The organism is Halorubrum sp. Ib24 (assembly GCF_002252745.1).
In the GTDB taxonomy this organism is placed as follows: Archaea; Halobacteriota; Halobacteria; order Halobacteriales; family Haloferacaceae; genus Halorubrum.
Window position 1 is genome coordinate 1 of sequence record NZ_NHOX01000008.1, and the last position, 56634, is coordinate 56634.

The 56634-nt window shown below is 68.6% G+C and carries 49 protein-coding genes and 3 pseudogenes (1 of these 52 only partly in view); 29 read left to right on the forward strand and 23 right to left on the reverse strand.

Annotated features, from left to right (window positions below; all coding sequences use genetic code 11):
• Positions 1 to 1702: DEAD/DEAH box helicase (locus tag DJ82_RS01340; RefSeq protein ID WP_241881363.1), on the reverse strand; the 1702-nt coding region annotated here is incomplete at its 3' end.
• Between the two features lie 273 nt (positions 1703 to 1975).
• Between DJ82_RS01340 and DJ82_RS01345 the strand changes: the two genes are divergently transcribed.
• Positions 1976 to 2416: a DUF5807 family protein gene (locus DJ82_RS01345; protein WP_094524758.1), complete on the forward strand. Its 441-nt coding sequence runs from the start codon at positions 1976 to 1978 to the stop codon at positions 2414 to 2416.
• 27 nt (positions 2417 to 2443) lie between these two features.
• Here the strand turns inward: DJ82_RS01345 and DJ82_RS01350 are convergent, their stop codons facing one another.
• From DJ82_RS01350 to DJ82_RS01360, 3 genes are all read right to left on the reverse strand, one after another.
• Positions 2444 to 4096 (reverse strand): long-chain fatty acid--CoA ligase, encoded by a 1653-nt coding sequence (locus tag DJ82_RS01350; RefSeq protein WP_094580880.1) that lies wholly within the window; start codon positions 4094 to 4096, stop codon positions 2444 to 2446.
• A 453-nt stretch (positions 4097 to 4549) separates the two neighbouring features.
• Complete coding sequence (gene metX, locus DJ82_RS01355; RefSeq protein ID WP_094580881.1) at positions 4550 to 5833, reverse strand: homoserine O-acetyltransferase; 1284 nt, start codon at positions 5831 to 5833, stop codon at positions 4550 to 4552.
• 1 nt (position 5834) lies between these two features.
• On the reverse strand, positions 5835 to 7127 hold the full coding sequence (locus DJ82_RS01360) for an O-acetylhomoserine aminocarboxypropyltransferase/cysteine synthase family protein (RefSeq protein WP_094580882.1): 1293 nt from the start codon (positions 7125 to 7127) through the stop codon (positions 5835 to 5837).
• Between the two features lie 156 nt (positions 7128 to 7283).
• Here DJ82_RS01360 and DJ82_RS01365 point away from each other — a divergent pair.
• Positions 7284 to 8706 (forward strand): annotated as a pseudogene (locus tag DJ82_RS01365) (DHHA1 domain-containing protein).
• A 39-nt stretch (positions 8707 to 8745) separates the two neighbouring features.
• On the opposite strand, the gene DJ82_RS01370 reads toward DJ82_RS01365, so the two are convergent.
• The 5 genes from DJ82_RS01370 to DJ82_RS01390 all read right to left on the reverse strand — a co-directional run bounded on the left by DJ82_RS01370 (position 8746) and on the right by DJ82_RS01390 (position 12703).
• The gene (locus DJ82_RS01370) at positions 8746 to 9045 is read right to left on the reverse strand and encodes a hypothetical protein (RefSeq protein WP_094524753.1); all 300 of its coding nucleotides are present in this window, start codon (positions 9043 to 9045) and stop codon (positions 8746 to 8748) included.
• Entirely contained in the window at positions 9042 to 9323 is a 282-nt protein-coding gene (locus DJ82_RS01375; protein WP_094524752.1) for a winged helix-turn-helix domain-containing protein, read from the reverse strand. The genes DJ82_RS01370 and DJ82_RS01375 overlap by 4 nt, the downstream gene beginning before the upstream one ends.
• An 89-nt stretch (positions 9324 to 9412) precedes the next feature.
• The gene (locus DJ82_RS01380; RefSeq protein ID WP_094524751.1) at positions 9413 to 10954 is read right to left on the reverse strand and encodes a molybdopterin-dependent oxidoreductase; all 1542 of its coding nucleotides are present in this window, start codon (positions 10952 to 10954) and stop codon (positions 9413 to 9415) included.
• 3 nt (positions 10955 to 10957) lie between these two features.
• Complete coding sequence (locus DJ82_RS01385; RefSeq protein ID WP_094580883.1) at positions 10958 to 11881, reverse strand: spondin domain-containing protein; 924 nt, start codon at positions 11879 to 11881, stop codon at positions 10958 to 10960.
• A gap of 258 nt (positions 11882 to 12139) precedes the next feature.
• Positions 12140 to 12703 carry a HalX domain-containing protein gene (locus DJ82_RS01390; protein ID WP_094524749.1) on the reverse strand — a complete coding sequence of 188 codons (564 nt, stop codon included), beginning with the start codon at positions 12701 to 12703 and terminating at the stop codon, positions 12140 to 12142.
• Between the two features lie 149 nt (positions 12704 to 12852).
• On the opposite strand from DJ82_RS01390, the gene DJ82_RS01395 reads away from it, so the two are divergent.
• The gene (locus DJ82_RS01395; RefSeq protein ID WP_094524748.1) at positions 12853 to 13581 is read left to right on the forward strand and encodes an ATPase domain-containing protein; all 729 of its coding nucleotides are present in this window, start codon (positions 12853 to 12855) and stop codon (positions 13579 to 13581) included.
• A 72-nt stretch (positions 13582 to 13653) separates the two neighbouring features.
• Here the strand turns inward: DJ82_RS01395 and DJ82_RS01400 are convergent, their stop codons facing one another.
• Entirely contained in the window at positions 13654 to 13992 is a 339-nt protein-coding gene (locus DJ82_RS01400; RefSeq protein ID WP_094524747.1) for a helix-turn-helix domain-containing protein, read from the reverse strand.
• A 186-nt stretch (positions 13993 to 14178) separates the two neighbouring features.
• Between DJ82_RS01400 and DJ82_RS01405 the strand changes: the two genes are divergently transcribed.
• The 4 genes and pseudogenes from DJ82_RS01405 (at position 14179) to DJ82_RS01420 (ending at position 17684) form a co-directional block, all read left to right on the forward strand.
• A complete protein-coding gene (locus DJ82_RS01405; RefSeq protein ID WP_094524746.1) occupies positions 14179 to 14517 on the forward strand; it encodes a hypothetical protein in 339 nt (112 codons plus the stop codon).
• Positions 14518 to 14882: 365 nt separating this feature from the next.
• Positions 14883 to 15497, forward strand: coding sequence for an archaellin/type IV pilin N-terminal domain-containing protein (locus DJ82_RS01410; RefSeq protein ID WP_094580884.1), 615 nt, complete (start codon positions 14883 to 14885; stop codon positions 15495 to 15497).
• A gap of 2 nt (positions 15498 to 15499) precedes the next feature.
• Positions 15500 to 16024 (forward strand): annotated as a pseudogene (locus DJ82_RS15630) (archaellin/type IV pilin N-terminal domain-containing protein); the annotation flags it as partial.
• An 832-nt stretch (positions 16025 to 16856) separates the two neighbouring features.
• Positions 16857 to 17684 (forward strand): hypothetical protein, encoded by an 828-nt coding sequence (locus DJ82_RS01420; protein WP_094580885.1) that lies wholly within the window; start codon positions 16857 to 16859, stop codon positions 17682 to 17684.
• A gap of 18 nt (positions 17685 to 17702) precedes the next feature.
• Here the strand turns inward: DJ82_RS01420 and DJ82_RS01425 are convergent, their stop codons facing one another.
• Positions 17703 to 18134, reverse strand: a complete 432-nt coding sequence (locus DJ82_RS01425) for a zinc ribbon domain-containing protein (RefSeq protein ID WP_094580886.1) — start codon at positions 18132 to 18134, stop codon at positions 17703 to 17705.
• Positions 18135 to 18359: 225 nt separating this feature from the next.
• Here DJ82_RS01425 and DJ82_RS01430 point away from each other — a divergent pair, with 225 nt between their 5' ends.
• The 10 genes and pseudogenes from DJ82_RS01430 (at position 18360) to DJ82_RS01475 (ending at position 30539) form a co-directional block, all read left to right on the forward strand.
• A complete protein-coding gene (locus DJ82_RS01430; protein ID WP_198947996.1) occupies positions 18360 to 20660 on the forward strand; it encodes a BGTF surface domain-containing protein in 2301 nt (766 codons plus the stop codon).
• A gap of 100 nt (positions 20661 to 20760) precedes the next feature.
• Complete coding sequence (gene cheY, locus DJ82_RS01435) at positions 20761 to 21117, forward strand: chemotaxis protein CheY (protein WP_094525237.1); 357 nt, start codon at positions 20761 to 20763, stop codon at positions 21115 to 21117.
• A complete protein-coding gene (locus tag DJ82_RS15130) occupies positions 21117 to 21827 on the forward strand; it encodes a chemotaxis protein CheC (protein WP_241881367.1) in 711 nt (236 codons plus the stop codon). Before cheY ends, DJ82_RS15130 begins: the two co-directional genes overlap by 1 nt.
• 1276 nt (positions 21828 to 23103) lie before the next feature.
• A pseudogene (locus DJ82_RS01445) lies at positions 23104 to 24932 on the forward strand (FlaD/FlaE family flagellar protein).
• Positions 24922 to 25395 carry a flagellin gene (locus DJ82_RS01450; RefSeq protein ID WP_094523812.1) on the forward strand — a complete coding sequence of 158 codons (474 nt, stop codon included), beginning with the start codon at positions 24922 to 24924 and terminating at the stop codon, positions 25393 to 25395. Before DJ82_RS01445 ends, DJ82_RS01450 begins: the two are co-directional and overlap by 11 nt.
• Positions 25396 to 25893, forward strand: coding sequence for a flagellar protein G (locus tag DJ82_RS01455; RefSeq protein WP_094523811.1), 498 nt, complete (start codon positions 25396 to 25398; stop codon positions 25891 to 25893).
• Between the two features lies 1 nt (position 25894).
• A complete protein-coding gene (locus tag DJ82_RS01460; protein ID WP_094523810.1) occupies positions 25895 to 26647 on the forward strand; it encodes an ATPase domain-containing protein in 753 nt (250 codons plus the stop codon).
• 110 nt (positions 26648 to 26757) lie between these two features.
• On the forward strand, positions 26758 to 28431 hold the full coding sequence (locus DJ82_RS01465) for a type II/IV secretion system ATPase subunit (protein ID WP_094580888.1): 1674 nt from the start codon (positions 26758 to 26760) through the stop codon (positions 28429 to 28431).
• 28 nt (positions 28432 to 28459) lie between these two features.
• Entirely contained in the window at positions 28460 to 30196 is a 1737-nt protein-coding gene (flaJ, locus tag DJ82_RS01470) for an archaellar assembly protein FlaJ (RefSeq protein WP_094580889.1), read from the forward strand.
• Positions 30197 to 30329: 133 nt separating this feature from the next.
• Positions 30330 to 30539, forward strand: a complete 210-nt coding sequence (locus DJ82_RS01475) for a molybdopterin-binding protein (RefSeq protein ID WP_094523807.1) — start codon at positions 30330 to 30332, stop codon at positions 30537 to 30539.
• Positions 30540 to 30670: 131 nt separating this feature from the next.
• Here DJ82_RS01475 and DJ82_RS01480 read toward each other — a convergent pair whose 3' ends face one another.
• Positions 30671 to 31609, reverse strand: coding sequence for an NAD(P)-dependent oxidoreductase (locus DJ82_RS01480; protein ID WP_094580890.1), 939 nt, complete (start codon positions 31607 to 31609; stop codon positions 30671 to 30673).
• A 115-nt stretch (positions 31610 to 31724) separates the two neighbouring features.
• Here DJ82_RS01480 and htpX point away from each other — a divergent pair, with 115 nt between their 5' ends.
• A complete protein-coding gene (gene htpX, locus DJ82_RS01485; RefSeq protein WP_094580891.1) occupies positions 31725 to 32594 on the forward strand; it encodes a zinc metalloprotease HtpX in 870 nt (289 codons plus the stop codon).
• A 763-nt stretch (positions 32595 to 33357) separates the two neighbouring features.
• On the opposite strand, the gene DJ82_RS01490 is transcribed toward htpX, so the two are convergent.
• Positions 33358 to 34143 (reverse strand): IclR family transcriptional regulator, encoded by a 786-nt coding sequence (locus DJ82_RS01490; RefSeq protein WP_094523804.1) that lies wholly within the window; start codon positions 34141 to 34143, stop codon positions 33358 to 33360.
• Positions 34144 to 34294: 151 nt separating this feature from the next.
• Here DJ82_RS01490 and DJ82_RS01495 point away from each other — a divergent pair, with 151 nt between their 5' ends.
• Together DJ82_RS01495 and DJ82_RS01500 are read left to right on the forward strand one after the other, a co-directional pair.
• On the forward strand, positions 34295 to 35548 hold the full coding sequence (locus DJ82_RS01495; RefSeq protein WP_094580892.1) for an MFS transporter: 1254 nt from the start codon (positions 34295 to 34297) through the stop codon (positions 35546 to 35548).
• Between the two features lie 109 nt (positions 35549 to 35657).
• Positions 35658 to 36617 (forward strand): D-2-hydroxyacid dehydrogenase, encoded by a 960-nt coding sequence (locus DJ82_RS01500; protein ID WP_094580893.1) that lies wholly within the window; start codon positions 35658 to 35660, stop codon positions 36615 to 36617.
• Between the two features lie 33 nt (positions 36618 to 36650).
• Here DJ82_RS01500 and DJ82_RS01505 read toward each other — a convergent pair whose 3' ends face one another.
• From DJ82_RS01505 to DJ82_RS01515, 3 genes are all read right to left on the reverse strand, one after another.
• Positions 36651 to 37811: an acyl-CoA dehydrogenase family protein gene (locus tag DJ82_RS01505; RefSeq protein ID WP_094580894.1), complete on the reverse strand. Its 1161-nt coding sequence runs from the start codon at positions 37809 to 37811 to the stop codon at positions 36651 to 36653.
• A 128-nt stretch (positions 37812 to 37939) separates the two neighbouring features.
• Positions 37940 to 39157: a mandelate racemase/muconate lactonizing enzyme family protein gene (locus DJ82_RS01510; protein WP_094527321.1), complete on the reverse strand. Its 1218-nt coding sequence runs from the start codon at positions 39155 to 39157 to the stop codon at positions 37940 to 37942.
• Between the two features lie 28 nt (positions 39158 to 39185).
• A complete protein-coding gene (locus DJ82_RS01515) occupies positions 39186 to 40295 on the reverse strand; it encodes a mandelate racemase/muconate lactonizing enzyme family protein (protein WP_094523799.1) in 1110 nt (369 codons plus the stop codon).
• 123 nt (positions 40296 to 40418) lie between these two features.
• Here DJ82_RS01515 and DJ82_RS01520 point away from each other — a divergent pair, with 123 nt between their 5' ends.
• The 8 genes from DJ82_RS01520 (at position 40419) to DJ82_RS01555 (ending at position 47973) form a co-directional block, all read left to right on the forward strand.
• Positions 40419 to 41771 carry a DUF362 domain-containing protein gene (locus tag DJ82_RS01520; protein WP_094580895.1) on the forward strand — a complete coding sequence of 451 codons (1353 nt, stop codon included), beginning with the start codon at positions 40419 to 40421 and terminating at the stop codon, positions 41769 to 41771.
• A gap of 89 nt (positions 41772 to 41860) precedes the next feature.
• Complete coding sequence (locus tag DJ82_RS01525; RefSeq protein WP_094523797.1) at positions 41861 to 42649, forward strand: SDR family oxidoreductase; 789 nt, start codon at positions 41861 to 41863, stop codon at positions 42647 to 42649.
• Complete coding sequence (locus DJ82_RS01530) at positions 42646 to 42993, forward strand: cupin domain-containing protein (RefSeq protein WP_094523796.1); 348 nt, start codon at positions 42646 to 42648, stop codon at positions 42991 to 42993. The genes DJ82_RS01525 and DJ82_RS01530 overlap by 4 nt, the downstream gene beginning before the upstream one ends.
• A gap of 21 nt (positions 42994 to 43014) precedes the next feature.
• Positions 43015 to 43836: a fumarylacetoacetate hydrolase family protein gene (locus DJ82_RS01535; protein WP_094580896.1), complete on the forward strand. Its 822-nt coding sequence runs from the start codon at positions 43015 to 43017 to the stop codon at positions 43834 to 43836.
• A gap of 152 nt (positions 43837 to 43988) precedes the next feature.
• Positions 43989 to 44417, forward strand: a complete 429-nt coding sequence (locus DJ82_RS01540; protein ID WP_094523794.1) for a universal stress protein — start codon at positions 43989 to 43991, stop codon at positions 44415 to 44417.
• Between the two features lie 111 nt (positions 44418 to 44528).
• The gene (locus tag DJ82_RS01545; protein WP_094580897.1) at positions 44529 to 45665 is read left to right on the forward strand and encodes a TAXI family TRAP transporter solute-binding subunit; all 1137 of its coding nucleotides are present in this window, start codon (positions 44529 to 44531) and stop codon (positions 45663 to 45665) included.
• 77 nt (positions 45666 to 45742) lie between these two features.
• Positions 45743 to 47734, forward strand: coding sequence for a TRAP transporter fused permease subunit (locus tag DJ82_RS01550; protein WP_094580898.1), 1992 nt, complete (start codon positions 45743 to 45745; stop codon positions 47732 to 47734).
• Entirely contained in the window at positions 47731 to 47973 is a 243-nt protein-coding gene (locus DJ82_RS01555) for a hypothetical protein (RefSeq protein ID WP_094523791.1), read from the forward strand. Before DJ82_RS01550 ends, DJ82_RS01555 begins: the two co-directional genes overlap by 4 nt.
• An 85-nt stretch (positions 47974 to 48058) precedes the next feature.
• Here the strand turns inward: DJ82_RS01555 and DJ82_RS01560 are convergent, their stop codons facing one another.
• Both DJ82_RS01560 and lhgO read right to left on the reverse strand, forming a co-directional pair.
• Positions 48059 to 49531: an acetyl-CoA hydrolase/transferase C-terminal domain-containing protein gene (locus tag DJ82_RS01560; RefSeq protein ID WP_094580899.1), complete on the reverse strand. Its 1473-nt coding sequence runs from the start codon at positions 49529 to 49531 to the stop codon at positions 48059 to 48061.
• 209 nt (positions 49532 to 49740) lie between these two features.
• Positions 49741 to 50949 carry an L-2-hydroxyglutarate oxidase gene (lhgO, locus tag DJ82_RS01565; RefSeq protein WP_094523789.1) on the reverse strand — a complete coding sequence of 403 codons (1209 nt, stop codon included), beginning with the start codon at positions 50947 to 50949 and terminating at the stop codon, positions 49741 to 49743.
• A 150-nt stretch (positions 50950 to 51099) separates the two neighbouring features.
• Here lhgO and rdfA point away from each other — a divergent pair, with 150 nt between their 5' ends.
• On the forward strand, positions 51100 to 51723 hold the full coding sequence (rdfA, locus tag DJ82_RS01570; RefSeq protein WP_094580900.1) for a rod-determining factor RdfA: 624 nt from the start codon (positions 51100 to 51102) through the stop codon (positions 51721 to 51723).
• Between the two features lie 38 nt (positions 51724 to 51761).
• Here rdfA and DJ82_RS01575 read toward each other — a convergent pair whose 3' ends face one another.
• The 5 genes from DJ82_RS01575 to DJ82_RS01595 form a co-directional block, all read right to left on the reverse strand.
• A complete protein-coding gene (locus tag DJ82_RS01575) occupies positions 51762 to 53069 on the reverse strand; it encodes an acetamidase/formamidase family protein (RefSeq protein ID WP_094557470.1) in 1308 nt (435 codons plus the stop codon).
• Between the two features lie 401 nt (positions 53070 to 53470).
• Positions 53471 to 53890 carry a CTP synthetase gene (locus DJ82_RS01580; RefSeq protein WP_241881368.1) on the reverse strand — a complete coding sequence of 140 codons (420 nt, stop codon included), beginning with the start codon at positions 53888 to 53890 and terminating at the stop codon, positions 53471 to 53473.
• A complete protein-coding gene (gene guaA, locus DJ82_RS01585) occupies positions 53890 to 54807 on the reverse strand; it encodes a glutamine-hydrolyzing GMP synthase (protein ID WP_094580901.1) in 918 nt (305 codons plus the stop codon). Before guaA ends, DJ82_RS01580 begins: the two co-directional genes overlap by 1 nt.
• On the reverse strand, positions 54808 to 56463 hold the full coding sequence (locus tag DJ82_RS01590) for a CTP synthase (protein ID WP_094523785.1): 1656 nt from the start codon (positions 56461 to 56463) through the stop codon (positions 54808 to 54810). It lies immediately after the preceding gene.
• Between the two features lie 168 nt (positions 56464 to 56631).
• Positions 56632 to 56634: the final stretch of a PQQ-binding-like beta-propeller repeat protein gene (locus DJ82_RS01595; protein WP_094580902.1), read on the reverse strand. Its footprint extends 1068 nt past the window's final position; only the last 3 of its 1071 coding nucleotides appear in the window; the start codon falls outside the window, past its right edge; its stop codon occupies positions 56632 to 56634.

Below are 56634 nucleotides of genomic sequence, written 5' to 3' on the forward strand. Positions count from 1 at the left end.
CGGCCGTGTCACCCTCGGTCGCGTCGCCGTCGGCCGTGTCACCCTCGGTCGCGGTGCCTTCGTCACCCGCGACGCCCGCGTCGGCACCGGCGTCATCGGCGCCGTCGGACCCCCCGGCGAACGCGTCGAGGCCCGCTTGTCCGTCGTCGCCGACGGTCTCCTCGATGTCGTCGGTGGCCTCCTTCAGCTCGGCGAGCTGGCTGGCCATCTTCTTCTCGCGCCGCCGGGAGATCCAGAAGAACGCCTCGTCGCGGGTGTCCTCGGCCATCAGGACGACCACCTTCCCCTCGGCCTGTCTCCCCGTCCGCCCCTTGCGCTGGATCGAGCGGATCGCGGTCGGGACGGGCTCGTAGAAGCAGACCAGGTCGACCTCGGGGACGTCGAGCCCCTCCTCGGCGACCGACGTGGAGACGAGCACCTCGAACGCGCCGGCCTTGAACTCGTCGAGCGTCTCCTGCTGCTGTTTCTGGCTCATCCCGTCGGAGCCCTCCTTGTCGCCCTGGCCGACGAACTTCCGCACGTCGAAGCTCGCGGAGAGGAACTCCACGAGCGCCTCCGCGGTGTCGCGGGACTCCGTGAACAGGATCGCGCGCTCGCCCTCGTTGATGCCGAGCGTCTCCGCGAGCAGGATCCGCGCCTTCGAGAACTTCGGGTGGAGCCCGTCGAACGACTCCGTCTTCCGCATCGCCTCCCGCACCTTGGGGTCCGCGACCATCCGCTGGCTCGCCTTCGAGGCACCCGACGAGCGGGCGGCCTCGCGCTGACGCTCGAAGTAGCGTCGGACGGACTCGACCGACTGCGTCTCGACCAGCTCGGTCGCGCGCCGGAGCTTCATCACCTCGGCGTGGGTACTCATCCCCTTGTACCCGTCCGACTGGTCGTTGTCCATCATCTTCTTTAGCTTCCCGCGCATCGCGTTGAGGTCCTTCTGCGAGAGGTCGGGGTTCGTCGTGTTCGTCACCCCGAGCGACTTCAGCTTCTCCAGCCGGTCGGTGATCACCTCGTTGAGGGCGTCCCGGATCTCGAGGACCTCGTCCGGGAGCGTCACCTGCTCCCACTGGACGTCGGTGTCGTGGGTGTACTCGTCGACGTCGGCGTCGTCCTCGGTCATCACCTCCACGTTCGAGAGCCCGAGGTTCTCGCAGACCGTCTCGATCTCCTCGGTGTCGCCGCCGGGCGAGGCCGACATCCCGGTGACCAGCGGGTCGGCCGCGTCGGCGTGGTACCGCTCCGCGATGTAGACGTACGCGTAGTCTCCGGTCGCGCGGTGGCACTCGTCGAAGGTCAGATGGGTCACGTCGCGCAGCGAGATCCGGTTGCCGACGAGGTCGTTCTCGACGACCTGCGGGGTCGCGATCACGATTCGGGCGTCCGCCCAGAGCGCGGCGCGGTCGTCCGGCTTCACGTCCCCGGTGAAGACGACGATCTCGTCGTCCGGGATCGAGAGCGCCTCGCGGTAGAAGTCGGCGTGCTGCTGGACGAGGGGTTTGGTGGGGGCTAAGAAGAGGGCCTTCCCGCCGGCCTCGTGGAGCCGCTCGGCGGTGACGAGCAGGCTGACCGTGGTCTTGCCGAGGCCGGTCGGGAGGCAGACGAGGGTGTGTTCGTCGGCCGCGGACGCCGCCAGCTGGAGCTGGTAGCGGCGCTCTTGAAGGAAGTCGTCGACGAGCAGGGGTCTGTCGATGCCGGCGGCCTCGGTCGCCATCGGCGACGCTTCGCCGCCGTCGGCCTAAAGCCTTCGCGAAGCGGGGTGAAAGTTATCGCTCGACGGAGCGCTCCTCTCGGTGCTCCTCGGGTACGTCTTCGTCGACCAGCTCGGCCCACTCGGCGAGCCGGTCTCCTGATGGTGTTTGCGCGCTCATCAGAAGACGGATCTCAGTGGGGCGTCTTAACAGTTACCCCGATTCCACACGATCTGTCATCGGTCCGTTCGGTCGCGACTCGCACTCCTTTTACCGTTCACGCGCGTCCGGCCGGCATGAGCAAACTCGACGAGTTCCTCGCCGGCGAGCGGCTCGACGACGTCGTCTTCTACCTCAGCGACGCGTACCTCGACGACGACTCCCGGCTCCGGAACGTCGGCACCGGGACGGACGGCGGCGTGCGGCTGATCCTCGACGGCGAGACCGGCCGGTCGGCGTTCGAGGCCGGCACTGGGATGGGCGCGATGGAGTTCGCGAAGACGGCGATGGGCGCGGAGGGGACGATCGGTCGGTCGCTCGACGGCGGGGAGTGTCCCGTCGCCGAGGAGACCCCCGACGACGACCACGACGTGCGGTTCGTCTTCGCGTTCGCGGAGGCGCAGAACGAGGAGGTCGGCGGCCTCTACGCCGATGGCGACGTGGTCCACGCGTACGCCCACTGCACCTGCGGCGAGAGCTACTCGCACAAGTGGATCGTCGGCGACCGCGGCGAGTAACAGTCGAGAACGGCGCCGCGTCCGCGGCTACTCCTGCTCCGGCGCGTCCTCTTCCGGCACCGACCCCTCGACGAGCGACTGGTCGGCGTACTGCTCGCGCAGGTCCTTCTTGGAGAACTTCCCGGTGGCGGTCTTCGGGACCTCGTCGATGAACTCCACCGCGTCCGGGACCCACCACTTCGGGTACTCCTCGCGGAGCCCGGACTCGATCTCGTCGACCAGGGCCCCGCGGTCGACGTCGTCGACCGGGACGACGAACGCGACCGGGCGCTCCTGCCAGCGCTCGTGCGGGACGCCGATCACGGTCGCCTCGCTCACGCCGTCGTACGCCATGATCGCGTTCTCCAGCTCGACGCTGGAGATCCACTCGCCGCCCGACTTGATTACGTCCTTCGTGCGGTCGACGAGCTTGAGGTAGCCGTCCTCGTCGACGGTGACCACGTCGCCGGTCTTCAGCCAGCCGTCGACGAACTCCTCCTCGCTGGCCTCGGGCCGGGCGAAGTACTCCTTGGTGACCCACGGCCCGCGGATCCGGAGCTCGCCGAACGCCTCGCCGTCCCACGGGATCTCCTCGCCGTCCTCGTCGATCACCTCGAACTCCAGCCCGGGGACGACGAGCCCCTGCTTCGACCGCTTGTCGACCTGCGTCTCGTAGTCGGCGTCGCGCAGGTCGTCCGTGAGGTGAGAGACGGTGCCGATCGGGGACAGCTCGGTCATCCCCCACGCGTGGAGCACCTCGACGCCCCGGTCGTCGTACCACTCGATCAGCGCCCGGGGGGCGGCCGCGCCGCCGACGATCACGGTGTCGAGCGTCGAGAGGTCGACGTCGTTGCCCTCGGCGATGTACTCCCGGAGGCCGAGCCAGACGGTCGGGACCCCCGCGGAGATCGTCACGCCCTCCTCCTCGATCAGCGCCGCGAGGTCGGCCGGCGACGGCGACGGGCCGGGGTAGACGTGCTTCGCGCCCGCCGCGGTCGCGGTGAACGGCATCCCCCACGCGTTGACGTGGAACATGGGGACGACCGGCATCACGACGTCGGAGTCCTCCATCGGGATCCCCTGCGGCGTCTGCGAGGCCATCGTGTGGCTCCACAGCATCGACTGGGTGTACTCGACGCCCTTCGGCTTCCCCGTCGTCCCCGAGGTGTAACAGAGGCCGGCGGGCTGGTCGCCGTCGAGGACGGGCCAGTCGTACTCCGTCGACCGGTCCGCGATGAACTCCTCGTAGGCGGGCGCGTCGAGCGCGTCGATCCCCTCCGACCCCATCGCGACGAAGTCGACGTCGGCGAACTCCGCGGCGTCCTCGGCCGCGCCGGCGAGCTTCTCGGCGAGCGACGGGTCGACGAAGACGATCTCGTCGTCGGCGTCGTCGACGATGTACCGGATGTGTTCGTCGGGGAGCAGGGGGTTGATCGTGTGGAGCTGCGCGCCGGTGTTCGGGACGCCGAAGTACGTCTCGAAGTGGCGCGTGTGGTTCCAGCAGAACGTCGCGACCCTGTCGCCGCGCTCGATCCCGTGCTCGTCGAGCGCGTTCGCGAGCCGTGCGGTTCGGTCGGCGTACTCCGCGTACGTGTGCCGCGTCCGCCCCTCGTGCGTCCGAGAGACGATCTCGGTGTCTGGGTACAGTCGTTCGGCGCGCCACAGGAACGGTCGGAGCGTCTGCGCGTGTCCACCGGGCATACCTTACACACCATGGCGTCGAGAACTATGAACATTACCATGATTGATGGTGATGGATTGGCGGCGTGAGAGGCCCGCGCCGGGGCTCGGCCGCTCGCCTATAAATATCCGATCGCGGATCAGCGGTGAACGCCACCAGAGATCGGGCCGCTCGCTCACAAGCAGTCGCTGATGGAACGACGGTGAACACCGCCAAAGCCCCAGCCGCTCGGTTATAAGTGGTTGCTGGTGGCGGAGTGACGGTGAACACCGCCAAAGCCCCAGCCTGCGGCGGAGCCGCCGGCGACTGTCCCTTCGAGTCCCGCCCTGCCCCGCTGCGCACGGCACCTCGCACCTCCCCAGCCTTGCCGCGGCCGCCGGCGGCGGCCGCGGACTCCCTCGCACGCGCTCCTCGTGGCCTACCGGCCACTCGGAGGCGCGCGCCAACCGCACGGTGGTATTTAAAAGCGTCCGCTACCCCTGAAACAGGCTCGCGTGCACCGGCGCGTGGTCGGACTCGGGGCGCGCGGACTCGTCTCCCTCGCCGCCGTCGTCGGAGACGGCTCGGCCCTCGACCCCCTCCGCGAGGAAGTCGCTGAGCGGCGGGCCGACGTGCTCGGGCTCGACGAGGAACGCGTCGTGGCCGTGGTCGGAGTCGATCACGTGGTGGGCGACGGGGACGTCGCGGTCGCGGAAGGCGGTCGCGAGCGACGCGGACTGCTCGACGGTGAAGTGCCAGTCGGCGGTGAAGCTCATCAGCAGCGCCTCGCCCTCGAACGCCGCGAGCGCGTCGGCGTCGGTCCCGTGGCCGGCGGCGAGGTCGTACTCGTCCATGGCGCGCGTGAGGTAGAGGTAGCTGTTGGCGTCGAAGCGGTCGCTGAACCCCTCGGCCTGGTAGTCGAGGTACGACTCCACCTCCCGGTAGGGGAAGAAGGCCGCCGTCGGCTCCGGCGGCAGCCCGAGGTCGCCCTCCTCGCGGGTCAGCGAGTCGCGGCCCGCGGAGCGGCGACCGAACTTCCGCTCCATCGAGGACTTCGAGAGGTACATGATGTGACCGATCTGGCGGGCCAGCGCGAGCCCCTCGTCGGGCGAGCCGCCGCCCTCGCCGTAGTAGTCGCCGCCGTTCCAGTCGGAGTCCGCGCGGATCGCGCGCCGAGCGACCGCGTCGAGCGCGAGGCACTGGGCGTCGAGCCGCCCGGCGGTCGCGATGGGGACGATCCGGTCGACGTCGTCCGGGTAGCGCTTGGCCCACTCCAAGACGTTCATCCCGCCGACGCTGCCGCCGACGACGGCGCGCAGCCGCCCCACCCCGAGCTGGTCGAGCAGGCGGCGCTGGGCGCGCGCCCAGTCCTCGACCTGCACCGGCGGGAACGCGGTCCCCCACCGGTCGTGGTCGGGCTCGTCGGGGAGATCGAGGTCGGCGGGGCGCGCGCTCGCCGGGCCGGTCGTGCCGTAACAGGAGCCGGGGACGTTCGCGCAGACGACGAAGTACTCCGTCGTGTCGATCGCCTTCCCGGGCCCGACGATGTCGTCCCACCACGCGCGGGCCTGTCCCGCCTGACCGGCGTCCCGCTCGGGGGACGGGGAGCGCGCGACGTTCTGACTGCCGGTGAGCGCGTGACAGACCAACACGACGTTGTCGCCGTCGAACTCCCCGTGCGTCTCGTAGGCGACCTCCAGGTCGGGGACCGACTGACCGCACTCGAAGACGAACTCGCCGAGCGAGACGGTCCCGTCCTCCGATGGCGTCGCGCTCATCTCACTGCCCCCCGGTCGCTCGCTCGCCCGCCGCCAGCCCGCGGTCGAGGTCGGCGGTCACGTCGTCGGGGTCCTCGATCCCGACGGAGAGGCGGAGCATGTCGGGGAAGACGCCGGCGAGCCGCTGTTGAGTCTCGTCCATCTGCGCGTGCGTGGTGGAGGCGGGGTGGATGACGAGCGTCTTCGCGTCGCCGACGTTCGCGAGGAAGCTCGTCAGCTCGACCGACTCGCACAGCGCCTTGGCGGCCTCGAAGCCGCCGTCGACGCCGAAAGTGACCATCCCGCCGAAGCCGTCGAGGTACTCGGCGGCGTTGTCGTGGCTCGGGTGATCCTCGAAGCCGGGGTAAGTCACCCAGTCGACCCGGTCGTCGTCGCGGAGGAACTCGGCGACGGTCCGGGCGTTCTCGCAGTGGCGCTCCATCCGGAGCGGGAGCGTGTTGAGCCCCTGGATCGTCTGCCACGCGTCGAACGGGGACTGCTGGCCGCCGGTCGGGCGCACCCCGCGCTGGCGGGCGACGTTGCCGAAGGCGGCGTCGCCGAACTGCTCGACGAAGTCGACCGGGTAGGCCGGCGACTGCCCGTCCAGTTCGTCGTAGTCGGCGTCGGGGTGGTCCCACGGGAAGGAGCCGCCGTCGACGAGGACGCCGCCGACGGTGGTGCCGTTGCCGGTGATCCACTTCGTCGTCGACTCCCAGGTGATGTCGGCGCCGTGTTCGAACGGCCGACAGCAGTACGGCGTCGCGAACGTGTTGTCGACGACGAGCGGGACCGCGTTGTCGTGGGCGATCTCGGCGAGCCGCTCGAAGTCGGGGGTGACGAGCGAGGGGTTCGCGAGCGTCTCCACGTGGACGAACGCGGTGTCCTCGTCGATCACGGCCTCGTACGCCTCGTAGTCGAGCGTGTCGACGAGCCGGGCCTCGACCCCGCGGCGGTCCGCGATGCTGGTGAGGTACGCGGCCGTGCCGCCGTACATCTCGGAGCTGGCGACGACGTTGTCGCCCGCGCTCGCGAGCACGGTCGTTATCGCGTCGAAGGCGGCCATTCCCGAGGCGGTGGCGACCGCGTCCGTTCCGCCGGAGAGGTCGGCGATCCGGTCCTCGAGGACGCTCACGGTCGGGTTGGAGAGCCGGGAGTAGATGTGGCCCTCCGCCCGGAGCGCGTACAGCTCCGCCGCCGTGTCCGCGTCGTCGAAGACGAACGAGGTCGTCTGGTGTATCGGGGTCGCTCGCGACCCGGTCGCCGGGTCGGCCGTGGCGCCGGCGTGGAGACTCCGGGTGTTGAACCCACGCGTCATGTGTGTAGTGCATATATCTACAGAGGTCTATAACCGTCAGTTACGGCAAGTGATGCCTCGGTCTCCGCCGCCGCCGGAGTTCGGGGCGTCGCGCGGTTCGACCGCGCTCCGCACCGAAGCGTGAGTTTATCCCCGATCGCGAGCCAACGAGGGGTAATGGCAGTCGCCGACTCACCCGTGCCGGACCTCGCCCAGCGCGCGAGCGCCTGCGCCGACCGCCTCCGCGCCGCCGACCGGGTGCTGCTCGCGTCGCACATCGACGCCGACGGGCTGACGAGCGCCGGGGTCGCCTCGTCGGCGCTCGCGCGCGCCGGGATCGACCACGAGGTCGTCTTCGAGAAGCAGCTGGACGCCGAGTCCATCGCCGGCATCGCCGCCCGCGAGTTCGACGTGGTGCTGTTCACCGACTTCGGCTCCGGGCAGCTCGACGCGATCGCCGACCACGAGGCCCGCGGCGACTTCGTCCCCGTGATCGCCGACCACCACCAGCCGGCCGACCGCGACACGGAGTTCCACCTCAACCCCCTCTTAGAGGGGATCGACGGCGCGAGCGAGCTGTCGGGCGCGGGCGCAAGCTACGTGCTCGCGCGAGCGCTGGAGGGTCCCGACGGCGACAACCGCGACCTCGCCGCGCTCGCGGTCGTCGGCGCGGTCGGGGACATGCAGGACTCCGACGGCGGGCTCGCCGGCGCCAACGAGGCGATCGTCGCCGACGGCGTCGACGCCGGCGTCATCGAGACGCGCACCGACCTGGACCTGTACGGGAGGAAGACCGACCGCTGCCGCAGCTGCTGGAGTACGCCTTCGGACCGTGAAGGTCCCGGGTCATCGAACGACGGAGGCGGGGCGATCTCCTTCCTGCACCGACCTCGACGTCACGGTGAGACGCGACGGCGAGTGGCGCCGCTGGGTCGACCTCGACGGCGAGGAGCGGCGGACCCTCGCCTCGGCGCTGATGCGCCGCGCCGTCGCCTCCGGCGTCCCCGCCGACCGGATCGAGGCGCTCGTCGGCACCTCCTACACGCTCGTCGACGAGGAGCCCGGCACGGAGCTGCGGGACGTCAGCGAGTTCTCGACACTGCTCAACGCGACCGCCCGGTACGAGCGCGCCGACGTCGGTCTCGCGGTGTGTCTCGGCGACCGCGGCGACGCCCTCGCCGAGGCCCGGCGGCTCCTCCGGACCCACCGCCGGAACCTCTCCGAGGGGCTCCAGTGGGTGAAGACGGAGGGCGTCACCGAGGCGGAGCACCTCCAGTGGTTCGACGCCGGCTCGCGGATCCGCGAGACGATCGTCGGGATCGTCGCCGGGATGGCGATCGGCTCGCCGGCGGTCGACCGCTCGAAGCCCGTGATCGCGTTCGCGGAGGAGAGCGCCGAGGAGCTGAAGGTGTCCTCGCGTGGCTCCCACGACCTCGTGCGGCGGGGGCTCGACCTCTCCGCGGTGATGCGGGAGGCGAGTCGGGCCGTCGGCGGCGATGGCGGGGGTCACGACGTCGCCGCGGGCGCGACGATCCCGATCGACGAGCGCGACGCGTTCCTCGCAGAGGCGGACGGGCTGGTCGGCGACCAGCTCTCGTGAGGGGGTCGCGGCTCGCGGCCCGACCGCGACGGAGCCCGGTCACTTCAGCGTCACGTACGTCAGCAGCGACACCGCGAGCAGTTCGAGCACGCTCATCGCGAGCACGACTCGCCCCACGAGCGGGTCCATCGCGTACAGCGTCCGCATGCTGCTGAAAAAGAAGGCGACGGAGACCAGGTTCTCGACCAGCAGAACGGCGCTGAACCCGAGCAACCCCAGGAGTAGCGTGGAGCCGAACTCCCGGTAGTTGCGGAGCCAGACCGCGGCCAGCACCGCCAGCAGCGCGCTGTTGACGCCCGCGAGTAGGACGGCGATCCCGGTCGGCGTCGCGGGATTCATTCGGCGTCCACCTCAGACGTGATCTCCTCGAACGCGTCCGTGTGACGCTCGAAGCGGTCGGTCAGGAAGTAGAGCTTCCCGTAGTCGTGGTCGCTCGGCTCGACGACGTCGTGGTCTTCTAACATCTCTAGGTGGTGGGTGATCGTGTTGTAGTCGACGTCCAGTTCCTCCGCGAGTTCGTTCGCGTTCCGGGGGCGGGCGCGGAGTTCCCGGACGATCCGGACCCTGTTGGCGCCACCGCGGCTCGCGACGAACAGGTACCACAGGGCCTTCTCCATTTGGCGTACTGTTGTGTCGGGTGGGGTGTGAAAGTCGTTGCGACGCGGGCGGGTGCCCGGCGAGGCGATCGACGGACTGCGGCGGGCGGTCACCCGACCGTCCGGCGGACCCAGCCCGAGGCGCCGGTCGGCGACGGGTCCGACGGCTCTCGGATCTGGCGGTTCCCCTCGCCGTCGACCGCGCGGACGACGACCTCGCTCGTCCCGTCGGGGTCGAAGACGTGGCGCCACTGCCGCCAGACGTCGGCGTCGGGGAGCGGGTCGGAGAGGGCGGCGTCGGTCCACGAGTCGCCCCCGTCGGTCGAGACCTCGACGCGCTCGATCCCGCGGGTCCCGGCGTAGGCGTGGCCGGCCAGCTCGATCCGGCCGTCGTCGAGCTCCGTGATCCCCTCGTCCCAGAGCTTGGCGACCGTCTTCACCTCGCCGGTCCCCTCCCAACCGCGTTCCTCCCAGTAGCCGTCCTCCTCCACGTTCAACAGCTCGATCTCCGAGAGCCACTTCACGTTCGTCTCCCCCCAGTGGCCCGGGATCAGCACCCGGACCGGGTGGCCGTGGCCGGGCGGGAGCTCCTTCCCGTTCATCCCCCACGCGAGGAAGCCGTCGGCGAGCACGTCGACCGGGAACTGGACGTAGTAGCCGTCCTCGCCGCGCAGCATCGCGCAGTTGCAGTCGCCCTGCGGGTCGACGGACTCGAGCAGGGGACGGATCGGGGTCCCCGTCCAGACGGCGTTGTCCAGTTTGCGGCCGTTCAGGTCCTCGCCGACGCACCGGAGCGTCACCGCGCGGTGCTCGACGGGTCGGTCGGTCAGCTCGTCGAAGGCGACCGTCCGCTCGCCGCCGGTCTCGCCGGTGAACGTCAGCGACCACTCCGCCGCGGTGACCTCCGGGTCGAACTCCGCGATGTCGACGTTGTAGAACTCGCCGATGGGACTCACCATGCCGAGGAGACCGTCGCTCTCGACCGCCAGCGAGGCCGCGCCGACCTCGCGGAGCCGCTCGGTCGCGCCCTCCGACCGCGGGGCGTCGGCGAGCGTGTCGTCACCGTCCGCGTCCGGCAACCGCCGACCGATGACAGCCGTGACGACGAACCCGAACGTCGCCGCCACGACGCCGAGCGTCCGGCGACGCACCGCGTCGACGGCTTTCGTCGAGTCGACCGCGACCGAGGACCCGTCGCCGGAGGCCGGGTCGGGAGACGACGGTTCGGACGCGTCGGGCGGGAGACCGCCGATCGCGACGGCGACCGCCGCGGGGAGCGCAACGCCCAGCGCCTGGGTCGGACCGCCGGTCAGACCGGCGGCGAGCAGCCACGACGCCAGACCGGTCGCCGCGGCGCCGACCGGCGAACTCTCTGTGCGCGCCGAGAGTTGCAGGCCGGCGAACGCGACCGCGGCGAACAGCCCGATCACGGCGGCGAACGCCATGGCGATGTGGACCAGGTGGCCCGCGTCGCCGACGTTCTCGATCATGAAGGTCACGATCGGCCCGGGCGTCAGGTTGACGATGGCCTGATCGACGGGGCGGACGACGAACGCGGGCGACCAGCCCGTGACGAGGTACGAACCGGCGACCCCGGCGGTCCCCGCCGCCGTCGCGAGCAACGCGTCTCGCCGTTCGGTAACGTCGATCATAGTTTACGTCGGGGTTACAGTCACTTGAACCACGTCCTCGGCGGCCGGGTACTCGTGGCCGTCGTCGACGTCGCTCAGCCGCCGTACAGTCCCGCCCTCGTCGTCGCCCTGATCTGGCGCGTCCTGCGCGGGCGCTTGGTCGGGACCGGTGCCGGGTGGCTCCGCGTTCGGCTCCGTCCCAGCGTCGAACAGGGACACGGCGTCGGTGACGTCGCCGTCGACCGGGTCGCCCTCCTCGGGCCAGAGCGCGGCGCCGTCCTCGCCCGTCGAGACGAAGACGTCGTTCGACGGGACGAACATCGAGGCGAAGGAGAGCCGCTGGCCGGGCGCGACCGTCGCCTCGAACTCGAAGGCGCCGCCGGGCGCGATCGGCGGGGCCCCCGGGACCTCCCCCGTCGGATCGTTCGGGTCCGCGACCGTGTCCGCGGGGGTGTACGGCCCCGAGTCGTGGACGTCCGTCGACGCGCCGAGCTCGTCGACGAGCCCGTCTTCTCCCTCGAACCCCGTCGGCGGCCCGGCCTCGGCCAGCGCTTCGAGTCCGACGGACGCCGGCTCGCCGAGCTCGTATATCGGATTCCCGCCCTCGTGGACGGCGTACGCCCCCGGCGTGACCCAGACGGCGCCGTCGGTCGACGTGTCCGCGGGATAGAACTCCGCGGACGCGACGTTCTCGATCCGGACGCGGACCGTGGCGGATTCCGTCATCTCGTCGTCGCCGTCCATCTCATCGCCATCGTCCATTTCGTCGCCACCGTCCATCTCATCGCCCTCGTTCATGCCGTCGTCCGTTTCGTTCCCGTCCATCCCGTCGTCGCCGTCCGCGTCGGCGCCGTCGCTTCCGCCGTCGCCGAGGCAACCGGCGAGCCCCAGCGTTACCAGTCCACCGCTCGTCGTCAGGAACCGTCGCCGCGTGTCTCGGTCCGTCATGTTCCGGACGAGGGCGATGACGGGGATATAGATTTTTCAACTACCGGACAACTTTGGTGCAGAGTCGGTCCGGGATCCGTTCAAACTTCGGTCGGGATCCGGACGCCGTCATCGATATCCGGTCGGGGTCCGGACACCACGGCCGGAACTCGCGATGGGAGGGGTATCGTCGGAAGCGCGGAAGCGAGCGGGCAGAGAGGAACGAGAGCGCCGGAGCGAGCGGGCAGAGAGAACAGCGGGGGCGCGAGCGACGTCGGGTCAGGCCTCGCCGAGGTCTCGGAACATCGCGCGGTAGTCGTCGGAGGAGAGCGTCTCGCCGAGGTCGTCGATGTCGGTGTCGAGGTTCTCCAGCCGATCGACGAGATCGGCGTACGCCTCGTTGCCCTCGCGCTGGGCGGCGGGCTTCTGCGAGCTGAGGACCGCGCGCTTGCTCGCCAGCGCCGCCGCCTCCTGAACGAGGTCGTCGTACTCGCTGCGGGTGAGAAGGGTCTCGATCGCCGTCAACAGCTTCGAGCGGCTGACGGGCTTGGTGAGGTACAGATCGAACCCCATGTCGATGATGTCGAAGTCGGGCTCGACCGCGGTGACCATCGCGACTCGGCAGTCGTGGCCGGCCTCGCGGATGTGTTCGAGCACGTCGTCGCCGCTCCCGTCGGGGAGTCGACGGTCGAGGAGCACCACGTCGACGCTCGCGTCGACCCGGTCGATCGCCTCCGCGGCGGTCTCGGCGAGGTCGACGTCGTACTCCGCCTCGAGGAAGCCGGCGTACAGCGCGGCGATGTCGGGTTCGTCCTCGACGACGAGGACCGAAGGGTCGCTCACCGCCGATCACCGCCGGGGTCGACGGGAGACGCTTCACCGGGCATATACAAACGGGCGGCGTGTCGAGAAATAAAGCTGTCGGCGTCGGTTCGACCGATCGGCCGCGTCGGATCGTCTTTTATATACTCCCGTCGCCAATGGTGGGACGAATGTCAGAACTCGTCTCCACCGGGGTCGAGGGGCTCGACTCGATCCTCACCGGCGGCATCACGAAGCGGTCGACGGTGCTCGTCTCCGGGAACCCCGGGACCGGCAAGAGCATTTTCGGAATCCAGTACCTCTACCACGGCGTCACGGAACACGACGAGCGCGGCGTGTACGTCTCGTTCGAGGAGGACGAAGCGGACATCCGCGGCGCCGCGGAGTCGATCGGTCTCGACGGGTTCGGCGACGCCGTCGACGACGGCGACATCGTGATCTTAGACAAGCGGGAGATGCTGCGCGAGACCGACTTCTCGACGGCGGTCGACCGACTCCTCGACACGATCGAGGACGCCGACTTCGACCGGCTCGTGCTCGACTCGCTGTCGATGTTCCAGCTCTTCTTCGACGCCGAACAGGAGAAGCGGACGTATCTGTTGAAGTTCTCCGACATCCTGAAGGCGAACGGGCTGACCTCGCTGCTCATCAACGAGCAGGGCGCCGTGTTCCCGGACACGGAGGTCGGGCTGGAGAACTTCCTCACGGACGGGAACATCTACTTCATCCAGACGCCGACTGACTCGGGCGTCAACCGGTACGTCTGGGTGGCGAAGATGCGGAAGCAGGACATCGACACCGACATCTTCCCGATGGAGATCGGCGACGGCGGGATCACCGTCCACGAGCGGGCCGGCGGGTTCTCGATGATGGGGCGGTCCGACGAGCCGTCGTTCTGACGCGGACCGAGAGGGGAGACCGCGCGTCTCGGCGGCGCGGAAGGGGGAGGCGGTGCGGGAGGTCTCGGGACGCTACTGACTCGACGAGAGGTCGCGCCACACGTCGTCCAGCCGGTTTTTCACCGCGGACCGATCTTCGACCTCGACAGTGAGCCCGTCCGTGAAGTCGACCTCGACGCCGTCGACTTTCCGGCGGTACACCTTCACGCGCCGGTGCTCGTCCGAGAGCGGTCGGTCGTGGAGCTCGAGGAGGTCGGCCTCCTCGAGCTCGTTGATCCGGCGGTAACACGTCGCGATCGGGACGTCGAGCTCGTCGCTCAGGTCCTGCGCGGACATCGCGTCTCCGGTCGCGGTCAGGATGTCCGTGTTGTACTTGTTACCGAGCACTGTGATCAGGTCGTCCCCCACCATTCACGTTATCGCTGTTGATTTTTGCGTCTTAAAAGGATACCGGTGGTTGCAGGCGGCGTAGATTCCGGGACGGGGCCGCGTCGGGAGCCGTACCGGGCTCTGCGAGTCTGTCACCGCGAAATGCCGTGTTATCGCCGGTGATAGCCGCCACCGTGGGTTTATGTGTCGACTCCGAGGAGGGCGGGTATGGAGCTCATCGAGGGGTTGTATCTCGTGACGACCACCGTGTTGGCGGGCGCGAGCGCGACGCTGGCGGCGTTCGCCGTCGCCGCGTACCGGTCGTCGGGCCGCACCGCGATGGCGTACTTGGCCGTCGGCTTCGGACTGGTCGTCGTCGCGGCCGTCGCGACGCCCGTCGCCGGCTTCCGGACGTCGTTCGCGGACGCGGCGGCGCTGCTGCTTATTAATACCGGCCTGCTGGCGGCGTCGATGGCGCTCGTCGCCGGGAGCCTCGCCGTCTACGAACCCGGGACGCGGGAGCTCGTGATCCCCGAGTCCGAGCTCGCGCGGATCCAAGACCGGTAGCGGCCCGCGAGGCATCGAAACGCGGGGCGTGGGAAGCGATTCCACTCGTTCGTCCGCCTGTTCGTCCGCTCTTTCCAGGGACGTGACTCGTCGACCAGCCTCGACATCGAGTCGACCCCGTCTGTATCGACGGCGGATCACCCGTCGTCCGCGCGGACGCACAGCGACGGCCCGAGTATCTAATCCGATAACCGAAACGAGATATCGTTAATAATTATAGAAATTATTGTCTCGTAATTAACGCGATAATCGCATGACTGCAGTCTTTTATCAGTTCGGATAATCTGCACGGAGTCTTTATTAGTGAAATACCACTTCGTAGCGATAACGCCCGCCGGGCAGGCCGGGGGCCGACGCAACACACAATGTTCGAAACCATACTGGACGAGGAAGAGCGCGGTCAAGTGGGGATCGGGACCCTCATCGTGTTCATCGCGATGGTGCTGGTGGCGGCGATCGCCGCCGGCGTCCTGATCAACACGGCCGGCTTCCTCCAGACGCAGGCGGAGGCGACGGGCGAAGAGAGTACAGCGCAGGTGAGCGAGCGGCTCCAGGTCGTGAGCCAGTCCGGTGACATCGCCGACAACGTCGCCGGCACGAGCGAGCGCGGCATCGGCTCGCTCGAGTTCGTCGTCGCGTCGGCACCTGGCGCCGACAACATCGACCTCGACGAGGTAACGGTCGAACTGGTCGGGACCTCCGGGCAGGAGACGTTCCAGCTCGACGAGGACCCGCCGGCGACCAACGACATCTTCACCAAATCTGGGGATAGCCCCGTCCTGACGGACAACAGTGACCGCGCCGAGGTTGTCGTCAACCTCGAGGCGACTGATACGTTCGAGGACGCGAACGGCTACGCGCTCACCGAGGGCGACTCCCTGACGGTGACGTTCACGACTGCTTCCGGCGCATCGACGACGACCGAAATCCGCGTCCCGACCACGCTGGTCGGCGATGACGGCGATTCGGTGAGGCTGTAACAATGTTCGAATTCATTACTAACGACGACCGCGGTCAGGTCGGTATCGGCACGCTCATCGTGTTCATCGCGATGGTGCTGGTCGCCGCCATCGCCGCGGGCGTCCTGATCAACACGGCTGGATTCCTCCAGTCGCAGGCGGAATCGACCGGCGAAGAGAGTACGGACCTCGTCTCCGAGCGGATCGAAGTGACGAGTTCTGTTGGCATCGTCAGCGGTGACACCTCGACGCTGAGCGAGATTCGCGTGACAACGACCGGCGCTCCGGGTGCCGACGACATCGACCTGACCGACACGACGATTCAGGCTGTCGGGCCTGGTGGACAGGAGAACCTCGTGTTCACTGACCGGGCTTTCGACGTGCCTGTCCCTGCCGGTGACAATTCGATCACTCTTCAAGACCCGATCCCGTCCGATCAAGAGACCTTACAGGTCGGTGTGAGTACAATTACTGACTCTCAAATTGACCAGGTTCGGATTAACAACCAAGCTGGTAGTGCGACGACCGTCGACATCAGTAACATTGACCAAGGAGAAATAAATACTATTGACGTCTCAAGTCTCTCTCTCTCCGATAGTGATACTATCGAAGCTCAACTGTACAACAGCAGCACTTCAACCTCGATTAGTAGTTCGTCAACTGTTGATGTGACCCTTGCTGAGCGTACGGTTACAGATGCCACTTCTGACGACACAATCAATCTTCAAGATCCTATTCGTGCTGATCAAACAAGCGTCTTGGTGAGTGTCGGTACCGACAGTAATACTCCTGGATTCACCACCAACGGTTCCGTTGTTCTAACGAAAAACAGCGGTGACTCTGATGAGCAGAAACTCGTAGAGTCGAATGTCGGACCTGAGGATGAGTTGGATATCGATGTCAGCTCTCTTAACTTGGAACAGGGAGACTCGTTGGAGGCTAAACTAATCGCTAGTGACGGCACCACCTCGGTTGCCACTGCCAGCCAGAACCCGGTCACTATTGCCTCGGCCCTCGACATAGCATCCGTCGAGAACCTCAACCCCGGTGAGTTCGCCGTCGGCTCCGACGGAGCCTTCCGTTCGGATCCCGTTCTGGACGACCAGAATCAGTACACGATCTTGCTGAACCCCTCGTCCGGCGCGTTTGCCGACGAGGAGGCGTTCGGTGAGAGCGACGACGCGACGCTCGACCTCGTCTCGCCCGCCGGCGCGACGACGCAGATCGAACTGACCGCCCCCGACCTGTTCAGCGAGCAGGGCGAAGCGGTCCGCCTCTAAGCGCGGACGCACAGACACACAACCGCTCTCACCGCGGAGACCCGCTCCGCGGCGGGAACCCGCCGCAACACCTATTTTACGGCGCGCGCTACCACGACTCATGAGTGACCATGACGCGCCCGCGGCCGACCCAGACGCGACGCCCGCCGATCCCGACGAGCTCGACTTCACCGACGACGAGAACGTCGTCGAGATCGGTGAGGGCCGCTACGTCGTCGGGACGAACGGCCGCCCCAACGTGCGTCGCTCCCGGAGCGAGCGCCGCCCGCCGCCCGAGGAGTCGACCCCGACCGGCGATGCGGGCGGCTTCACGCCCGCACAGCCCGCGAGCCCAGACGAGCGCCGCCCCGCCGGCGACGACCCCCGCGCGAGCGCTTCCGGGCCCGGGGTCGAGGACCGCGACCGCCGGCAGTCGGGCGGGCAGCCTCCCGTTGGCGGACAGGGACAGCCCCTCGCCGAAGGCCGGGGGCAACCCGACGACCGCGGTCGAGGCGGCGGACGAGGCGAGGCCGACCGCCGGGAACGCGCCGGAGCGGGCGCGGCGGAACGCCGGCCGTCGAGCGGCGGCGAAACGGTCGACCGACAGTCGGTGAGCCGGTGGCTGGCGACCTCCTTCGACGGCGACGGCTTCGACTACGGCATCGACGCGACGCTCCACGCGGAAGGCGACACCACCCGCCAGCGCATGGTGTCGAACGACGTGACGGCGACGTTCGACACGCTGATCTCGTGGTTCGCGTCGAACGCCGGGCCGAGCTCGCCGACGCCGGAGGCGATCGGGCTGCTACTCGCGGCCTCGGAGACGACCGTCGACCTCCCGCCGGTGATGATCAAGCGGTTCGCGGCGAGTCAGGGCCTCTCGGCGAGCGACAGCATCGGCGACCTGGTGCGCGCCGCCGAGGACGCGGGCGGCTTCCGGATCGATTGAGTCCGAGAACGGGAAGTCCTATAGCAGGAACAGCAGCGCGGCGCCGATAACCGCGAATATCGCGTACAACCCCGCCATCACCTCGCGTTTTAACGGGCTCCCGAGCGGCTCGGCGGTGAGCCGCCGGATCGGCGGGAGGATCGCGATCCCTGCGAGGATCAGCGGAAAGGCGCCGACCGCTGGAACGAGGGTGAGCGCGACGACGACGGTCCCGTACCCGACGACGTAACAGCCGCGCCGCCAGAGCTGCTCGCGGTCATTGAGCTCGGCCATGTCGGCGAAGCTATCTGATCCGTTCGACTCTTCGCCGCCGCCCGCGACCTGCTCCGCCTGTCGCTGGACGTACTCGTCGAGCTCCTCTGCCGCGTCCTCCGTCTGGGGGGCGCCGCACTGCACGCAGAAGCGGGCCTCTTCGGCTACCGACGCCTCACAGCGGGGACATGATGGCATCCTGATCGAAAGCGTACGCCGGTCGGGCTTAATTCTTCGGGGACCGCTCGAACGACGCGCCCCGACGCCGTCAGTTGATCTGTGACGTCGGTGTCGCCATTCTGTCCTTTCGGTTCACAGAACTGATAATCAGGTGCGTACGTTTTAGTCGGTGAACACCCGAGCGACTGGTGACAGCCGACGTTCCGCGACCCGCACGAGGTCGACGGGACGCTCTCCGCCACGATGACACGTAGACAAGACGACAGCGCTGACCGCGACGGTGGCCCGAGAGCCGCCGCGCCGGATACCGACGCCGATAGCGGAGGTGGATGCCTTCGGTCTCGCCTTCGGCGGCTTCCGACGGCTCGTGCAGTCGTGGTCGCGCTCCTCGTTCTCGTCGTCACGTCTGCCGGCGTTGTCGCCGGTCCGGCGGCAGGCGTTTCGGTGGTAGGCTCCGCGTCGGTGGCCGATTCTTCGGCGACCAACGCCGTCACCGCACAGCCGTCTGAATCGGCCGGTCCGGCGGACCGACGTGAGCTTAGCGGCTCGTTTTCGCGTCCGACGTACACCGCGATCGCCGGCGACCCCGTTGATATCAGATACACTGCCAGCAACTCCAACGGGAGCGCATACCTGTTGATCGGTGGAAACCGACTCACCGATACGGGGAATCCTGTCGGGTACACCGACGTCGTGAAGCTCGGCGGCGATTTCGACGGGACGATCAACACTCGACTGCTCGGAACCGACCAAGGGACCGCCGCCAGTTGCCGCGAGACCGACTGTGACCTCGAGTTCGTAAACGAGAACGGGAAGGAGGTCGCCGATAGCCTCTCTGAACTGTCCGGCGCGACCGGTGCCGGCGGGCTCGCCCGACCGCTCGTCCCGCAGCGATATCGGCTCGCGATCACCAACGGCACCTTCGTCGTAGAGGGGCCGGGCGTCGTGACGCCGGTCGGCGCGGCCGCCTCGTCCGACCTCTTGTTGACGAAGCCGACGTTCCACGACAAAATCGAGGTGTTCACCACCGCGGATCCGGAGGACCTCGAAGGCGGTGGTGGCGGCGAGTCGCTCAGCGCCCTCGAACAGAACGGGGTCGAGCGAACCGCGGTGACGAAGGGCGACCGCGTCGTCCTCGGCTTCGAAGCGACCGGCATCTGGGGGGCGATGTCACACTTTGCCACCGAACAGAACGAGGGCCCGCTTCAGGCCGGCCAAGCGGTCAACCACTCCGTTCTGACGAAAATTCTCAGGACCGAAGACGGCGTTTCGCTCGAGGTGCGACAGACGAATCCGAGGATGAACGAACCCCGGTCGGAACTCGACCTCCCCGATGCCGACCCCGAGGACGTCACGCTCCTCCTCGCCGACGCGGAGGAGCTGGAGACCGGCGATTCGACGCCCGGCCGGTTCTACCTCGTCGTGGACACGAGCGACGACGGTCCGTTCACCGAGGATCCGGAGCCCGGTGACGAGTTCGCCGTCGAGTTCGCCTTGGAGGGCGCCGAAGGATACCGGTACGCGTTCGATGACGACAGTGGGGAACCGCCAGCACCATTCAAACAGAGGTTACCCGCCCCGGAACAGTTCCCGTATTGGGAGACTTCCGACGGGACCGTGAGTGCGGAGGCGTCGTTCTCGGTCCAGGAGAGGTACTTCGAATACGATCACGTCACCGACGACGGCGAGCTCCTCGTCGAGGACTCTGGCGGGGCGGTGACCGGGACTACGACGATACTTCCCCCGGTCGAAATGTCCGCAACCTTCGTCGACGACAAGCGCGACGAGCCGTTCCGGTCGGAGTCGCAGGTGGAACTCTCCGAGGGGAACTTCTCCATCAGCGCCGACCTCGGGGGTGCCGATCCGGGGACTCGGCTGAACTACGAGCTGTACGACGGGACGACGCTCCGCGACAGCCGCACGGTGATCGTTGTCGACGACACCGACGACCCGGATCGGCTTGCGATCGACAGCGTGCCGCAGAACGCCACCGTCGCGGAGGGCGGAAACCTCTCCGCACTCGGGATCGACGTCCGAAACGCCGGCGGACTGGAGGGAGAGGGAACGCTCGCGCTCGACGTCGCCGACGGGAACCTGACGACCGCTCGCGAACTGACGCTGTCGTCGAACGAGTCGCGCACCGTTAGCTTCCCGTCCGCGACCGTCCGTCTCGACCCCGGCGAATATCCGTTCACCGCCACGCTCGACGGAGATCAGAGAAACGGGACGCTAGTCGTCGCGGAGGATCCGGCGAGGACGACGATCGACGACGATGATGGCGGCGCCGACACGAACGACTCCGAGAACTCCTCGAGCAGCGGTGATGACGACGAGAACTCTACGGCCATCGACACAAACTCCACAGGTACCGACACTGACTCCACGGACACCGGCGGAAACACGTCGGACCCGACCGGTGACTCCGGCGGTCAGGACGGCGAGGACGAGCCGACGACGTTCCTCCCGTTCGGGATCGGCACGCGAGAAACGCTCATCGGCACTGCCCTCGTCGGTGCCGTCCACCTCCTCGGTCACTGGGTGTGAATCCAAGCTCCTCGACGAGCACCGTTATCGCCGTCCGTTCTCAGCGCTGAGAACCGCGGGGGAGCCGTTAAGTGATCGCTGTACCCGCCTTCAGACAACAATGGCAACGCGCGTGCTTATCGCAGACGATTCGGAGTTCATGCGGAACCTCCTTCGGGAGATCCTCGAAGGGGAGTTCGAGATCGTCGGCGAGGCCGAAAACGGCGTCGAGGCGGTCAACATGTACGAGGAACACGGCCCGGACCTCGTGATGATGGACATCGTGATGCCGATCCGCGACGGGATCGAGGCGACGACGGAGATCTTAGAGGAGAACCCGCAAGCGACGGTGATCATGTGCACCAGCGTCGGTCAAGAGGAGAAGATGAAGGCCGCCATCAAGGCCGGCGCGGAGGGGTACATCACGAAGCCGTTCCAGAAGCCGAACGTGCTCGACGCCATCGGATCGGCGGTATAATGCGGGTCGACGTGCGTGCGCTCGGCGCGTGTAACCGCCTGGCGGAACGCGGGGCCGAGCAGGCCGCCGGCGCGCTCGCCGACCTCACGGGGACCGACCTCGCGGTCGAGGTCACGGGCGCCAGCGTCGCCAGCGGCGAGGACCTCGCCGAGGCGTTCGCGGGTCGCGAGTCGATCGGCGTGAGCGTCGGACTCCGCGGCGGGCTGGACGGCGAGGCGGTGCTGGCGTTCGACGCCGCCAACGTCGACGCCCTGCTCTCGCTGCTCCCCGGCGGCGCGTCGATGGAGCGCAGCGCGGTGACCGAGGTCGGCAACATCGCGCTCGGCGGCTTCCTCGACGGCTGGGCGAACTACCTCGGGAAGGCGATCGACATGACACCGCCGCGCTACTTCGAGGCCGACGGCGCGGCCGTCCTCCCGGACGGGGCGCTGGCCGGCGACGGCGTGTTCCTCTTCGAGAGCCGGCTGGACGCGACGACGACGGACCTCGACTTCTCGATCTACATGCTGCCCGACTCCGGTCCCTTCCGCGACCTCATCGTCGGGAAGACGGCGCCGGCGGCGACGGCGGGGGCCGAGGCGACGGGAGACGGCGGACCGGGGCGAGCGCCGGCGAGGGCGGGAGCACCGCTGGTCCGTACGATGTCGCTGTCGACGTTCGCGTCGCGGCGAAGCGCGCTCGGCGAACGCCGCGACAACAAATCGCGATGATGGACCCGGCCTCGACACGACCGTCGACGTGAAGGCCCCTCCGGTCGTCCCGCTCGCGAGCCCGTGCCCGCGGAGGTCTGCGTCGAGGCCCCACGCGGCACCGGTCTTCGAAGTTTGCAGGGGGAGCCGAGCGGCGTTACCTCGCCGATAACTCTTCGAGGAGGAGTCGGCCCGCGGGGGCGATCGCGGACGGTCGATGCTCCCGACCGAGCGGAACGAGGCCCCTCGCGGGATGGCCGGAGAACGCGCTCTGCGAGCTCGGCAACGTGATGACGAGCGGGTTCATCGACGCTGGCTGCGAACGTGCTCGCACCTCGATCGAGCCCTCGCGCCGGAGTTCGTCACGACATCGGCTCGGCGACGATCAGCCCGCTCGGTCCCAAGCTTCAGGCGCCGGACGGTACTACGGGTTCGTGATTCGACGCCGCGATCCAGACGGGAGGTTTCGTGCAGGCGCGCTGCGACGTGTACGCGCTCCCGAGATCGCGGAACTGGCCGCGTGCCCTTCTCGACCGCCTCTCAGAGACGTGAGGCCCCCCTCGTCGTCCCGCGGTCGCGGGTCGCGAGGACCGCGAGGGACGCGACGGCTCCCGAAGCGCGGCGACGGCAAAGCGCCTGGAGACGTCGGCGACGCGGTGCGACCGGAGCGCCGGATCAAGCGTCGGCTGTGGGCGGCTGGCCGTCGCGACGCGGGGGGGGGAGACGCTGACGACGAAAGCGGACTCGGCTCCTGCCGTTCGCGCTCGCCATCTCCGACGAGCGGGCGAGCGTTCGCGCCTCCTCCACGCCGATGTGCCGACGGGCGACGAGACGCGTACGGCGCCGCCCGGTCGAGGAAGTACGTCCGACGGGCGTCGACGCGCTCGTCGACCCTCGGTCGACCACGCGCGGTGCCGCGTCCGATGGAGGCGCGCGTCGCGGCGGCCCCGAGATGCTCGACTCACGGACGCCGTCGGTCCCGAACGTCGAGCGGGCCGGAGCGGTGCTCGCCGGTCCGCGACGTTCCGGTACGTTCGCCAGCGACGTCGGCGACGGCGTGGGCCGGCACGGTCCAGGTTCGTCGCGGCGGCCGGGCTCGTCGTCCGGGCGGCCGGACGGGTTCGAGCGCCGCTCTGATCCGGGCCCTCGGGCACCCGTTGAGCCGGGGTCGACGCAACGGGCCCGCGCGGACGCTGACACGCGTTCGCCGTCCCGGAGTGTTGGTGTTTTCTCACTGTTGATATTTTGAGGGGTGAATTAAGTGTGTTCTGGGGTCGTACTCGGTTAAGGGCCTCGAATACGGTGTGGGGCTCCAACGGCCACCTGGATAGTCGCCAGCTGGGGCTCGTCGCGGTGCGAGGCGTCCTTCGACCGTTTTCTCGACGACGGCGGCTCCGACGGACGACTCCGGATCATGGCGGCTTGACGACGATGTCCTTCGGCGGCGGGAGGGATGTCGCGGCGGCGCTGTGGCGGCGGTAGCGGCGGTGGGGCGGCATGGGCGACGACTTCGACGACTTCGACGGGATGGACGAGTGGGACGACGGCTTCGACGACGGCGGCGGTGGCGGCGGCGGTGCCGGCGCCGACACGGACGAGCTGGAGAAGCGGCTCGACGACCTCGAGAACGAGGTCGCGTCGCTCTCCTCGACGGTGTCCACGGTCCGGTCGGAGAACGAGGAGATCTCGGCCGCGGTCGACGATATCGAGGAGGACGTCAGGAACCTGCTCGACATCTACGAGATGGTCACCCGCGGGATCAACCCCTTCGTCGACGACTCCAGCGGCTTCGACAGCGTCAGCGGCGGCGGCGAGGGGTCGTTCGGCCTCTTCGACGACGAGGAGGAGGACGACGCGGGGGACGACCTCGACGAGGACGTCGCGAACGCGGACGCCGACGGGTTCTTCGACGACGAGATGCTCGACGACGACTTCGACGACGGCGGCGACGAGTTCGGCGAGCTGGACGGGGAACCGGACGACGACCACACGGACGACGGCGACTCCGCCGACGCCTCGTCCGAGACCGCGGCGGCGGACGAGGGAGACGACATGAACGACGACGGAAAGAGCTTCAGCGAACTGAAAGAGGAGTACGACGCCGGGGAGGCCGACTGGGCCGACGAAGAGGGGGGAGACGGCGACGCGGCCGCCCCCGCGGACGAGGACCCGTTCGACGACGGGGACGCCTCGTTCGACGACGACCTCGGCGACGAGACGGATCCCTTCGACGACGACCTCGGTGACGAGACGGACCCGTTCGACGACGGGGACGACTCGTTCGACGGGGAGCCGGCGACCGACGCAGACCCCGCGACGAACGGCCACGAGCCGGACCCCGAACCGGAGCCGGACCCCGAACCGGAGCCGGCGGCCGACCACACGCGCGGCCGACAGCCCGGCGGCGATCCGGCCGAGGCGAACGGCGGCGGCTTCGAGTACGTCGGTGAGGACGACCTCTCCGGGAGCCGCGGGAAGCCGTACCTCACGGAGCTCCCCGGCGACTACGTCGGCGACCTCCTCGTGATGGAGTGGCTGGAGTTCCTCGTCTCGGAAAGCGACGTCACCGACGCGGTGCGCGCGATCAACTACTACGAGCGCATCGAGTGGGTCGGCCCGGAGGCCGCCGCGCGGCTCCGCGACTTCCTCTCCGGCTTCGGCACGATCGACCGCAACCTCGTCGACCGACCGGGGACCGATCGACTGGTCCGGGAGCACCACACTCGTAGCCTCCGGTACGTGACGCAGCTCAACGGGACGAGCGGACACCTGCTGCTGCTCGACCGGTGGGACGACCTCGCCGGGGGCTCGCTGGTCGGCGGCGGCGCGCCGCGGGTCGGCGGGCGAGACCACGGGCGGGACCGACGCGAGGAACGCGGCGGCCGGCGTCGAGACGGCTCCGAGGGGCGCCGGCACGACGGCTCCGAGGGGCGACGCGCGAACGGCCACGGCGACGCTGAACGGCGGGACGAGCGGTCGGGACGCGCAGAGGGGCGGACGGACCGCGGCGGCGAGCGACCCGACGGACGCGAGCGGAACGGCGGCTCCCCGCGTCCGATGAACGACCCGAACCCGCGTTCCGACCGCGCCGACCCGGCCGACGGAGGGTGGGGAGATGGGCGTTAGCGTCTCCGCGTCGACGGCCATCATCGTCGCGGGGCTGTTCTTCGCGTTCACCGCGTTCTACCCCGTCGCGGCCAACGGCTTCGACCGCGTCACCGACGCGCAACAGGGGATCCAAGAGCGCTCGCTGGAGCGGCAGAACACCGAGTTCGCCGTGACGAACGCGACGTACGACGACGGCGCGGACGAACTGGTCGTCAACGCCACCAACGACGGCTCGGTCGGGCTGGTCGCGAGCGACGCGACGCTGGTCGTCGGCAACGAGTACGTCGACGTGGGCGGACCGAACGCGACCACGACCGTCGACGGCGACGGCGACACCGAGCTCTGGCTCGGCGGCGAGACGCTGACGGTGACGGTCGACACGACGACCGTCGACACCGCGATCACGACCGGGAGCGACCCCACTCGCGTCGTCCTCGTCGTCGAGTCCGGCGTCCGCGACGCGGCGGAGGTGAGCGCGTAGATGGCCAGCGTACCGGTCTCTCACCTCATCCTGTTCATCGCGAGCCTCGTGATCGCCGCGGGCGTCGTGGGCACGATCACGACCGGCGTCGACCGGGTGAGCGCGGCCGTCGAGGACGCCGGGATCGACGCGACCGAGCAGCTCCGGACCGACGTGACCGTCATCTCCGACGCGAGCGCCGGGGTGTACAACGAGAGCGGGAACGAGAACGTGACGCTGCTGATAAAGAACACCGGGACACAGCGCCTCAACCCGGACGGCTCCGGCGTCGACGTCGTCTTCGACGGCGCCTACGTCCCGCCGAGCGCGACGGAGGGCGAGCTCGCCTCCGCCGGAACGGGCGCGGCGTGGAGCCGCGGGGACGTCCTGCGGCTCACGATCGACACCAACCGGCTGGGCGAGACGAGCGACGGTCTTGACCCCGGAACGGACCACCGCGTGTACCTCACGGTGAACGGCGACGAGGAGCTGTTCCAGTTCCGCACGGAGGCCAACTGACATGCCTCGCACAGACAATCTGCTTTCCATCGGACTCGGCGAACGCGACCGCTTGAATAAGGAGCTCGGTGGGGGGATCCCCCGCGGCAGCATCGTCCTCATGGAGGGCGACTACGGGGCCGGGAAGAGCGCCATCTCGCAGCGGTTCGCGTACGGACTCGTCGAGGAGGGAGCGTCCGTCACGATGATGTCGACGGAGCTCACCGTCCGCGGGTTCATCGATCAGATGCACTCGCTGGAGTACGACATGGTGAAGCCGCTCCTCCAAGAGGAGCTGCTGTTCCTCCACGCCGACTTCGACTCGGGGGGCGCGTTCTCCGACGGCGACGGCGAGCGGAAGGAACTGCTCAAGCGGCTGATGAACGCGGAGGCGATGTGGAACTCCGACGTCATCTTCCTCGACACGTTCGACGCCATCTTCCGGAACGACCCGACGTTCGAGGCGCTCGTCCGGAAGAACGAGGAGCGGCAGGCCGCCCTGGAGATCATCTCCTTCTTCCGCGAGATCATCTCGCAGGGGAAGGTCGTCGTGCTCACCGTCGACCCGTCGGCGGTCGACGACGAGGCCATCGGCCCGTTCCGCTCGATCGCCGACGTGTTCCTCGAGCTGGAGATGATCGAGGTCGGCAACGACATCCGCCGGCAGATCAACGTGAAGCGCTTCGCGGGGATGGGCGAACAGGTCGGGGACACGATCGGGTTCTCTGTCCGGTCGGGTACCGGAATCGTCATCGAGAGCCGCAGCGTGGCGTGATGACGCCGCCCGCCCGCGACGGACCCGCCGTCCCGCGCGGGCGGGACGCGAACGACGGACCGCTCGCGACGGCGCGCGCAGTCAGGACCCGCGGAGGCGGCGAGTAGACCATGACCGAACACGGAACCGCGAAACCGTCGGAAGAGCTCCGCAAGGCCGCCATGCGGCGGCCCCACCTCCGGGAACACCTCCGGGAGTTCAAGCAGATCACGGGGGAGTTCCCGCAGTTCATCGAGGAGCCGAAAGGCGAGTACGAGTCGAACCGCCCGAACGTCATCTACCCGGTCGGGGGGCCGATCTACAGTCACATCTACGGCGACCTCGGACAGGACACGAAGTACTACGCCATCGAGCCGGAGATCACCGGTACCCAGGCGGAGGTCCTCACAGAGGTCAAGAACCGCCTCCTCAGGACGAGCGGGCAGCACACCGCTCCCGACAGCGAGGCCGAGTACGACGACCTCATCGAGGAGCTGTTAGAGGAGGTCACTCACATCGACGGGCAGAACGAGGGCATCCGAGGGAACCTCTCGAAGGTGCTGAACATGGGGAAGCTCTCCGTCACCGAGGAGACGTACCAGAACATTCGCTACCGGCTCAACCGCGACATCGTCGGACTCGGACCGCTCGAGCCGATAATGCGCGACCCGGCCAACGAGGACATCCACGTCATCGGCCCGAAGGAGTGCCACGTCGATCACGGCACCTACGGGATGTTGGAGACGACCGTCGACTTCGGGACGCCCCAGGAGTTCGACAACTGGCTCCGCAACATGGGCGAACGGATGGGCGACCCGCTCTCCGACTCCGACCCCATCGTCGACTCGACGCTGCCGGACGGGTCGCGTATCAACATCATCTACTCCGACGACGTGTCGCTAAAAGGCTCCTCGCTCACGATCCGGCAGGGCGACGAAGTGCCCCTGTCGATCAACCAAATCACCCACTGGGGAACGCTCTCGCCGCAGCTGTCGGCGTACCTCTGGCTCTGTCTGGAGAACGAACAGACCGTGTTCGTCGTCGGGGAAACGGCGTCGGGCAAGACGACGACACTGAACGCGATCCTGTCGTACATCCCGGACGACTCGAAGATATACACCGCGGAGGACACCGCCGAGGTCATTCCCCCGCACAACACCTGGCAGCAGCTGCTGACCCGCGAGGGCGGCGACGAGGGCTCCTCCGACGTGGACATGTTCGACCTCGTCGCCGCCGCGCTGCGGTCGCGGCCCGACTACATCATCGTGGGCGAGGTCCGTGGCGCCGAGGGTCGTATGGCGTTCCAGGCGGCTCAGACGGGTCACCCGGTCATGCTGACGTTCCACGCGTCGGATATCGTCTCGATGATCCAGCGGTTCACCTCCGAACCGATCAACGTCCCCGAGACGTTCATGGACAACGCCGACGTGGCGCTGTTCCAGAACCGCGTGAAACAGGGCGACGACGTCCTCCGCCGCGTGACGAGCGTTCAGGAGATCGAGGGGTACTCCAAGGAGATGGAGGGGGTCGTCACCCGGGAGGTGTTCAGCTGGGACCCCGTCGAAGACGACATCGTGTTCCAAGGGATGAACAACTCCTACGTCCTCGAAGAGCAGATCGCGACGCTGCTCGGCTACGCCGACACCCGCGACATCTACGACGACTTGGACTTCCGCGCGGAGCTGATCGAGCGGATGATCCAGGAGGGGATCATGGGGTACCACGAGGTGAACGAGGCGATCAACTCCTTCCAGCGCGACGGCGTCGAGGGGCTTCCCTTCGACATGCACCGGAACGTCGGGTGAACCGACCGATGAGCGAGGCTGACGTGTAATGGCGGTGAAACAGGTCGGAAACGGGCTCGCGACCGCGGCCGAGCTGACCTCGGCCGTCATGGAGTCGTACGATAAACTCGACATCTCGAAGCGGAAGTACGTCGGGCTCGTGTTGATCCCGGCGCTGCTCGTCTTCGCCGCGAGCGTCGTCGGCCTGTTCGCGCTCCCGCTCCCGTTGGCGGCGCGGGTTCCCGTCCCGATGTTCGGGGGGCTGGTGTTGGTGGCGGCGGTGATCTACCCGAAGATCTACCTCTCCAGCCTGGAGAACCAGATCGACAACCAGCTCCACCTCGTGATGACGCACATGACCGTGCTGTCGACGACGAACATCGACCGCATGGAGGTGTTTCGGACGCTCGCAAAGGAGGAGGAGTACGGGGTCGCCGCCGAGGAGATCGGCCGCGTCGTCCACCTCGTCGACACGTGGAACCAGAGCCTCGACGACGCCTGTCGCCGGCGCGCCGAGGAGGTGCCCTCAGACGCGATGGCCGACTTCTTCGACCGCCTCGGCTACACGATGGGGGCGGGCCAGTCGTTAGAGGAGTTCCTCGTCTCAGAGCAGGACGTCATGCTCGCGAAGTACGAGACGGTGTACGAGTCCTCGCTGGCGAACTTAGAGGTGATGAAGGACCTGTACATGTCGATGATCCTCTCGATGACATTCGCCCTCGTCTTCGCGATCGTCCTCCCGATCCTCACCGGGAACAATCCGACCGCGACGGTGGCGGCCGTCATCGTCCTGTTCGTCTTCGTCCAGCTCGGCTTCTACGCGATGATCCGGGCGACCTCGCCGTACGACCCGATCTGGTTCCACCCGGACGAGCGCGCCCCGGGCGACCTGAAGCTGTGGGCGTCGCTCGGGGTCGGCGGCGGGCTCTCCTTCCTGATCATCGGGATCACCGCGGCCGGGATGTTCGGCTACGGCTCCGGGCTCCCCGGGCTGCTCTTCTTCGTCGACGACGTCCGGCTGCCGCTGTACCTCGCGGTCCCCATCTCGCCGCTCATCATCACGGGCGTCGTCCTCAGGCGAGAGGAACAGCAGATCACGGCCCGCGACGGCGAGTTCCCCTCCTTCGTGCGCGCGCTCGGCGCCACCGAGAGCGCCAAGCAGTCGACGACGACCGACGTGTTGACCACGCTGCGCGACAAGAACTTCGGCGACCTCTCGCCGGCGATCGAGCGGCTCTACCGCCGGCTCAACATGCGTATCAGCACCGAGGGGGCGTGGGAGCAGTTCACGTACGACACGCGGTCGTACCTCATCCAGAAGTTCTCCGAAATGTACCTCGTCGGCCGGCAGATGGGGGGAGACCCGAAGACGCTCGGCGAGCTGATATCGAAGAACATGAACGCCGTGAATCAGCTGCGCGAGCAGCGGCGACAGGCGGCGATGACGTTCATCGGCCTCCTGTACGGGATCACGGCGGCGGCGACGTTCGCTTTCTTCATCGGGCTGGAGATCGTCGCGATCCTGGCCGAGCTCACGGCCGACTTCGGGCTCGAGGAGATGGACATCGGCCAGATCGTCTACCCGGGCGCGTACGACATCCCGCTGATCGAGTACCTCCTCCTGACGGTCGTCCTCTTCAACGCCGCCCTCTCCTCGCAGATGATCCGGCGGATCGACGGCGGCAACCCCGCGAACGGCTACATCCACTTCGTGCTGCTGACGTGGCTCGGCGCGGCGACGGCGATCGCGACCCGGACGCTGGTGAACGCGATCCTGACGATTTAGGAGACGGGGCGGGCTGTCGTATGTATATACGTCGTTCTCGGCGGTACAGCGTGCGGCTCCGAGATCGCGGCCGTTCGTAGAGAAAGTTCGTTCTACCAACAGGTATTTCATGTGCTGGTGATCTGGGAGCGATATGGCACTCAGTGCTCGCAACAGACTCACGGGAACAGTCAAGTCCATAAAAACGAACGACGTCATGGCAGAAGTGGTCATCGAACTGCCCGACGGACAGGCGATCGCGTCTACTATCACTCGGTCATCCGCCGATCGGCTCGATCTCGCCGAGGGCGACGAGGTTCAGGCTGTTATCAAGGCCAGCGAAGTGATGGTCAATAAGGATTGAAGCCGCACCCTCCGACTGAGAACCGTTCGAACTGCGGGCACCCACCAGTCAGTACGCGCTCCTCAGTAACCGGGGTTTCAGCGTTATCTCTGAAGACGGATTTCAACAGCGTCCAAGACTCCGTTCGGCGTCTATCGCTCGAACAGGACCGGCTCGGGGACGCCCTCGTCGGCCGCCTCGCGCCACGACCGACTCGGCGTCCACCCGAACAGCCGCTCGGCCGTCGCGACCGCGTAGGCGCCCCGCTCGTCGCCCTCGTTGAGCGCGCTCTCGTCGACGGCGCAGTCGTTCGGAATCGCACCGTACGACTCCCGCAGGAGGCCGAGTAGGGGCCGACCGAGCGCGTTGTCGGCGGCGACGCAGTTGACCGCCTCGTGGGTCCCCGGAGCCACCGCCGGGTCGGGCCCCACGGTCTCCGCGAGCGCCGCCGCGACGAGGTCGGCGACGTCGCGGGCGTCGACGTACGACCAGAAGTTGCCGGCGCCGGCGTCCAGATCCCCGACGTACTCGTCGCTCCGACAGGCGTACGCGCCGGGGTACTGGATCCACGACGGCCGGATCGAGACCGCCGGGACGCCCTCGCGGCGCCCGACCGCGCCGGCGGCCGCCTCCGCCGTCACCTTCGAGAGCCCGTACGGGTCCTCCGGGCGGAGCGGGTGGTCCTCGGTGATCGGCAACTCCTCCGGAAACGGCGTCGGATCGGCGAAGAAGAAGCCGTACGCGCCGTCGCTCGACGCCTGCACGACCCGGGCGTCGACGCGACCGGCGGCGTCGAGGACGTTCTTCGCGGCGCGGACGTTCGTCTCGAACACGCGACCGTCGGGGTGGGTGCCCGCGACCGGGATCGCCGCCCAGTGGACGACCGCGTCGGGGTCGACCGAGTGGACGACGTCGAGCGCCTCGCCGCGATCGGCGAGGTCGGCCGCGCGGAACGAAACGTTCGGGACCGGGTCGGCGTCGAGGCCCGGGTGGTCGTAGTCGACGACGACGACCTCGTAGTCGCCGGCGAGTCGGTCGACGACCCAGCGCCCCGAGGCGCCGCGGCCGCCGGTGACGAGGACGGTCTCCATGCGGGCGGGTCGGCGCGGCGGCGGAAAAACGCACCGTCGTCCGGCGACCGAGCGGCCGCGGCGTCGCTCCGGGAACCCCGGCAGGCTTTAATCCGACGAACGGTAAAACTCGGGTATGGAATGGAAGACCGACTGGGGACTCCGTGGGCGGATGGCGTTCACGATGTTCCTCCTCTTCGCCCTCTACGTCGTCTTCGTCGGCGTGCTCACCGTATACTTCGGCGACTTCCTGTTCCCGCTGGTCATGCTCGGCGGGTTCGCGATCGCCCAGTACTTCTTCAGCGACAAGCTCGCCCTGCGGAGCATGGGCGCCCGCGAAGTGAGCCCCGACGAGTACCCCGACCTCCACCGGCGGGTCGAGCGACTGAGCCAGCAGGCCGACCTCCCGAAGCCGACGATCGCGGTCGCGGACACGCAGGTGCCGAACGCGTTCGCGACCGGCCGGAACAAGAAGAACGCGACCGTCGCGGTGACGACCGGGCTGCTCCGATCGTTAGGCGAGGACGAGCTCGACGGCGTGCTCGCCCACGAGCTCGCGCACGTGAAGAACCGCGACGTGATGGTGATGACCATCGCCTCGTTCCTCTCGACGATCGCCTTCTTCATCGTCCGGTGGGGATGGCTGCTTGGCGGGAACAACCGTCAGGGCGCGCCCGTCATCGTCGCGGTGCTCGTCTCCATCGTCGTCTGGATCGTCTCGTTCCTGTTGATCCGCGCGCTCTCGCGGTACCGCGAGTACGCCGCCGACCGGGGCGCCGCGCTGATCACGGGGAAGCCCGGTGCGCTCGCGTCGGCGCTGATGACGATCGACGGGCGGATGGACCGCGTGCCCGAGGAGGACCTCCGCCAGGAGGCGGAGATGAACGCGTTCTTCATCATCCCGATCAAGGCGGGGTTCGTCGGCAAGATCGCCTCGACGCACCCGTCGACCGAGAACCGCATCGAGCGGCTCCGGGACCTCGAGCGCGAGATGGAGACGGCCTGATTCGGGCCCGGTCGCTCACCGCGGGACGGCGAGCCGGAAGCGATCCCCAAGGCCGCGGGCCGGAAGCGACCCTCCGCCGTTATCACTCGTCCGTCGGTCGACGAGACAGTCGAAGAGCCGGAGTCGCGACGCCGCCGTCGCGGCCGGAAATCCCTCCCGTCTCAGTTCGTATATGACAGACATTGGTACATCATCGTACTATTATACGTTCGAATTCGTTGGGGCGTAAGTGACGGCGAAACAAAAAGATAGATCGGACGTGAGCGACACAGCTCGGATCGGTCCGTCGCGTTTTATAGGCCCGATACACAGTACTGAGACACTCACGGTGCGAACGGAGGCCGACGAGAGACGACTGGTGATCGCCGCCGGTCGTCGCTCTCCGTAGCGTTGCGAAGAGTGTTGAAAAGCGGCCGTTGGCGGTGAAGTCGTCGTTTGAGGTCTCAGAGCAGATCGAGGGCGTAAACACCGTCGCGAGCGGAGCGATTAATTTCAGCTCCGTAATGTTCACCCGATCGTGACACACTTATGAATCACGTGCTGAGGACCCGATTCGGTGTCGGGGGTCCGGTTCGGACGGGGCGGATCGACTATCCGGAGCCGAGTTAAGATAACAAAAGTACTCCTGTTATTTTGAGCCGCGACAAGAGATCGGGCGGTTCACGGATGACCGATAACGGCGTTCTATCATATCGAACGAACGGACGCCGCGAACGGACGGACGCCGCGTACGGACGAGCACCGCGAACGGCCGGGCGCGGCGCTACGTGTGCGCGATGTTGAGTTCGAGTTCGTTCGCCGCGCCGAGCAGGAGGTCCGGGATCTCGGACTCGAGTCGATCCCCGTTCAGGCGGTGCGAGGGGCCGGTGACGCTGAGCCCGCCGATCACCTCGCCGTCCGGGTCACAGATCGAGACGCCGACGGCGTGGGTCCCGCGGAGCGACTCCTCCCTGTTGAAGAAGTAGCCGCGCTCGCGTCCCGCCTCGATCTCCGCGCGGAGCTCGTCCGGGTCGGTGACGCTGTGTTCCGTCACCGGCTCGAACGACATGCGTTCGAACATGTCGGACAGTTCGGGCTCCGGAAGCTCGGCGAGGATCGCCTTCCCGGCCGACGCCGCGTACAGCGGAATGCGGCTGCCGATCCCGGGGTCGGTGCGGACCGCCCGGTCCCCGACGGCCCGCGCGAGGTACACCGCCTTCCCGTGTTCCTCGACGAAGAACTGGGCGCGCTCCCCGGTGACCTCCGCGATCTCCTCGACCTTCTGGCGCACGAGGTCGTACCCGCGGTAGCCGCTCCGTGCGGTGACGCCGATCTCGAGGAACCGGAGGCCGACGTGGTACCCCCCGTCGCGCCGGACGACGTAGCCGAGGTCCGCTAGGGTGTGGAGGTGTCGGTGCACCGTGCTCTTCGCGTAATCGAGTTCGGCCGCCAACTCGGCCAGGGACGCGCCGTCGTTCTCGACGAGGCGTTGCACGACGTCGAACATCGTTTCGGCGGTCCGTACCGCGTCTTTTTCCGGCGTATCGGCGTCTTTCGGCCCTCCGTTCATACTCACGCGTCGGACTCCAAACATAAAAGCGTTCGATTACGTCGAACGTTTTTTGACGGTCGCTGCCGCCTCTCGGCGACGGAGCGGGACCGCCGCGCGACCGCCTGCCCCTACGCGTAGGTTTAATCCGGACGACCGTCTGCGGCCATGCGTGGTATCCCGCTCGTCGATCGCCGGAGCCGACTCGGGGATCGTCCGAGAGCGACCCTTCCAGCTGCTGCTTCTCATCAACGTCCTCCCGCCGCTCGGCACCGCGCTCCTCTCGCCCGTGCTCGGATCGCTCGTCGAGCCGCTCGGGGCGTCGACGGCGAACATCGGGCTCATGATGTCGGCGTTCACCGCGCCGTCGATCGTCGTCATCCCGATCGCCGGCGTTGTCTCCGACCGGTACGGGCGCCGGCCGGTGTTGCTCTTCGGACTCGTCTGGTTCGGGCTCACCGGCACCGCCGTCGCCTTCGTCTCCACCTTCGCCGCGGCGCTCGCCCTGCGCGCGCTCCAAGGGATCGGGTTCGCCGCGCTCACGCCGATCATCATCACCAGCCTCGGCGACCTGTACGCGGGCACGAAGGAGGCGACCGCGCAGGGGCTCCGGTTCACCGGCTCCGGGCTGTCGCAGACGGCGTTCCCGCTGGCCGCCGGGGTGCTCGTCGGGATGGCGTGGCAGTACCCGTTCCTGCTGTACGCCGTCGCCTTCCCGATCGCGGCGGTCGTCTACCTGTACTTCGAGGAGCCGCTCGATAGCGAGGCGGCGGACGATGGTTCGGAGGCGGGGATCCGGGCGCAGATCGGAGACATGCGCGCGCTCGTCGCGCACCGCCGGGCGTGGACGATGGTCGTGGCGCGCGGGAGCGCGAACGTCGCGTGGTTCGGCTTCCTCACGTACAACTCGATCCTCGTCGTCGACGTGCTCGGCTACACGCCGGCGGAGGCGGGGGTCCTCGCGGCGGTCGCGAGCCTCACGTACGCGCTCGCCGCGACGCAGGCCGGGCGGATCGCCTCCCTGTTCGACGACCGGCTCTACCCGCTCGTCGCCACGAACCTGTCGATGGGCGCCGGGCTCGCGCTCGCGTTCCTCGCGCGATCGTTCGCGGTCGCCGCCGTCGGCGTCGTGTTCATGGGGATCGGGTTCGGGCTCGTGCTCTCCATCTACCGGAGCGTCATCACGACGCTCCCGCCCGCGGACCTGCGCGGCGGACTGGTCAGCCTCGGCGAGGGGAGCGGGCGCGCGGCGGCGACGGCGACCCCGGTGGTCATGGGCGTCGCCGTCGCGGTCGCGACCCGCCCGCTCGGGTTCGAGGCGGCGGTCCGCGCGGTCGGCGCCGGCACCGGCCTCGTCGGCGCGGGCGTCGGGATCGGCTGCCTGCTCCTGATGAGCGCGTCGCCGCCGATCCGGATGGGGGAGTAGCTCCGGGGGACCGCGACGGACGCGGGCCGACGCCGCCGACGACCGCGGGCCGACGCCGCCGACGACCGCGACCCCGGGTACTTTGTCGGCCGACCGCGACGCGTGGAGCATGTCCACCATCGACGTCGCGGTGCTCGACCACGACGCGCACGGAATCCCGGCGGCCGACTACGCGGAGATTCTCGACCGACGCCTCCCCGACCGGGAGGTGCGCCTCGCCGCGACGCCGGACGACCACCGGCGCTACCTGCGGGAGGCCACCGTCGTCGCAGGGAAGTACATCGACGCCGAGGAGGTGGCGGCCGCCGAGAACCTGCGGCTGTTCGCGTGCAACGCCGCCGGCGTCGACCACCTCCCGCTGGACGCGCTCGCCGAGCACGGCGTCGCGGTGACGAACGCGTCGGGCGTCCACGGCCCGAACGTCGCCGAGCACGTGCTCGGCTGGGTGCTGACGTTCGCGCGGCGGCTCGACGAGGGGCGCCGCCGCCAGCGGCGCCGGGAGTGGCGCCGATTCCAGTCGTTCACGGAACTCGCCGGCAGCACCGTGACCGTCGTCGGGCTGGGCTCGATCGGCGAGACCGTGGTCGAGCGGTTCGAGGGGTTCGACGTCGACACGGTCGGCGTCCGCCACACCGTCGAGGACGGGGGGCCGACGGACGACGTGGTCGGCTACGACGGTCTCGCGGACGTCCTGCCGGGGACCGACGTGCTCGTCCTCGCGTGTCCGCTCACGGAGACGACAGAGGGGCTGATCGGCGACCCCGAGCTCGACGCGCTGCCGGCGGACGCGATCGTCGTCAACGTCGCGCGCGGCGGCGTGATCGACACGCCGGCGCTCGTGGACGCGCTGCGGGCGAACGCGCTCCACGGCGCCGCGCTCGACGTCACCGACCCCGAGCCGCTCCCGAGCGACCACGACCTGTGGGGGTTCGAGAACGTCTTCCTGACGCCCCACGTCGCGGGCCACACGCCGAGGTACTGGGAGCGGTGCGCCGACGTCCTCGTCGAGAACCTCGAGCGGGTCGCCGAGACCGGCGAGTACGAGGGACTGAGAAATCAGGTCGTTTAAAAAGGCGCCGTCGGAGACGGAGCGAGCGCCGGACTACTGGTACGCCTGTATCCCCGTGATGTCCTCGCCGAGGATCAGCGTGTGGATGTCGTGGGTGCCCTCGTAGGTGTAGACGGTCTCCATGTTCGCCATGTGACGCATCGGCGAGTAGTCGGCGGTGATCCCGTTGCCGCCGAGCATCTCGCGGGCGATCCGCGACTGGTCGCGCGCCATCCGGACGTTGTTGCGCTTGGCCATCGAGACGTGTTGCGGGCGCATCTCGCCCGCCTCCTTGAGGTCGGCGAGCCGGTGGGCGAGCAGCTGCGCGAGCGTGATCTGCGTCGCCATCTCCGCGAGCTTCTGCTGTTGCATCTGGAAGCCGCCGATCGGCTTCCCGAACTGCTCGCGGTCGGTGGCGTACCCCTTGGCGACCTCGAAGCAGTCCTGCGCGGCGCCGACCGCGCCCCACGCGATGCCGTAGCGGGCCTGCGTCAGGCACGACAGCGGCCCCTTCATCCCCTCGACGCCGGGGAGGCGGTTCTCGGCGGGGACGCGGACGTCCTGGAGGCTGATCTCGCCAGTGATCGACGCGCGCAGGCTGAGCTTCTCGTCGATCTTGTTGGTGGTGACGCCGTCGCGGTCGGCCTCGACGAGGAACCCGCGCACGGGGTTCCCGTCCTCGGTGCGGTCCTTCGCCCAGACGACGGCGACGTCCGAGATCGGGGAGTTCGTGATCCACGTCTTCGACCCGTTGAGCACGTACCCGTCACCGTCGGCCTCGGCGCGCGTCTCCATCGCGGAGGGGTTCGAGCCGTGCTCGGGCTCGGTGAGCCCGAAGCAGCCGACCGCCTCGCCGGTGCCGAGCTTCGGCAGCCACTCGTCTTTCTGCTCGTCGCTTCCGAAGGCGTGGATCGGGTACATCACCAGCGCGCCCTGCACGCTCGCCATCGAGCGGAGCCCGGAGTCGCACGCCTCCAGCTCGCGCATCAGCAGGCCGTACGCCGTCTCGCTGACGCCGGGGAGACCGTACCCCTCAAGATTCGGCGCGTAGAATCCCATCTCGCCCATCTTCGGGATGAGCTCTTCCGGGAACGTGCCGTCGATCCAGTGCTGGCCGATGTCGTCGACCTCGCCGTCGATCAACGACCGGGCGGAGTCGACGAGCATCCGCTCCTCCTCGGACAGAGTCGACTCCATGTCGAAGTAATCGAGCATACGATCGCTTGCGATCCCAAGGATAAATAAGTATACTCTTGGCCGGCGAGCGGCTGGGATCGCGGGTCGCTTCGCGTGTCGATTCGCGGGTCGGGGCGAGTCGAGAGCGCGCCTGCGACGGGCGCGGCTCAGAACCCGTCGGTCCCCTCGAGAAGGTGCGCCTCGACGACGTCCATATCGAGCTCGATCCCGAGCCCGGGGGCCTCCGGCACCGCGATTCGCCCGTCCTCGATCAGCGGCTCGTCGCGCGCCAGCAGGTCGTCCCACCAGTCGACCTCCAGGGCGTGGTACTCCAGCAGGTCGAAGTTCGGCGTGGCCGCGCCGAGGTGGACGCAGGCCATCGTCCCCACCGGGCTACAGACGTTGTGCGGGGACATCGGCATGTAGTTCTCCTCGGCGCGGTCGGCGATCCGCGTCGTCTCCGTGAGCCCGCCGACCGTCGCCGGGTCGGGGGTGACGACGTCGACGCCGTGCTCGTAGATCAGGTCCGACAGCTCGAAGACGCGGAACCGGTTCTCGCCGGTCGCGACCGGCGTCCGCGTCGCCTTCGTCACCTCCTTCTGGGCGTCCATGTTCTCCGGCGGGATCAGGTCCTCCAGCCACATCAGGTCGAACTCCTCTAACTCGTGGGCGAGCCGCTTCGCGCTCTCGACGGAGTAGTCCCAGTGGCAGTCGAACGCGAGGTCGACGTCGTAGCCGATCTCCTCGCGCACGGCCGCGACGATTTCCTTCTTCTCTCGGATCGCCGCGTTCGTCAGGCGCCCGTTGTACGGGTCGTTCTCGTTGTCGGCCGGCAGGTCGAGGTCGAACTTCAGCGCCGAAAAGCCCATGTCGGTGACGCGGGCGGCCTCGGCGGCGTACGCCTCCGGGGAGTACGCCTCGGCGTCGGCGTAGGCGGTCGCGCCGTCCTCGACCGCGTACGCCTCGCCGGCGTGGCAGTCGCAGTAGAGCCGGACCTCGTCGCGGTACTTCGAGCCGAGCAGCTGGTAGACGGGGAGGCCGAGGATCTTCCCGGCGGCGTCCAACAGCGCGATCTCGATGCCGGAGGCCGCGGTGACGACCTTCCCGGTCGTGCCGCCGTGGCCCGACATCTCTTGGAAGATGTACCGCACCAGGCGCTCGACGTCGAGGGGGTTCTCGCCGACGAGGAACCGGTTCGTGTACTCGACGAGCTCCGGGACGCCGCCGCCGCGGTACGCCTCGCCGATGCCGGTGACGCCGGCGTCGGTCTCCACTCTGATCAGGTTCCACTCGAAGTTCCCCTCGACGACGCAGGCGTCGAGGCCGGTGATCTGTACGTCTCGGTCCGGGTCGCGGGTGTCGATCTGGTCTGAGTAGTCTCGCATGTGTCTGGTTGAGTGATATTTGTCGGGGTCAGTCGTCTCTGAATCGCTCCAGCGCGTCCTCGTCGAGCGGCACGCCGTGGCCGGGGCGGTCGGGGAGGTCGATCATCCCGTCGTCGCCGGGCGTCACGGGGTCGGCGACGACGTCGTCGAACGCCTTCACGTCCATGTCGCGGTAGAAGTACTCCACCCAGAGGCCGTTCTCGATGGCCCCGAGCAGCGACGCGTGGATGTTCCAGTTGTAGTGGGGCGCGATGGGGATGTCGTACGCCGAGGCGTGGTTCGCGATCTTCAGCCACTCCGTGACCCCGCCGCAGACGGTGACGTCGGGCTGGAGGATCGTCGCCGCGCCCGTGTCGGCGAGGCGGGCGAAGTTGTGCCGCGTCCCCTCCAGTTCGCCTGTGGCGACGGGGTAGTCGATCCCGTCGTTCACCTCGGCCATCGTGTCGACGCGGTCGATCATCACGGGCTCCTCGATGAAGTACGGGTCGTACGGCTCGAACGCCCGGCAGTTGCGGAGCGCCTCGGTGCTGGAGCCCCAGACGCCGTTGGCGTCGAGCAGGAGGGTACGCTCGTCGCCGATCTCGTCGCGCACCGCGGCGACGCGCTCGGCCTCCTCGTCGGCCGACAGGCGCCCGACCTTCATCTTCACGACGTCGTGGCCCTCGTCGAGGTAGCGCCGCATCTCGTCACGGAGCGCCTCGTGGCCCTTGTCGTCGCGGTAGTAGCCGCCGCTGGCGTACGACGGGACCGACTCCGAGTGCCCGCCGAGCAGCTTGTGGAGGGGCATGTCGGCCGCCTTCGCCTTCGCGTCCCAGAGCGCGATGTCGACCGTGGAGATGGCGCGCAAGAAGAGACCGGTCCGACCGATCTGGACGTTCCCCTCGTACATCTCGTGCCACAGGCGCTCGGTGTCGCGGGGGTCCTCGCCGACGAGGATCGGTTCGAGCAACGACTCGACCGCGTCGGCGATGAGGCCGGCCCCCTCGTACCCCAGCGAGTAGCCGACCCCCTCGTGACCGGTGTCCGTTCGCACGTACGTGATCGCGTGGTCCCGGTAGGTGAGCGTCCGGTTGGAGAAGGAGACGGGCGACTCCAGCGGCAGCTTGATCGGGAACGACTCGACTTCGGTTATCTGCATACGTGCAGCGGCGTCACACGGGTACAAGTAGACCCCCGTATCGGCAACACTCTCAGGCGCGGTGCCGACCGCAGCCGCGCCGACCACCCGCAGTTTTTGTATCGTCGCCACGAGGGGGCCCACATGGAGTTCCCCGACCGATCCGACGTCGACGGGCTCATCGACCCGCAGCCGCTCCCGGGGTTCGCGCGGGTGCGGTACGAGCCGGAGACCGAACGCCTCGACGACCCCGTCGGGGCGGCGCGCGAGGCGCTCGGCTCGCTCGACCTCGACGGCCTCCCCGCGGGCGCGACCGTGGCCGTCGGGGTCGGCAGCCGCGGGATCGACCGGATCGACGAGGTCGCGGCGGCGGTCGTCGACGAGGTCGCCGAGCGCGGGTTCGACCCCGTGGTCGTCCCCGCGATGGGCAGCCACGGCGGCGCGACCCCCGAGGGGCAGCGCGAGGTGCTGGAGGCGCTCGGGATCACGGAGGAGACGGTCGGCGCCCCGATCGACGCGCGGATGGCCGCCGAAGCGCTGGCGACGGCGCCCGTTGGCGACGTCGACATGCCGGTGTACTTCTCGGAGGCGGCGCTCGCGGCCGACGCCGCCCTCGTCGTGAACCGCGTGAAGGCCCACACCAACTTCACCGGGCCGATCGAGAGCGGGCTCGCGAAGATGACCGTCGTCGGGCTCGGCAAGCAGCGCGGCGCCAAGTCGTTCCACTCGACGGCGATCGCCGAGGGGTACGTCGAGACGCTGACCGCCGCGCTCGACGTTATCGAGCGCGAGACGCCGCTGATCGGCGGGATCGCGCTCGTCGAGAACTTCGAGGAGGAGGTCTGGCACCTAGAGGCCGTCCCCGCGGGGTCATTCCTCGACCGCGAACCGGAGCTGTTGGAGCGCGCGTACGAGGAGATGCCGACGCTCCCGATCGACGACGTCGACCTCCTCGTCATCGACGAGATCGGCAAGGAGATATCCGGCGCCGGGATGGACACGAACGTCATCGGGCGCTACCGCGTCCTCAACGCGCCCGACCCCGAGACCCCCGACATCGACCTCATCTACGTGCGGGGGCTGACCGAGGCGACGAAGGGGAACGGCAACGGGATCGGCCTCGCCGACCTCACCCGGCGGGCCGCGGTCGACCAGCTCGACCTGAAGAAGACGTACGCGAACGCGCTCACGAGCGGGTCGCTCTCGAAGTCGAAGCTCCCCGTGGTGGCGCCCGACGACGAGTTCGCGCTCCGGACCGCGCTGGCGGCGCTCGGGGGGTACGACCCCGAGACCGTCCGGATCGTCTGGGTCCAGAACACGCAGGACCTCGGGGAGCTCCTGGTCTCCGACGCCGCCGTCGACGACCTCCCGGAGGCGGCGACGGTGGTCGGCCGCGAGACGGTGGGGTTCGACGACGGGACGGCGGGGTTCGAGGACGCGGCGGGTGAGGTCGACGCCGAACCGGCGACCGAGCCGTCGGGCGGTCCGGACGCATAGCGCCCCGACCGCGGTCGCCTCGTCCGACGGATTCCCGTCCCCTTGCCTGTAGGGAAACGTTTTCACGCCGCACTCGGGATGGGTGAGGCATGGACCTACAGATCGACGGGAACGCGGCCCTCGTCACGGCGTCGTCCAGCGGACTCGGCAAGGCATCGGCGAAGGCGTTGGCCCGCGAGGGCGTCGACGTCGTCATCAACGGCCGCGACGAGGAGCGGCTGGCGGCCGCGAAAGAGGAGGTCGAGGCGGTCGCGACCGGCGAGGTCGTCGCGCAGTCCGCCGACCTGACCGACGCCGACGAGGTCGCGGCGCTCGTGGAGACGACCGTCGACGAGTTCGGCACGATCGACCACCTGGTGACGAGCGCGGGCGGCCCGCCCTCGGGCGCATTCCTCGACACCGACGACGAGGACTGGCAGCACGCCTACGACCTGCTCGTGATGAGCGTCGTCCGGCTGGCGCGGGAGTCGTACCCGCACCTCAAGGAGGGCGACGGCGGCACGATCGTCAACATCACCTCCCGGAGCGTGAAGGAGGCAATCGACAGCCTCGTGCTGTCGAACGCCGTCCGGATGAGCGTCATCGGGTTGGAGAAGACGCTCTCGAAGGAGTTCGCGCCGGAGGTGCGCGCGAACGCCGTCCTGCCCGGCCCCCACGAGACGAGCCGCATCCGCGACCTCGTCGAGGCCGCCGTCGAGCGCGGCGACTACGACTCCTACGAGGAGGGGCTCGACGACTGGGCCGGGAACCCGCTGGAACGCATCGGCGACCCGATGGAGCTCGGCAACACCGTCGCGTTCCTCTCGTCGCCGAAGTCCGGCTACGTCAACGGCACCGCGCTCCCGATCGACGGCGGCTCGACCGGAGCGAACTTATGAACCCGGTCCCGTTCGACGAGGCGGAGACGTACGAGCCCGAGGAGGGCTGGCGGCGCGTGGCGATGGCGGGCAGCGATCAGTTCTCCTTCGAGTGGTTCGAGAAGCCGCCGGGCCACAGCTCGCCGATGCACGACCACGAGAACGAGCAGGTGTGCCTCTGTCTGGAGGGCGAGCTCACGGTCGCGACCGAGGACGACTCGGTCACGCTCCAGAAGAACGACTCCGTCCTGCTGGAGTCCAACGAGGCCCACCGGGTCGAGAACACCGGAGACGAGCGCGCCGTCGGCCTCGACGTGTTCGCGCCCGGGCGCTCGTTCGACTTCTGGACGGACCGCGAGGAGTGAGATGAACGGAGCGACCCCCCGATGAAGTACCTCGCACGCACGGCGACCGGCGACCCCCTGCTCGGCGGCGACGAGGGGTACGTCCCTCTCGGCGCCGTCGAACCGGATCTGGAGAGCGTCCGCGACGCGCTCCCCCGGGCGGCCGCGGGGACGCTCGCGGACGTCGCCGACGCGACCGCCGACCCCGTCCCGGCGGCGGACGTGACGTTCGGCGCCCCCCTGGCGTCGTTCGGGAAACTGTGGGGGATCGGGCTGAACTACGAGGAGCACGCCGGCGACCTCGACGAGGAGCGCCCGACGGAGCCGGCGAGCTTCATGAAGCCGTCGTCGGTCCTGACGGGGCCCGGCGGTCCGATCCGGCTGCCGCCGGAGTCGCAGAGCGAGCGGGTGACCGCCGAGGCGGAGCTGGCCGTCGTCATGGGCCGAACGTGCCGGAACGTCGACGAGGGCGACGTCGACGACGTGATCGCGGGGTTCCTGCCCGTGATCGACATGACCGCCGAGGACGTGCTCCAGCGGAACCCGCGCTTCCTCACGCGGGCGAAGAGCTACGACACGTTCCTCGTGCCCGGCGCCGCGCTCGCGGTGCTGGAGGAGCCGCTCGACCTGGAGCCGCTCTCGGTGCGGACCGAGGTCAACGGCGAGGTGCGGGCGGAAAACGAGATCCGGAACATGCTGTTCCCGCCGGCGGAGATCGTCTCGTTCCACTCCGACGTGATGACGTTAGAGCCGGGCGACCTGTTCAGCACGGGGACGCCCGGCGCGGCGCCCATCGACCCCGGCGACGAGGTGCGGGCGGTCGTCGAGTCGATCGGCGCGGTCGACGCGCCGGTGACGCGGTAGGCGGTCGGCGCGGTAGGCGGTCGGCGCGGTAGGCGGTCGGCGCGGTAGGCGGTCGGCGCGGTAGGCGGTCGGCGCGTCGACCGGGGGGCGGCGTCCGCCGACCGCGCCGCCGGCAGCCATCTTTATTACCCGCTGTTCGGTTAGGTGTCCGTATGTACCGCGTACTGCTCCCCGTCGGGGGGGACGTCGAGCACGTACTGGCCGCGGCTGACGCCGTCGCGTCGCTGCCGAACGCCGCCGACGAGGTCGAGGCGGTGATACTCAACGTCTACGAGGGGTTCGAAGTCAGCGGCGAGGCCGGCCGCGTCGACTCCGAGGACGTGTGGGACGAGGAGAACTACCCCGAGAGCGTCGACGCCGTCGAGGACCGGCTGGCGGCGGCCGGCGTCGAGACGGCCAGGCGGCGCGAGCACGGCGACCCCGCCGACACGATCGTCGAGGTCGCCGCGGAGCTCGACGTCGACAACGTCACGATGAGCGGGCGGCGACGGAGCCCGACCGGCAAGATGTTGTTCGGGAGCACGACGCAGTCGGTGTTGCTCGCGGCCGACCGTCCGGTGACGGTGATCCTCGAGGACTAAGTCGGCGGCCGCGACGTGTTCGACAGGGTTCACGACGTGGAGTATTCTCTCCGTTTAAACTGAAATAAACAGGTACATTGTTATTGATCGACCGAATGTACACGGTTGAGCATGGCAGATAACTCAGTCAATCGGCGCAAGTTCCTGTACGGCACGGGCGCGGTAGGTATCACCGGACTCGCGGGTTGTGCCGGCGGCGACGGCTCCGACGGCTCCGACGGCTCCGACGGCTCCGACGGCTCCGACGGCTCCGACGGTTCTGACGGCTCCGACGGGTCGGACGGCTCCGATGGCGACGACAGCGCGGAGCTCTCGCTCCGAGTCGGGACGTCCGCCGGCGGGACGCAGGACGTCGGGCTCGCCGTCGAGCGCGCGGTGAGCCAGGAGAGCGACACGCTCGACTACTCGACCATCGAGAGCCCCGGCTACATCGGGACCATCTATCGGATGGCACAGAACCAGTTCAACGCCGGCATCACCGACAACAACTCGCTCAACAAGGCGCTCGACGACCGCGGCCGGTTCGCCGAGCAGTCGGTGTCCCGAATCCCCCAGTACGGGTTCGCCGCGTTCCCGTACAGCATCTACATCGTCGCCCGCGACGGCACGGGCATCGAGACGTTCGACGACCTCGCCGGCGCGAACGTCTACCCCGCCGAGCCGGGGTACTCGACGCGCGCGACGACCCTCGACGTCTGGTCGCAGGACCCGACCGCGGACGTCTACGACCAGATGAACATCCAGGACATGGGCGTCGGTGACGCGCCCGGCGCGATGGAGGAGGGCACCATCGACGCGTCCATCGCGTACGGCTCGCCGGGCGTTCGGTACACCGGCTTCGTTCAGGAGATGGCCTCCCGGGTCGACCTCCACTACGTCGAACCGACGGACGCGCTCATCGAGTCCGCGGAGTCGTACTCCGGCGCCGGCACGACCCGGACGTCCTACAGCGACTGGGAGATCGCGGGCACGGACATCGGCACCGACGAGGTGTTCACCTGGGACCTCGAGGTCAACTACACGTTCAACCCCGAGGCCAATCCCGACGCCGTCTACGAGCTGTGCCGCGTCGTCGACGAACACAACGACGTCGTCAACGACGGCGAAGCGCAGTTCAACGACTTCGGCGGCACCGCGGACATGCTCGCCTACGCGCAGGAGCGCATCCCGGTCCACGCCGGTGCCGTCCAGTACTACAAGGACAACGACGCCTGGGACGACAGCCTCCAAGAGGGCGACACGGCGTAACCCCTCCCGAGGCGTAGCTCCGACTGGCGAACCGGGATCCAACTAATATTTTACTACAAACAAACGCATACCCAAACATGGCTACACAATCCGAACGGCAGACCGGTCCCGCGGGGTGGCTACGAGGCCTCGACATCGGCGTCACGCTCACGGCCGTCCTGTTCTGGGCGGTCGTCCTCTGGTGGGCGTCCACCCAGCAGTGGTCGCCGGTCAAGTACGCCGTGCTGTTCGTCGGCGGCATCATGACGGTGTACGCGCTCAACGAGACCCGCGAATCGATCGAAGAAGGCAGCCGGATAGACGCCTTGGTGTTGCTACCGGCGGCCGGCGTGCTCATCACGGCGTCGTTCTACTTCTTCCTGAACTTCGAGATGGTGTATCTCCTGCGTCAGGGGTTCGCCAGCGAACACGAGTACATGCTCGCGCGACTCATCATCATCTCGCTGCTGTACCTCACGTGGCGCGAGTTCGGGAACCTCTTCCTCGGGCTCGTTATCAGCGTGATGCTGTACGCGATGTTCGGCGACGCCGTTCCGGGCGTCCTCGGACACGCCGGGATGAACCAGCTGACGCTCCTCCAGGCGACGGTCACGGACCTGTACGGGTTCTACGGCTCGCTGACGCAGCTGACCGCGTCCTGGATCGCGCCGTTCCTCCTGTACGCCGGGCTGTTGTTCGCGTACGGCGCGTTCGACCTGATCCTCCGACTCGCCATCGTCGCGGCCGGCCGCATCCGCTCGGGCGTGGCCCAGACGGCCGCGCTCTCCTCGGCGGTCATCGGCTCTATCAACGGCTCGTACACGGCGAACGCCGCCATGACGGGGTCGTTCACGATCCCGACGATGAAAGAGAGCGGGATGTCCGGCCACCGCGCGGCCGGCATCGAGGCCGTCGCCTCGACTGCAGGACAGGTGCTCCCGCCGGTCATGGGCGCCTCCGCGTTCGTGATGGCGTCGTACCTCGGCGTGGCGTACCTCAACATCGTCGTCGCGGGGCTGGTCCCCGCGGCGATCCTGGTCACGTCGATCGCCATCGCGGTCCACTACACCGCGATCAGCGACTCCAGCGACCAAGACATGGAATTCTCGGAGTTCTTCGACGAGACGCTATCGCGCAACGAGAAGATCGCCGAGGCGCTGCGGTTCGGCATCCCGTTCGGCGTCCTGATCTACTACCTCGGCTTCGCCCAGTACACGGTGATGACGTCGGCGATGTACACCGTGTTCGCGATGATGCTCACGGGCGTTCTGATGCCGCCGCTCCAGCGGCTCGTCGACAGCTCGGATGTCTCGCCGGTCTCGGAGTTCGTCACGCAGATCAAGAACACGATTCACGGCTTCCGGCGAGGGGCCATCATCCTCGCGCCCATCGCCATCATCCTCGTGGTCATCAGCGGCGTCGTGAACCTGTTCTCGACGACCGGCGTTCCCGCGAAGATCGCGCTGCTGATGATCAACCTCTCCGGCGGGGTCCTGCTGTTCGCGGTGCTGCTCGGGATGGCCGTCGCCATCGTGATGGGCGTCGGGATGCCGACGGTGGCCGCCTACGTCATCGTGGCTATCCTCATCGTCCCGACGTTCGTCTCCGAGTTCGGCGTCGCGGAGATCACCGCTCACTACACGATGTTCTACGCGGCCATCTTAGCGGGCATCACGCCGCCGGTGGCGACGGCGGCCGTCGTCGCGGCGGGCATCGCGGAGGCGAACTTCTGGCGGACCTGCGGGGCGGCGCTGAAGATCGCCGCGCCGCTGTTCGTCCTCCCCGTCGCGTTCGTCTACAACCCCGCCCTGATCTCGATGTCGCCGGGCGTCAACACGCTCTTGACCGGCCTCCTCGTCGTGATGGGCGCCATCTCCATCATCTACGGGCTGAACTACCCGTTCGAGATGTCCGTCGGGCGCGTAGTCCTCACCCGGGGCGCGCTCGCGGTGCTCGGCGTCCTCGTCATGACGTACCCGATGATGCTCGCGAAGGTCGCGGGCATCGCCGTCTTCGTCGCCGTCTTCGTCGCGGAGAAGGTGATGGTCCGCGGTCTCAAGAGCCCGTTCACCAGGGAGGTGAAACAATGAGCCCGAGCAGAGAGGCCCCCGAAGACCAAGTCGACACGTCCGATGTGGGCGGCCTCGCGGAAGTCGTTCCGGATCCGCTGATGCCGGTCTGGCGGCGCATCGAGCTGATTCAGGAGTTCCGGAGAACCCACGGCGACACCTACGTCACGGGCTTAGAGATACTGACGGCGATCGCGCTGGCGGTCGGCTACGGCTGGTGGGTGTTACTTTACTTCACCGGCGGCGGCGTCAGCCTGTAGCCGCCGTCCGACCGGTCGACCGTTCGCCGCTCGCTCGCGGCGCTTCTCGCTGCGGGCTCGCCCGTAGAAACGGGCGAGGCCGCGCTCACTCGAACCACTCCGCGGCGCGCTCGACGTCCTGCGGGATGTGATACTCCCGCTCGCAGACGTCGTCGAGGTACGAGCGCAGCCCGGGCGCGAACTCGGGGTGCGCGCAGCGGTCGACGATCAGCTCCGCGCGCTCGACCGGCGAGAGCCCGCGCACGTCGGCGACGCCCTGCTCGGTGACGAAGACGTCGACGTCGTGTTCCGTGTGGTCGACGTGGAAGGTCTGCGGGACGACCCGCGAGACCGCGCCGTCGTTCAGCGCGGAGGGGAGCGCACACACCGTGATCAGCGAGTTCCGGTTGAAGTCGGCCGAGCCGCCGACGCCGTTTATCATGCGTTCGCCGCGGACGTGCGTGGAGTTAACGTTGCCGTAGAGGTCGAACTCGATGGCGCTGTTCACGCCGATCACGCCGAACTGGTCGATGAGCCCCGGGTGGTTGGAGACGTCGGCCGGCCGGAGCACCACGTCCTCGGCGTAGCGCTCGACGTCCTCGAAGAGCCGCGCCTGCCCCTCGTCGGTGAGCGCGAGCGACGTGGCGCTCGCGGCCGCCAGCCCGCCTTCGTCGAGCATGTCGAAGAGCCCGTCCTGGATGAGCTCGCCGAAGTAGACGACCTCGCGGTCGCCGAAGTCGAGCGCCTGGAGCTCGCCCATCAGGGCGTTGCCGAGCGATCCGACGCCGAACTGGAGGTGGACCGCGTCGTCGAAGACGGGGGAGCGATCCAGCTCCTCGCGGAGGAACGAACCGAGGTTGGCGGCGATCGCGAGGTCGTCGTCCGTCGGGTCCCGGAAGGTGTACGTCGAGTCGGGAATCTCCGTCTCGACGACGCCCGCGAGGTTCTCGGGGTCGAAGCCGACGTGTGCGGTGCCGATTCGCTCGCCGGGGTCGGAGAGGGGGATCGGTCCGCGGTCCGGCGGCGCGTCGGGGCGGTAGACGTCGTGGAGCGCCTGCAGTTCGAGCGGCTGGTGGCGGTTCAGCTCGACGTACAGCTCGTCGGCGGCCTCGACGAAGGCGGGCACCTGCCCGAGCGACGTGGAGGGGACGAACCAGTCCTCGCCGACCGCGACCGCCTCGACGACGGCGACGTCGGGGTCGACGAGCCCGCCGTACTGGACCTCGTCGCCGATCGAGGAGGCGTTACGGTCGCTGAAAGCGATCTCGCGGGCGTCGGTCTTCTCGCGGGCGACCCGCGACGACTGGTAGGAGAACCGGCGCTCGACCTGCCCGGAGCCGACGAGGTCGACGTCGATCTCGTCGCCGACCTTCCCGCTGGCGACCAGCGTGAGCGACAGGTCGCGGGGCGACGACGCCAGCGCGAGCGGGATCGCCTTCGGGTAGCCGACGCTGCCGAAGCCGCTCGTGAGCACCGTCGCGTCGGCGTCGACCGCGGCGGCCGCCGCCTCGGCGTCGACGGTCGGCACGTCGCCGTGGAGCCGGCGCTCGATCGGCCGCCGGTCGGGACCGCGGCTCATCGGTCCCCTCGGTCCGGACGGGTGGAGCGCTCGCGAGTGGCGTGGCGCTCGCGAGGAGCGGTGCGACCGTCGACGGCGGCCCGGGCGGGGCCGCCGCGAGTCGGGATGGGCGTGTGTGGTGTCATGGGTCCGACGCGGGGCGTGCGGTGGGGAGCCCGGGCTCCGGCGCCGCCCCGTGAGTGCCGGTCGCAACGTCGGCCGGCCGGGACTTAAACGGTCACCTTCGCCGCGAGCCGCTCCGCGATGTGCTCGCCGAACGGCAGCGAGGAGGTCAGTCCGGGGGAGACGGCGTTGAGGACGTGGACGGCGTCCTCGCGCTCGACGAACAGCGGCTCTTTCACCAGCTCGCCGTCGGCGCTCACGAGCTGCGCGCGGATCCCGGCGTAGCTCTTCCGGAGGTCCTCGGCGCGCACGTCGGGGACGAGCTTCTGAGAGGCCGCCGCGAACTTCTCCTTCCGGTACGACTTGTTCAGCTCCGCCCACGCGACCGAGAGCATCAGCGGCGAGGCGAGCAGCCGCCGGAAGCCGCCGTAGGTGAGCGTCTCCAGCAGTTCGCGGGGGTCGACGTCGGTGTTGTCGTACGCCTCGCGGCCGAACGCGAGGACCGCGTTCGGGCCGACGATCACCTTCCCGTCCGTGCGGCGGGTGTAGTGGACGCCGAGGAAAGGGAGCTCGGGGTTCGGCGTCGGGTAGATCATCGTCTCGCAGAGCTCGGCGCGCTCGGGCCGCACCTCGTAGTACTCGCCGCGGAACGGGACCACTTGGTACTCCTCGCCGACGCCGACCTGGTGGGCCAGCGTGTCGGCGTGGAGCCCGGCGGCGTTGACGAGGGAGGAGACCTCGAAACGGCCGTTGCTCGTGTCGAGCCGGTACCCCTCGGCCGCCTCCTCGATCCGCGAGACCTCGTAGCCCGTATAAATGGTAACCCCGAGGTCACGGGCCTCGCGGGCGAGCGCGTAGACGTACTGCTCGGAGTCGACGGAGGCGGCCTCCGGGGCGTGGAACGCGGCCTGGCCCTCCGCGTGCGGCTCGTGCTCGCGGATCGCCTCGCGGGAGTCGAGCAGCTCGTAGGCGACGCCGTTGGCCTCGGCCCGCTCGGCGAGGTCGTCGAGCCGCGCCTCCTCCTCGTCGTCCGTCGCGACGACGAGGACGCCCAGCTCCTCGCAGGGGACGTCGTGCTCCTCGCAGTACGCCTTCATCCGGGCGGTGCCCTCGGTGGCGAACCGCGCCTTCTTCGAGCCCGGCGGGTAGTTGAACCCGGGATGGAGCACGCCGGAGTTCCGACCGCTCTGGTGGGCGGCGAGGTGGTGTTCCTTCTCTAGGACGGCGACGTCGAGGTCGGTTCGCTCGGCGAGGTGTTTGGCGACCGACAGGCCGACGCAGCCGCCGCCGACGATGGCGACGTCGTGGCGCATCATTGCGTGTCCGACGGATCCGGGAGCGGTGGCATATAGGTGCCGTTCGGCGCGGGCCGGCGGGGGGTCGCGGCGCCGTCTTCGAGCGGTCCCGCCGCCGCCCCTCGGGGCCACGGTAACGCCTATATCGCTGCCCGACTGTGGTACCAACGAATGACCGATACGAGCGGCGGGCGCCGGAACAAGGTGGCGCGCCTCGTCGACGAGTACGACTTAGACGGCGTCGGCGACGAGCTGGAAGCGCGGTGGACGGCGACCGGCGACGACCACACGAGCCTGCGCGACCTCGCGTACGAGTTCAACCGCGCGCTCGTCGAGTCGCGGCTCGACGAGACCGGGGTGCGCCTGTCGGCGCGGGAGCTGGACGCGGTGGTGCGCTCGCTGACGAGCGACGACGTCGCCGCCGCCGACCGGACGCAGCTCCGCCGGCGGCTCGAACGCGACGGGGTCGACGTCGACGCCCTCGACTGCGACGTGGTCACGTACCAAGCCGTCCGGAGCTACCTCCAAGACCACCGCGGCGCGGAGTACGAGCCCGACGACGGCGACCGCGCGACGACCGCGGCCCGGGCCATCGGGAAGCTCCGCGGTCGGCTGGTCTCGGTCGCGGAGTCGAAGCTCCGGGGACTCCGGAAGACCCCGGCGCTCACGCTCGGGGAGTTCCGGGTGCTGGTGGACGTGAGCGTGCTCTGTACGGACTGCGGCTCGCGGTACGGCGTCGCCGACCTGCTCTCGTCGGGGGGCTGTGACTGCGAGGCGACGGAACCGGAGGAGTAGGCCGACGGGGAAGACGGACGCGTAGCCCGACGGCGGCGTTACAGGTCGTACTGGTCGCGGACCGCCCCGTCGAGGCCGCGGTCTTCGAGGACGGCGAGCGGCGCCAGCATGTCAAGCTGGACGACGCCCGGGAGCCGCCCGACCTGGACGCCCCCGGTGAACGTGCAGCGCCCGCGGACCTCGCCCTCGCTCATGTCCAGGAGCTTCGTCGCGCGGTCGAAGGCGTTCTGCGTGGCGTCGTTGACGGTGGCGCCGGAGCCGACGACCTGAATCGGCGCCATCTCCGTCTCCGTCTCGACGCCGTGCTCGGCGCCGAGCTCGCGGCCCGCCTCGCGCTCGGCGTCGGTGTACGGCGCGCTGATGAACGGGAGGTCCTCCTCGTTCGGGAGCAGCACGGGGCCGTCGAGTTCGAGCCCCTCGATCACCTCCACGTCCATGGTGACGGTGCCGCTCACGTCGGTGGTGTGGAGGGAGAGCTCGCCGTCCCCCTGGTTCGCGTGGAGGTCGCCGACGTAGATCCCGGCGCCGTCGACGTCGACGGGGCAGATCAGCGTGGCGCCCGGCCGGACCTCCGGGATGTCCATGTGGCCGTCGGTGCGCTTCTCGAGGTCCGCCTCGGTCTCGACGCCGTAGTCGTGGTCGGCGCCGATGAGGCTCTGCCCGAAGTCGCCCGCGTTGTGCGAGTCGGGCATCGTCACCGACGGCGTCGTCCCGATGTTGCCGATAAACGGCCGGAGGCGACCGAGCGTGCCGGGCATGCCGTCCGGCTCGTACAGCAGGATCGGGTGTTGCCGGGAGTTCTCGGGGATGTCCATCACCTCGTCGGCGTCGAGCGCGAGCTCGTGGGCCCCCTCCTCGTCGAGCGTGACGCCGACCGCGTTCTCGTGGTCGAACGCGACGGTGTAGCCGTACTCGAAGCCGAACGACGAGGCGTTGGCGCCGCACTCGGCGCAACGGATCGCGTCTTCGCCGGTCCCCTCGACGTAGGAGTCGGGCCACGTCGTCCCGCACTCCGGACAGCGGTGGTCGACGAACGGGTCGTCGCGGAACGCCTCCTCGCGTTCGGCCATCGACCCCGTGCTCGTCGCCAGGCTCGTCACCTCCACGTCGCGGATGCGGATCGCGACGGCGTCGCCCACCTCGGCGCCCTCGACGCGGATCGGTCGCGTCACCTCGTGACCGCCCCGGAACGAGGGGGTGACCATCGGCCCCCAACAGCCCGGCGGCGTGTACGTCGTCACCGTGCCGCCGTCGGCGACGGTGCCGGCCCACTCTTGATCGGGACCCACCAGCCCGAGCGTGTACTGGTCGACGTACAGCTCCTCTTCGATCTCTTGCTGTGACATAACACACCATAGTACGGTGCACACCGAAATAATGCTACTGCTCGCGGAACCGCGGCGGCGGTCGCGCAGAGAGAGGATGTTTCAAAACAAATAGTAAATGAGATACCAGTCATTTCGAGGTACAAAACGTCGACGAGCCGGGAACTGAACGCAGATCTGGGACTTACCGTCCGCTAAACGCCGTTTAAATGGATTTCAGAGGGCTATTCTCGGTGAGTTCGACGGTGACCGGCGTGAGTCGGAGACACGAGCGTACGCGGGCAAAAACCCGCAGAAACGGCGTTCTCGCCGGACCGGCGACGACGACTGAAATTTCGATGTCGAACAACAGTCCGATTCGAAGAATACTCGCGTTTCTTATAAATGTCGGCTTCGGGGCCGGGGTCGGCGTGGTGACCCGACTACGCCGCGCGGTCGGCGGCGCCGTCGACCAGCTCCTCGGCGACGGTCGCGGCGTCCATCAGGGCCGGGTCGATCGCGAGGTCGGCGACGCCCGCGACGAACTCCGGCAGGGACCGCTCGGCGTACGTCACGGCGAGGACGCCCGGGTGCAGCTCCTTAGCGATCGGGATCCCGGTCGCCTCCTCGACGTCGGTGAGGACGAAGTAGGCGGCGTCGGCGATGCCGGCGTCGGTGAGCGCGTCGGCGGTGACGAGCCCGTCGATCCGGCGGATTTCGACGCCGAGCGCGGCCAGCTCCTCGCCGAGGCCGTGCTCGTCGGGGCCGGCGACGACGGCGAGCGCGCCGCCGTCAGGGCCCGTCTCGCCGGCGCGGTCGCCCTCGGCCCGACCGCCGTCGGGGCGAGCGGATTCGCCCGCCATCACTCGTACTCGATCGTCGCGGGCGGCTTGTGAGTCACGTCGTAGACGACGCGGGCGACGCTCTCGTTCTCGCCGGTGATCCGGCTCTGGATCCGCTGGAGCGTGCTCCAGTCGAGCTCCTGCGCGCGGGCGGTCATCCCGTCGCGGCTCTCGAACGAGCGCACGGCGACGACCCAGCCGTGGACGCGGTTGTCGCCTTTCACCCCGGTCGCCTTCCCGAGGACCGCGGCGAACGCCTGCCACGGGTCGTACTCCTCCAGCTCCTCCTCGACGACGTGCGTCGCCTCGCGGGCGACCGCGGCCTTCTCCGGGGTCACCTCGCCGACGATGCGGACGGCGAGCCCGGGGCCGGGGAACGGCATGCGCTCGGAGATGATCTCCTCCAAGCCGAGTTCGCGGGCGACCTCGCGGACCTCGTCTTTGTACAGGTCGCGGACCGGTTCGACTATGCGCTCGAAGTCGACGACCTCGGGGAGCCCGCCGACGTTGTGGTGCGACTTGATGTTCCCCTCGGACTCGATGCGGTCGGGGTAGATCGTCCCCTGCACGAGGTAGTCGGCGTCGGCGTCGCGGGCGACGCCCTCGAACTCGTCGATGAACCCCTCGCCGATGACGTGGCGCTTCTCCTCGGGGTCGGTGACGCCCGCCAGCCGCTCGAAGAAGCGGTCCTGCGCCTCGATCACCCGCAGCGACTCCATGAACGAGAACGTGTCGCGGATCTCCGCCGTCTCGCCCTTCCGCATCAGCCCCGTGTCGACGTAGACGGGGGTGAGCTGGTCGCCGACCGCCTCGTACGCGAGCGTCGCCGCGACCGAGGAGTCGACCCCGCCGGAGAGGGCGATCACGGCGTTCGCGTCGCCGATCGCCTCCCGGATCTCGGTTATCGCCTCGTCGATGAATGCCTCCGTCTCGACCATCTATAGCCTCACGTCCGCGTTCCGCTCGGTTGTGTCCGTCGATCCCAGCGCCGCCTCCACGAGGGCGACGAACGGCGGGCTCGCGCGGTCCGGCCGCGACCGGAACTCGGGGTGCGCCTGCGTCCCGAAGAAGAACGGGTGGTCCGGGCGCTCTAAGATCTCCATCCGGTTGTCGGCGCGCCCGGAGAAGGTCAGCCCGTCGGCCTCCAGCTCCTCGATGTACTCGGGGTTCACCTCGTAGCGGTGGCGGTGACGCTCCGTGCAGGAGTCGGCGTCGTACACCCGCGCCGCGAGCGTGCCGGGCTCGATGGCGGTCTCGTGGGCCCCGAGCCGCATCGTCCCGCCCATGTCCTCCGTCTCGTACTGTTCCGGCAGCAGGTCGATGACCGGATAGGGCGTGTCCGGGTCGATCTCGGCGGAGTGCGCGCCCTCCAGCCCGAGCACGTGGCGCGCGTGCTCGACGACCGCCATCTGGAAGCCCAGGCAGAGCCCGAGGAAGGGGACGTCGTTCTCGCGGGCGTACCGCACGGCCTCGATCTTCCCGTCCGTGCCGCGGGAGCCGAACCCGCCGGGGACGACGACCGCGTCGGCGGACGCGAGCCGCTCCTCGTGGCGCTCGGTGGTCTCGTCGGCGTCGACCCAGAGCACGTTCACCTCGGTCCCGGTCTGGATCCCGGCGTGTTTCAGCGCCTCGTGGATCGACATGTACGCGTCTTCGAGGGCGTACTTGCCGACGAGGGCGACGTCGAGCTCCTCGTCGCGGTCGCGGGTGACCAGCTCGCGCCACTCCGTCGAGCGCTCCGCCTTCGGGAGCGCCTCCTCGGCGAGGCCGAGCCGCTCCATCACGTGCTCGTCTAACCCCTCGTCTTCCACCATCAGCGGGACGTGGTAGATGTCCTCGACGTCCGGGTTCGAGAAGACGGCGTCCGTGGGCACGTCGCAGAACAGGGCGATCTTCTCTTTCGTCTCCCGGTCCAGCCGGTCCTCGGAGCGGCCGACCAGGATGTCGGGCTGGAGCCCGATCGAGCGCAGCTCCTTCACCGAGTGCTGGGTCGGCTTCGTCTTCTGTTCGCCGTTCTTCGAGTAGGGGACGAGCGTGACGTGGGTGAAGAGGATGTCCTCGTCGTCCTCCTCGTGGGCGAACTGCCGGAGCGCCTCGAGGAAGGGCATCGACTCGATGTCGCCGACCGTGCCGCCGATCTCGACGAGACAGACGTCGGACCCCTCGGCGGCCTCGCGGATGCGCCGCTTGATGTCGTCGGTGACGTGCGGGATGATCTGGACGGTCTTGCCGAGGTAGTCGCCGGCGCGCTCGCGCTCGATGACGTGCTGGTACGTCTTCCCCGTGGTGACGTTGTGGTCGAACGTCATGTCGGTGCCGAGGAAGCGCTCGTAGTTGCCCAGGTCGAGGTCGACCTCGCCGCCGTCCTTGAGCACGTACACCTCGCCGTGCTCGTAGGGGTTCATCGTCCCGGCGTCGACGTTGAGATAGGGGTCCACCTTCACCGCGGTGACGTCGAAGCCCGCGTTCGCGAGGAGCCGCCCGGTGCTGGCGGCGGTGATCCCCTTCCCCAGCCCGGACATGACGCCGCCGGTGACGAACACGAACTTCCGACCCAGCGACGGGTCGTACCCTGTGTCGGGATCCGTTGGCATATCGACCGTCCGTCAGGGGCCGGCAAAACCGTTTCGGACCCTCCGTTTCAAGTGGACGTTCGTGACGTTACGCGGCGCACCGACGGTCGCCGTCGGAAGTCGGCGGCGAGTCCCAGACGGGTCGCCGTCGGAAGTCGACCGTGGAGCCGAGGCGGGGCGCCGACCGCGCTA

Excerpts from the sequence above, each read along its gene's own strand:
- DJ82_RS01480 (WP_094580890.1), bottom strand. The coding sequence starts at position 31,609 with ATGGAGACCGTCCTCGTCACCGGCGGCCGCGGCGCCTCGGGGCGCTGG.
- DJ82_RS01450 (WP_094523812.1), top strand. The coding sequence starts at position 24,922 with ATGGGCGTTAGCGTCTCCGCGTCGACGGCCATCATCGTCGCGGGGCTG.
- rdfA (WP_094580900.1), top strand. The coding sequence starts at position 51,100 with ATGACCGATACGAGCGGCGGGCGCCGGAACAAGGTGGCGCGCCTCGTC.
- DJ82_RS01590 (WP_094523785.1), bottom strand. The coding sequence starts at position 56,463 with ATGCCAACGGATCCCGACACAGGGTACGACCCGTCGCTGGGTCGGAAG.
- DJ82_RS01555 (WP_094523791.1), top strand. The coding sequence starts at position 47,731 with ATGAGCCCGAGCAGAGAGGCCCCCGAAGACCAAGTCGACACGTCCGAT.
- DJ82_RS01405 (WP_094524746.1), top strand. The coding sequence starts at position 14,179 with ATGGAGCTCATCGAGGGGTTGTATCTCGTGACGACCACCGTGTTGGCG.
- DJ82_RS01550 (WP_094580898.1), top strand. The coding sequence starts at position 45,743 with ATGGCTACACAATCCGAACGGCAGACCGGTCCCGCGGGGTGGCTACGA.
- DJ82_RS01420 (WP_094580885.1), top strand. The coding sequence starts at position 16,857 with ATGAGTGACCATGACGCGCCCGCGGCCGACCCAGACGCGACGCCCGCC.
- flaJ (WP_094580889.1), top strand. The coding sequence starts at position 28,460 with ATGGCGGTGAAACAGGTCGGAAACGGGCTCGCGACCGCGGCCGAGCTG.
- DJ82_RS01545 (WP_094580897.1), top strand. The coding sequence starts at position 44,529 with ATGGCAGATAACTCAGTCAATCGGCGCAAGTTCCTGTACGGCACGGGC.
- DJ82_RS01430 (WP_198947996.1), top strand. The coding sequence starts at position 18,360 with ATGACACGTAGACAAGACGACAGCGCTGACCGCGACGGTGGCCCGAGA.
- DJ82_RS01380 (WP_094524751.1), bottom strand. The coding sequence starts at position 10,954 with ATGATCGACGTTACCGAACGGCGAGACGCGTTGCTCGCGACGGCGGCG.
- DJ82_RS01580 (WP_241881368.1), bottom strand. The coding sequence starts at position 53,890 with ATGGCGGGCGAATCCGCTCGCCCCGACGGCGGTCGGGCCGAGGGCGAC.
- DJ82_RS01400 (WP_094524747.1), bottom strand. The coding sequence starts at position 13,992 with ATGGTGGGGGACGACCTGATCACAGTGCTCGGTAACAAGTACAACACG.
- DJ82_RS01475 (WP_094523807.1), top strand. The coding sequence starts at position 30,330 with ATGGCACTCAGTGCTCGCAACAGACTCACGGGAACAGTCAAGTCCATA.
- DJ82_RS01500 (WP_094580893.1), top strand. The coding sequence starts at position 35,658 with ATGTCCACCATCGACGTCGCGGTGCTCGACCACGACGCGCACGGAATC.
- DJ82_RS01385 (WP_094580883.1), bottom strand. The coding sequence starts at position 11,881 with ATGACGGACCGAGACACGCGGCGACGGTTCCTGACGACGAGCGGTGGA.
- DJ82_RS01375 (WP_094524752.1), bottom strand. The coding sequence starts at position 9,323 with ATGGAGAAGGCCCTGTGGTACCTGTTCGTCGCGAGCCGCGGTGGCGCC.
- DJ82_RS01540 (WP_094523794.1), top strand. The coding sequence starts at position 43,989 with ATGTACCGCGTACTGCTCCCCGTCGGGGGGGACGTCGAGCACGTACTG.
- DJ82_RS01350 (WP_094580880.1), bottom strand. The coding sequence starts at position 4,096 with ATGCCCGGTGGACACGCGCAGACGCTCCGACCGTTCCTGTGGCGCGCC.
- DJ82_RS15130 (WP_241881367.1), top strand. The coding sequence starts at position 21,117 with ATGCGGGTCGACGTGCGTGCGCTCGGCGCGTGTAACCGCCTGGCGGAA.
- DJ82_RS01360 (WP_094580882.1), bottom strand. The coding sequence starts at position 7,127 with ATGACGCGTGGGTTCAACACCCGGAGTCTCCACGCCGGCGCCACGGCC.
- DJ82_RS01530 (WP_094523796.1), top strand. The coding sequence starts at position 42,646 with ATGAACCCGGTCCCGTTCGACGAGGCGGAGACGTACGAGCCCGAGGAG.
- DJ82_RS01525 (WP_094523797.1), top strand. The coding sequence starts at position 41,861 with ATGGACCTACAGATCGACGGGAACGCGGCCCTCGTCACGGCGTCGTCC.
- DJ82_RS01560 (WP_094580899.1), bottom strand. The coding sequence starts at position 49,531 with ATGAGCCGCGGTCCCGACCGGCGGCCGATCGAGCGCCGGCTCCACGGC.
- DJ82_RS01460 (WP_094523810.1), top strand. The coding sequence starts at position 25,895 with ATGCCTCGCACAGACAATCTGCTTTCCATCGGACTCGGCGAACGCGAC.
- guaA (WP_094580901.1), bottom strand. The coding sequence starts at position 54,807 with ATGGTCGAGACGGAGGCATTCATCGACGAGGCGATAACCGAGATCCGG.
- DJ82_RS01425 (WP_094580886.1), bottom strand. The coding sequence starts at position 18,134 with ATGCCATCATGTCCCCGCTGTGAGGCGTCGGTAGCCGAAGAGGCCCGC.
- DJ82_RS01535 (WP_094580896.1), top strand. The coding sequence starts at position 43,015 with ATGAAGTACCTCGCACGCACGGCGACCGGCGACCCCCTGCTCGGCGGC.
- DJ82_RS01510 (WP_094527321.1), bottom strand. The coding sequence starts at position 39,157 with ATGCGAGACTACTCAGACCAGATCGACACCCGCGACCCGGACCGAGAC.
- DJ82_RS01455 (WP_094523811.1), top strand. The coding sequence starts at position 25,396 with ATGGCCAGCGTACCGGTCTCTCACCTCATCCTGTTCATCGCGAGCCTC.
- DJ82_RS01465 (WP_094580888.1), top strand. The coding sequence starts at position 26,758 with ATGACCGAACACGGAACCGCGAAACCGTCGGAAGAGCTCCGCAAGGCC.
- DJ82_RS01395 (WP_094524748.1), top strand. The coding sequence starts at position 12,853 with ATGTCAGAACTCGTCTCCACCGGGGTCGAGGGGCTCGACTCGATCCTC.
- DJ82_RS01505 (WP_094580894.1), bottom strand. The coding sequence starts at position 37,811 with ATGCTCGATTACTTCGACATGGAGTCGACTCTGTCCGAGGAGGAGCGG.
- DJ82_RS01370 (WP_094524753.1), bottom strand. The coding sequence starts at position 9,045 with ATGAATCCCGCGACGCCGACCGGGATCGCCGTCCTACTCGCGGGCGTC.
- DJ82_RS01410 (WP_094580884.1), top strand. The coding sequence starts at position 14,883 with ATGTTCGAAACCATACTGGACGAGGAAGAGCGCGGTCAAGTGGGGATC.
- lhgO (WP_094523789.1), bottom strand. The coding sequence starts at position 50,949 with ATGATGCGCCACGACGTCGCCATCGTCGGCGGCGGCTGCGTCGGCCTG.
- DJ82_RS01575 (WP_094557470.1), bottom strand. The coding sequence starts at position 53,069 with ATGTCACAGCAAGAGATCGAAGAGGAGCTGTACGTCGACCAGTACACG.
- htpX (WP_094580891.1), top strand. The coding sequence starts at position 31,725 with ATGGAATGGAAGACCGACTGGGGACTCCGTGGGCGGATGGCGTTCACG.
- metX (WP_094580881.1), bottom strand. The coding sequence starts at position 5,833 with ATGAGCGCGACGCCATCGGAGGACGGGACCGTCTCGCTCGGCGAGTTC.
- DJ82_RS01345 (WP_094524758.1), top strand. The coding sequence starts at position 1,976 with ATGAGCAAACTCGACGAGTTCCTCGCCGGCGAGCGGCTCGACGACGTC.
- DJ82_RS01490 (WP_094523804.1), bottom strand. The coding sequence starts at position 34,143 with ATGAACGGAGGGCCGAAAGACGCCGATACGCCGGAAAAAGACGCGGTA.
- DJ82_RS01515 (WP_094523799.1), bottom strand. The coding sequence starts at position 40,295 with ATGCAGATAACCGAAGTCGAGTCGTTCCCGATCAAGCTGCCGCTGGAG.
- DJ82_RS01520 (WP_094580895.1), top strand. The coding sequence starts at position 40,419 with ATGGAGTTCCCCGACCGATCCGACGTCGACGGGCTCATCGACCCGCAG.
- cheY (WP_094525237.1), top strand. The coding sequence starts at position 20,761 with ATGGCAACGCGCGTGCTTATCGCAGACGATTCGGAGTTCATGCGGAAC.